This window comes from Methylobacterium goesingense, from assembly GCF_022179225.1.
Lineage (GTDB): Bacteria > Pseudomonadota > Alphaproteobacteria > Rhizobiales > Beijerinckiaceae > Methylobacterium > Methylobacterium goesingense.
Map to the genome: position 1 here is coordinate 1 of NZ_BPQL01000101.1, position 57172 is coordinate 57172.

A 57172-nucleotide genomic window follows, 5' to 3' on the forward strand; every position below is an offset into this window, starting at 1 on the left:
GCGCCGGACCCGGCGCGAATACGCCTTTGCCTACAAGGATCTGGTCACGGCCTTGCGGGCGGTACTGCCGGAGCGGGCCGAACTCCGCTTCGGGCGCGTCACCGATATCGCCAGCGGAGCGGACCTCCAGCGCGTCACCCTGAGCGACGGCTCCGTGGTGGAGGGCCGCCTCCTCATCGTCGCGACGGGGCCGGGCGCTGCCATCCATCGGCGCGTCGGGATCGACATCGTGGATGCCCAGCGCGACCACTCGATCTGCATCGGATTCTACCTGGAGGCGCCCCCGGCGGCGTTCCCGTTCGAGTCGATCGTCTATTACGGCGAGCGCTGGAACGACCGCGTGTCCTATATCTCGCTGTTCCCGATCGGGTCGCGCATGCGCGCGAACCTGTTCGTGTATCGCGAGCACGACGAGCCCTGGATCCAGGCGTTCCGTGCCGATCCCGCCGAGACCCTGCGGCGGACGCTCCCGAACCTCGAGCGGGTGTGCGGACCCATCGAGATCGCGGGCAACCTCGATATTCGTCCGATCGACCTTCGCCAGACGCAGGGGCACGAGCGCGCCGGTGTGGTCCTGATCGGTGACGCCTACTGCACCTCATGCCCCGTCTCCGGAACCGGTATGCACAAGGCCCTGATCGACGTGGAGCGCCTCTGCCGGGAGTACGTGCCGGCCTGGCTCGCGACGCCAGGTATGGACGCCGACAAGATTTCCACCTTCTACGCCGACACCGTGAAGACCGAGTTCGACCGGAACAGCCTCGCGATCAGCAATCGCCTGCGCGGTCTTGCCGTGGGGCGTGGCGCCCGGTGGCGCGTTTCCCGCGCGGCGGCGAAGGCCCGCTCGGCCTGCGCCTTCACCGTACACCGCTGCGCGCACTTCGCCGCCGTCATGGCCGCACCAGTCACGGAGTTTCTGGAGCGGATCTGAGGTCGCGCCCGCAGCATGGTCGCGCCGGAGACCGTTGCCCTGGGGCCATCCCGGCCCATCCGACGTCGTCGGGCGGGCCGGAGCATCGCGGTCCTACCGTCCGTAGATATCCTCGACGCGGATGATGTCGTCCTCGCCGGTGTAGGAGCCGACCTGGACCTCGATGAGCTCCAGCGGGATCTTGCCGGGGTTGGTCAGACGATGCATCGAGCCGATCGGCAGGTAGACCGCCTCGTTCTCGTGCACCAGCACGACCGCGTCGTTGAGCGTGACTTCCGCCGTGCCCTTCACCACCACCCAATGCTCGGCACGATGGAAGTGCTTCTGGAGTGAGAGCCGGCCGCCCGGCGTCACCATGATGCGCTTGACCTGGAAGCGCTCGCCGATGTCGATGCGCTGGTACCAGCCCCAGGGCCGGTACATCCGGCGATGGGCGTCGGCCTCCGGGTACGCCTTCGCGCGCAGGTTCGCGACGAGGTCCTTGACCTGGGAGGCCCGCGCCTTCGACGTCACCAGGACCGCGTCGGCGGTCGCCACCACCACCACGTCGTCGAGGCCCACTACCGTCGTCAGGTGATCGCCCTCGCTGTGGATCAGGCTGCCACGGGTATCCACGGTCTCGACCCGGCCGCGCAGAGCATTGCCGTCCGCATCGCGCGGGAGCACCTCCCAGACCGCGTCCCAGGTCCCGACATCGGACCAGGGAAAGGAGACCGGGCGCACGCCGGCCCGCTCGGTGCGCTCCATCACGGCGTAGTCGATGGAGGTCTTGGGCGCCCGGCCGAAGGCGGCCGCATCGAGGCGCACGAAGTCGAGGTCGCGGACTGCACCCGCGAGAGCGGCCTGGGTGGCCTCCAGGATCTCCGGTGCGTAGGCTTCGAGTTCAGCCAGCATCACGTCGGCGCGGAATAGGAAGTAGCCCGAGTTCCAGAGCGCGCCTTCGGCGATGAGACGCTCGGCCCCGGCCCGGTCCGGCTTCTCCACGAAGCGCGCGACCCGGTGATTCCCGGAGACGTCATCGAGGGGCTCGCCGACGCGAATGTAGCCATAACCGGTGGCCGGTGCCGTCGGGGTGACGCCGAGCGTCATGATCTGTCCGGCCCGCGCTCCGGCGGCGGCGGCCCGGGCGGCCTCGACGAAGGCCGGCGTGTCGCCGATGACGTGGTCGGCGGCCATGATCAGCACCACGGCTTCCGGGTCCTGGGCGGCCGCGTGGAGGGTGGCGACCGCCACCGCGGCGGCCGAGTCGCGCCGATCGGGCTCCAGGATGATGTCGGCCGCGATGCCGGCCTGGGCGAGTTGCTCGGCGACGATGAAGCGCGCATCGCTGCTGGTGAGCACCGTGGCGCGGGCGAAAACGCCGTCATCCGTCAGTCGGCGGGCCGTGTCCTGGAAGGTGGAGCTGTCCGGATTGATCAGCGGGGTGAACTGCTTGGGCATGCTCTCGCGCGAGGCCGGCCAAAGCCGCGTGCCCGATCCGCCGCACAGGATCACCGGATAGATCAGATGGCCGGACCGCTCTGACATGACACTCTCCTCCCAGATGATCATGCACGCCGATGTGCGCACACCTCAAAATCTGCTGAGGGTCCTACCGTGTCACGGGTAGAACCGCCATCGTTCGCGGCGCCCTGCTACGACAGAAACTCGGCTTTCAAAGACGTTTTCTGACCCGCGGACTGCTTACTCCGCCGCTTGGCGGGCAGCGTAGCCCAGGCGTCCGTTCAGCTCCTCGATCAGCTTCACGGCGGCTTCCGCGATCACGGTGCCGGGCGGGAAGATCGCCGAGGCACCGGCGGCGTAGAGGGCATCGTAGTCGCCTGGCGGGATCACACCGCCGATGACGATCATCACGTCGCCACGGCCCTGCTCCGTCAGCGCCGCCTTCAACTCGGGCACCAGGGTCAGGTGACCGGCGGCCAGCGACGATACGCCGACGATGTGGACGTCGTTCTCCACCGCCTGCCGCGCGGCTTCGGCGGGGGTCGCGAAGAGCGGTCCGATATCCACGTCGAAGCCGAGATCGGCGAAGGCGGAGGCGATGACCTTCTGGCCCCGGTCGTGCCCGTCCTGACCCATCTTGGCGACGAGGATGCGCGGGCGGCGCCCGTCGTTCTCCTCGAAGGTCTCCACGAGCTTGCGAACGGTCTCGACCACCGGCGACATGCCACCCACCTCCCGCTTGTAGACGCCCGAGATCGAGCGGATCTCCGCCCGGTGACGGCCCCAGGCCTTCTCCAGGGCGTCCGAGATCTCGCCCACCGTGGCCTTGGCCCGCGCCGCGCTCACGGCGAGTTCGAGGAGATTGCCCGTCCCTTGCGCTGCCGCCGTCAGCGCGGCGAGCGCGGCGTCGACGTCGGCCTGGCTGCGCTCGGCCCGCAGGCGCTTCAGCTTGTCGATCTGCAGGGTGCGGACATTGCCGTTGTCGACGCGCATCAGCTCGATGGCGCGGTCGTCGTCCGGCTTGTACTTGTTGACGCCCACGATGGTCTGGCGGCCGGAATCGATCCGGGCCTGGGCGCGGGCGGCGGCTTCCTCGATGCGCAGCTTCGGGATGCCGGCCTCGATCGCCTTGGCCATGCCCCCCAGTTCGTCGACCTCGCGCAGGTGCTCCCAGGCGCGGGCGACGATGTCCTGGGTGAGCTTCTCGACGTAGTAGGAGCCGCCCCACGGATCGACGACGCGCGTCGTGCCACTCTCCTGCTGCAGGAAGAGCTGGGTGTTGCGGGCGATGCGGGCCGAAAAGTCGGTGGGCAGGGCCAGCGCCTCGTCCAGCGCGTTGGTGTGCAGGGACTGGGTGCCCCCTTGCGTGGCCGCCATCGCCTCGATGCAGGTGCGGGTGACGTTGTTGAATACGTCCTGGGCGGTCAGCGACCAGCCGCTCGTCTGCGAGTGGGTGCGCAGCGGCAGGGACTTGTCGGATTTCGGCTCGAACTCCTTGACGAGCTTGGCCCAGATCAGGCGCGCGGCCCGCATCTTGGCGATCTCCATGAAGAAATTCGTCGAGATGGCCCAGAAGAACGACAGGCGCGGGGCGAACTGGTCGATGGTCAGGCCGGCGGCGAGGCCAGCCTTGATGTACTCGACGCCGTCGGCCAGCGTGTAGGCGAGTTCGAGGTCGTTCGTCGCCCCGGCTTCCTGCATGTGGTAGCCGGAAATCGAGATGGAGTTGAACTTGGGCATGTTCTTGGAGGTGTAGGCGAAGATATCGCCGATGATCCGCATCGAACCCGCCGGGGGGTAGATGTAGGTGTTGCGGACCATGAACTCCTTGAGGATGTCGTTCTGAATCGTGCCGGCGAGCTTCTCCGGAGGCACGCCCTGCTCCTCGGCCGCCACGATGTAGAGGGCGAGGATCGGCAGCACCGCGCCGTTCATCGTCATCGAGACGGTCATCTCGTCCAGCGGAATGCCGGAGAACAGGGTCCGCATGTCGTAGATCGAGTCGATGGCGACGCCCGCCATGCCGACATCGCCCGAGACGCGCGGGTGGTCGGAATCGTAGCCCCGGTGGGTGGCGAGGTCGAAGGCCACCGACAGGCCCTTCTGACCGGCGGCGAGGTTGCGCCGGTAGAACGCGTTCGAATCCTCCGCCGTGGAGAAGCCGGCGTATTGCCGGATGGTCCAGGGCTGGGTCACGTACATCGTCGGGTAGGGGCCGCGCAGGTAGGGCGCCACACCCGGATAGGTATCGAGGAACTCGATGCCTTCGCGGTCCTGCGGACCGTAGACGCCCTTCACCGGGATGCCCTCGGGCGTCATCCAGGGTTCGCCGATGGGCGGCACCGGGGCCGGAACGGCGTCGGCCGCGTACGGAACGGTCGCGAAGTCGGGGATGCGAGACGTCATGGGCTCTGGCTCGTGCGGCGGCAGCGTGCCTGCATTATAGGTACGCGCTCGGTCTGGGCTACTCCTAACCGGACTCGCACCGGATGGGGTCGGCAAAAGCGTCACTTTCCCGCGCGGACCGGCGAAATCTTTTCGGGGTCGCCGCAAAACTTTCTTGGATCAAAACCTTATTCGGCAGCCATCCGGGCCGGTGAGAGACCCTGCACCTCGGCGGCCACGGCCGCCACGACGCTGCGCAGATGCCACACCAATTCCGAAAACCCCGGGGTGATCGCGAGGGTCGCCTCGTTCATGTAGAGGCCCCGGTTGATCTCGATCTGAAGGGCGTGGCGCTCGACGTTCGGCTCGCCGTAATGCTCGGTGATGAACCCACCGGCGTAGGGCTTGTTGCGCAGGACACGGTAGCCCCGCGCCCGCAGGTGGTGCTCGAAGGCGTCGATCAGGATCGGCGCGCAGGCGGTGCCGAAGCGGTCGCCCAGGACGACGTCGGCCCGCGCCGCCTCGTCGCGCCCGAGGCTCGACGAAGGCATCGAGTGGCAATCGATCAGGATCGCGTGCCCGAACCGGCGGGCCGTGCGCTGGATCAGGCTGCGCAGGGTGCGGTGATAGGGCTTGTAGAGGGACTCGATCCGCTCCACCGCGACCTCCACGGGTAGGCGCCCGCGATAGATCTCCTGCCCGTCGGCCACGAGGCGCGGAATGGTGCCGAGTCCGCCCGCCACCCGCATGGAGCGTGTGTTGGCGAAGGCCGGCAGGCGCCCGTCGAACATGCGCGGATCGAGTTCGTAGGGCTCCCGATTCACGTCGAGGAAGGCGCGCGGGAAATGCGCCCGCATCAGGGGCGCGCCGAGATCGACCACCGGTGCGAACAGCCGATCCACATGCGCATCCTCCGAGCGCCGCAGCGCGAGGCCCCCGAGCCGCGAGGCGGCGAGAAAGGCCGGCGGATAGACCGCACCCGAATGCGGCGCGTTGAACACGAAGGGGAGGATGTGCTCGGTCGGCTCATCCACCGTGAAGGGCGGATCGAAGGCCGCCGCTCCGGACGCCTCGGGGGCTTGGGACGACTCTGTCATCGCGGCGTGGGCGCCTCGGTGCGGACGGAACAACGCATGCGCTCACTTTGCGGTTTGCCGGCTGGCCTGTCCAGCAGAACGGGCGCGCCGCGAAGCCGCTGCGGGTGCCGTTGGACACCCCGGCCGGAGCGCTTGGCAACGTTCTGTTTACCAAGCCGGTGCTTTGTGGAAAGAACACCACGAATCAAAAGGTACGGGACGCCGCGCGATGAAAATCCTCCTGGCGGAAGACGACAACGACATGCGCCGCTTCCTGGCCAAGGCGTTGCAGAACGCCGGCTATGACGTGCTGTCGTTCGACAACGGCCTCTCGGCCTATAACCGCCTGCGCGAAGAGCCCTTCGAACTGCTCCTCACCGATATCGTGATGCCCGAAATGGACGGCATCGAGCTGGCGCGCCGCGCCACCGAGCTCGACCCGGACATCAAGGTGATGTTCATCACGGGCTTCGCCGCGGTGGCGCTCAACCCGGATTCCAAGGCCCCGAAGGACGCCAAGGTCCTGTCCAAGCCGTTCCACCTGCGCGATCTCGTCAACGAGGTCGAGAAGCTGTTGGCGGCCTGAGCAATCCTCGCCCCGTCTCTGACTGACCGGTAGTAGGAAGTGCGGTCGCGCTCGCCTATATGCTGGTTGGATTGGGGTGGGGCGTTACGACGATGAAGCCGGTCACAATCTACACAACCGCCTGGTGCCCGTATTGCTCGGCGGCCAAGAGCCTCCTGCGCGACAAGGGCATCGCCTTTACCGAGATCGACGTCGAGAAGACCTCCGGCTCGCGCGCCACGATGGTGCAGCGGGCGGGCGGGCGCACAAGCGTCCCGCAGATCTTCGTGGGCGACACCCATGTGGGCGGCTGCGACGACCTCTACGCTCTGAACGGCGCCGGCAAGCTCGACCCGATGGTGGCCGCGTGAGCGCCGAGCCCCGGTTCACCGCCGCCTGCGTGCAGATGCGCTCCGGGCGCGATCCGCTCGCCAACCGCGATGCCGCCGTGTCCCTGGTGCGCGAGGCCGCCGATGCGGGCGCGCATTACGTGCAGACGCCCGAGATGACCTCCCTGGTGGAGCGCAGCCGGACCAGCCTGTTCGAGAAGGTCACGGAGCAGGACGACGACCTGACCCTGGCGGCCCTTCGCGAGGTCGCGCGTGCGCGCGGCATCGTGATCCAGATCGGTTCGCTCGCCGTGCGCAACGGCGACAAGATCGCCAACCGCGCCTTCCTGATCGATACCGAGGGCGCGATCACCGCATCCTACGACAAGCTGCACCTCTACGACGTCGATCTGCCCAACGGCGAGCGCTGGCGGGAATCCGCCACCTATACGGGTGGTGCCTGCGCGGTGGTCGCCGACACGCCCTGGGCGCCGATCGGGCTCGCCATCTGCTACGACATCCGCTTTCCCGCCCTCTACCGGGCGCTGGCTGAGGCCGGGGCGGCGATCCTCACGGCACCCGCCTGCTTCACGCAGCAGACCGGCGAGGCCCACTGGCACGTGCTCCACCGCGCCCGCGCCATCGAGACGGGCTCCTTCATGATCTCGGCTGCGCAGGGTGGGCATCACGAAGACGGGCGCGATACCTACGGACACTCGCTCATCGTCGATCCCTGGGGCAAGGTGCTGGCCGATGCCGGCGGCTCCGAGCCCGGCGTGATCCTGGCGGAGGTCGACCTGTCCCGCGTCACCGACGCCCGCGCCCGTATCCCGACCCTCCAGCACGCGCGCCCCTTCACCGTCGAGCGCGTCGGACGTCCCGCCTGACCCTCGTTCCCCGAAATCCGGTCCCATGATCCGCTACACCCTCGCCTGCGAGGCCGGGCACGGCTTCGAGAGCTGGTTTCCATCCAGTGATTCCTACGACGCGCAGGCCGCGCGCGGGCTGGTCACCTGCCCGGTCTGCGGATCGGCACGCGTCGGCAAGAGCATGATGGCGCCCTCCGTCGCCCGTACCGACCGGGGCCCGCGCGCGGCCGCCGCCGAAGCGTCCTCAGAGCCCGCCCTGCCAGTGCCGACGGTGGCGTCGACGCCGGAACTCGCGCCCAGCGAGCCCGAGCAGCGCCTGCGAGCCCTGATGCAGGCTCTGCGTGCCCAGGTGGTCCGGAACGCCGACGATGTCGGCACGCGCTTTCCCGAGGAGGCCCGCCGCATCCATTACGGCGAGGTGGAGACCCGCGCGATCTACGGGGAAGCCAGCGTCGACGAGGCACGAGCCCTCATCGACGAGGGCATCGACGTCGCGCCACTGCCGCCGGCCCTCGACGACCGGCATTGATATCCGGGCCTTCGCCGAAGGTTTTTCCGCCGTATCGCCGGCCCCTTCGCCGAACGATGCCTAGCGCCTGAGTGCCGCCGTGCCGGCCACCGAGGCGAGCGTGAAGGCGATGAGCCCGTTCCAGCCTGCCAGGGAAATTCCGAGGAAGCGCCAGGCGGCGGTTGAGCAATCCGCCACCCGCGTGGTCTGCAGGGTATTCAGGAAGTCGCCGATTTCCTTCGGGTTCGCGCCCGCGCCGCCGCCGCAATCCGTGGGTCCGGCCCAGAGCGCCCACTCGGCCCCCGCGTGATAGACGCTGAGCCCGGCACCGTAGAGCAGGCCGATGGCCGCGAGCCCGAGGACGAGACGGGTGGCCCAGGCGGGAACGACCAGCCCGAGGAGCGCCAGCGGGATCGCCGCGTAATAGGGAATTCGCTCCTGCAGACAGAGCTTGCACGGCACGTAGCCGAGCCCCCACTGGAAATAGAATGCGCCTGCGATCGTCAGCACGGAGCCGACGAGGAGGAGGAGGGCCGCCCGGCGCAGGCGGAGGAGCGAAGCGTAGTCCATCTCTACAGAAGCACCTTGAACAGAACGAAGCCCAGGATGATCACCGCGACGGAGATCGCCGCGACGACGTTGAGGTGCCGGTCGAGCACCCCACGGATCTGAACGCCGTAGCGGCCGAGAAGTCCCGCGAGCAGGAAGAAGCGTGCACCGCGCGTGAGCAGCGACAGCACCACGAACCAGAACAGGTCGTAATGCGCGAAGCCGGACGTGATGGTCACGAGCTTGAACGGGATCGGCGTCAGCCCTTTGAGCAGGATCACCCAGTGCCCGTACTGCGCGTAGGAGGCCTGGAAGGTCGCCGCTTTGTCGGTGAGCCCGTAGACCCGGAACACCCATTGCCCGATCGAATCGAACAGCAGCGCGCCGATGGCGTAGCCGAGCACGCCGCCCGCCACCGAGGCCAGGGTGGTGACGAGGGCGTAGAACCAGACCCGGTCCGGCCGGCTCACCGCCATCGGCACCAGCATCACGTCTGGCGGCACGGGGAAGAACGAGCTTTCCGCGAAGGCGACGGCACCGAGGGCGTAGGGCGCGGACGGCTTACCCGCCAGCGCGAGGATCCACTCGTAGAGGCGACGGATCATGAACGGGTCCGGGATGGCTGGAGAACGGCGAAACGGCGCCTTTGACCACACCGCGCCTGGGCTGGCGAGCGGCCCGGGGCCGCATCTGCCGACAAAACCGCGCGGCCGGGCCCGAAAGCGGACAGGGCGCGCATCCGGTCCGGCAATCGGTTGACAGCCGCAGGCCCGCGCGGCAGGACATGCGGCGCGTGCCCGCGTGGTGGAATGGTAGACGCGTCCGACTCAAAATCGGAAGCCGAAAGGCGTGGGGGTTCGAGTCCCTCCGCGGGCACCAGCGACGATACGGCTCTGCCACCGTCCCGCTCCTCATTCCGCTTCGAGAAACCGCGCGATCCATCGCTTGACGCGGGCGCCGTCACCCGGCCGCTCCAGGGACGCGAGGGCGTCGCTGCGCTGTTTCGGGTCGAGGTCCCCCGGCCGGTGGCCGGCGATCAGCGCACGGGCGTAATCCGCCGCGAATTCCGGATGGAACTGGAACGAGATCGCGCGCCGGTCGGCATAGGCCAGGATGCCGTGCGGGGTGAAGGCGCTGCCGGCGAGCGTGCGGGCGCCGGGCGGCAACGCCACCACCTGATCCTGATGGATCGCCGGAACCGACACCGTGACCGTGTCGTCCATCCACGGCGCCCGCTCGTCGATGTCGTAGGCGTGCAGCCCGAGTCCCCACCCCTTCGCGGATTTCTCCACCCGCCCGCCATAGGCCTGCGCCATGGCCTGATGGCCGAAGCAGATGCCGACAAGGGGCTTGGCCCGGTCGAGGCGGCGCAGGAAATCGAAGAGGTCCGCGATCCAGGGGAGGGGATCGTAGGCTCCGGCGGGTGACCCCGTAACGATGACGGCGTCGTAACGCTCCGGGCCGGTCGGCCAGTCGCCGCGAGTGATGTCGTGGATAGTGCCGACATGCCCGGTCTCGAGTAGGTCTGCCGTCATCCGTCCGTAGCCGGGATAACGGTCCCGCAGCCGCTCCGGCGGTGCGCCCGCTTCGAGGATCGCGATTCTCATGCGCACCCCATAGCCGAGCCCAGCTTTAGCTCCAGCCGAAATACGCGCCCGAAATCACGAGACCGACCGCGATGCCCCAGAGGTTTAAGGCGTCGAGGCCCCAGTGGAGTCCGTCTTCGTCTGCATCGCGCCATCCCCTTCGCCGGTTGTCACCGGCCCTCGGGTGAAGGCAAGGCCCAGCCGTCAGGCAGCACTGGCGCGCGAGCGCCGCCAGGACCGGGGCGGGGCCGGATCGAAACCGCCGGCCTTGGGGCGAATGTCCATCGCATTGCCGCGCCAGAGAATCGCGCCCCGCATCCAGGCGCAGGTCCAGAGGGCCGGGATCAGGGTGTCGCGGATGAGGAAGGCGAGGAGGAGCCGCGGCCGGCGATACCATCCGGCCCGGTGGGCGAGGCCGATCTCGGCCCCGTACCAGAGGGTGGTGAGGCAGAGAAGGATCGCCGCGAGGCTGAGGGAAGGCGTGGCCGCGAGCGCGATGCCGAAGGGCAGGAGTGGACCGCAGCCGATCTCGGGGGCGAAGAAGAGTGGAAACGTGACCCGGCGCAGGCGGGCCCAGCGCAATTGGCGCGACCAGACCTCCGACAGGGTACGGCGGCCGAGAGGCTGGTCGAAGGGCGCGGCGACGAGGTGGACCCGGGCGCCCGCCGCGCGCACCAACTTGGTGGCCGCCGCATCCTCGGCGATCTCCGCGGCCAGGGCCCGGATGCCGCCCCGCGCTTCCAGGAACGGCTTGTGCCAAAGCATGCTCTTGCCCTGTGCGAAGCCGAGGCCGAGGGCCTCGCCGGTATATTGCCAGCGCGCCTGGAGGGTGTTGAGGAAGGCGCATTCCACCGCGGCGAACAGGCCGTCCGGCCGGGCGCCGATCGGCGTCGAGCAGACGAGGCCGGTATTCGGGCGCCAGGCCGCCTGGAGTTGCTGCAGGTAGTCCGGCGGCATCGCGACGTTGGAATCGGCGAGCACCACCCAATCGTGCCGGGCCGCCTCCCAGCCCCGCACGCAGTTGTTGAGCTTCGGGTTGTCGCTGATGCGCTCGTCGCCGACGATCAGGCGGGCGGGGATCCCCGGATGCGCGGCCATCAGGCGGCGCAGCAGGGGAACGATCGGGTCGTCCGCATCCGCCACGCAGAACAAGATCTCGTAATCCGCATAGGCGAGCTGGAAGCCCCGCGTCAGCAATTCCTCGCTGAACGCCTCGATGCCGCAGACGGGACGGACGAGGGAGACCGGCGCGCCCGCCGGAACCAGACCTATGCTCTGCCCACGCCCGATCCGGCGGGCGGCCATTGCAATGCCCGCGAGGTTGATCAGCGTGAGGGCGCCGCAGAGGGCGAGCGCCACGAGCGTGCCGGTCGTGCCCAGGTCACGCATCGCCGCGTTCCACATCGGCCCCTCCCACATCCGCGACCTCTCCCCTGGCGGGCCTTGCGGCACCCGTCGCGCACCGGCCCACCGGACACGGGGTCGCGGTGCTTCGCGCATCAGCGCCCCTAACAGCCCGGATGCTTCAAGCGTATGACAGGGCAGCGGTGTCGTGAGGGAGACGGGGTTTGGCCAGGCCGGCGCAGGTGGCGATCGTGGGGGCCGGAATGGCGGCGGCGAGCGCGGCGCGCCGCCTCGCCGAGGCCGGGTTCGCCGTGAGCGTGTTCGACAAGGGACGCCAGGTCGGGGGCCGCATGGCGAGCCGCCGAGACCGCGAGACCGGGCTCCGCTTCGACCACGGCGCGCAGGTCCTGCGCGCCCATGGGCCGGCCTTCCGGCATTGCCTCGACGATTGGCGCGCGCGCGGGATCGTGGCGCCCTGGGATGCGCCCGGCACGGACGCGGCGGTGCCCGACATGACAGCCCCGGTGCGCGATCTCCTCGCCGGCCTCGAAGTCCATGTCGGGCGCACGGTGACCAGCTTGACGCGGGATGCCGCCGGATGGCGCCTCGCCCTCGCCGAGGCGCCCGAGGCCCGCGTGTTCGACGCGCTGGTGCTCACGCCCCCGGCTCCCCAGACCGAGCGGCTTCTTGGCTCGATGGCACCTAACGTCGGCGCGGCGGGCTTCGCGGGGCTCCGCGAGGCCGCCTATGCGCCGTGCTGGTCGTTGATGCTGGCTACGCCGCAGGAGCTTCCCTTCGCGGGCGATGTGCTCCGACCGGACGAGGGTCCGATCGCGGCCGTGTTCCGGGAGAGCGCGAAGCCCGGCCGGTCGGAGACTGCGCCCCACGTCACCCTCCACGCCTCGCCTGAGTGGTCGGCGGCACATCTGGAGGAAACCCCCGAGGCGGTCGAGGCCGCTTTGCTCGCGGCCCTCGGCGCGCTCCTCGGCATGGCCATCGCCCCGACCCATCGGCGCGCTCATCGCTGGCGCTACGCCCTGGTGACCGCGACCTGCGGTGCGCCCTACTTGTACGATGCGGCCGCGCGGCTCGGCTATGCGGGCGATGCCTGCCTCGGGCCGCGCGTCGAAGCCGCCTACGACAGCGGCGCTGCCTTGGCCGACCGGCTGGCGGCGGATCTCGCATGAGCCTGCCCATCGTCTTTCACCCGGCCTACGAGGCGACCCTGCCGGAGGGGCACCGCTTCCCCATGCGCAAGTACGGCCGGCTTGCCGAGATCCTGGCGGCGCGGGGCCTGGTGCCGAACGGCTTCGCCCGCCCTGAGCCCGCCGGCGCCGAACTCCTCGCGGTCGCCCACGACCGCGCCTACGTGGAGGCCGTGCTGGCCCACGATGTCTCGCGCGAGATCGAGCGCACCATCGGTCTGCCGGTGGGCGAATCGGTGGTGGCTCGCTCCTGCGCGTCCGTGGGCGGAACCCTGCTGGCAGCGCGGCTGGCCCTGGCGCACGGCATCGCGGGCAGCACGGCCGGGGGCAGCCACCACGCCCGGCGCGAGACCGGGGCGGGCTTCTGCATCTTCAACGACGTCGCGGTGGCGGCGCGCCAGCTTCACGCCGACGGCACCATCGCCCGCGCCCTCGTGATCGATTGCGACGTCCACCAGGGTGATGGTACCGCCGATTGCCTCGGCGGGACGCCCGACCTCTTCACGCTCTCGATCCACGCCGAGAAGAACTACCCGACCCGCAAGATCGCCAGCGACCGCGATGTCGGCCTGCCGGATGGCCTGGACGATGCCGGTTACCTGGCGGTGCTAGAGGCCCATGTCGGGCCGCTTCTCGACGCGATCCGACCCGACATCGTGTTCTACAATGCCGGCGTCGATCCCCACCACGACGACCGCCTCGGCCGCCTCGCCCTCACCGACGAAGGTCTTCTGGCGCGCGACCGGTTCGTCGTCGGCGAGGCCCGGCGGCGCGGGGTGCCCCTCGTCGGCGTCATCGGCGGCGGCTATTCCACCGACATCGACGCCCTGGCCGGCCGCCATGCCCTGCTCTTTACCGCAATGGTCGAGGCGGCGGGGACACCGCTCCGTTAACGCCCGAAGGCTAGCGTACCGCCGTCCCTCGTCGTTTCGAGCCCGTCATGCCACGTCCGTCCCGCTTACTCGTCGCGGCCAAGTGGGGCACCCTGTGCCTCGCGGTCCTGGTCACCGGGCTGGCGTTCGTCGGTCGACCATTGACGGCTCCGCTCTCGAGCGAGGTCGAGATCGCGCGGATGACATGGGTGGAGGTGCGCGGCGCCGTCGCGCGGGGCGCCACCACCGTGCTCGTGCCGAGCGGTGGCATCGAGCAGAACGGCATCCACATGGTGACGGGCAAGCACGACCGCATCGTCGGTTGGGCCGCGCACCGGATCGCCGAGGGGCTGGGCCAAACCCTCGTCGCTCCCGTGATCTCATATGTTCCGCAGGGCGCCTACGATCCGCCCGAAGGCCACCTGCGCTTTCCCGGCACGATCGGCGTCCCGGACGCCGTCTTCGCCGGTACCCTGGAGGGCATTGCCCGCAGCCTGAAGGGCGCCGGCTTCCGGACGATCGGCTTCCTGGCAGACCACGGGGCGAGCACAGGGCCGCAGCGGGAGGTCGCCGAGCGCCTGTCTCGGGAATGGGCTTCGCAAGGAGTCCGCGTCGTCGACGTGAGTGCGTATTACGACGATGCCGCCCAGCTCGACTGGCTCCGGGCCGCAGGTGAGACGATGGAGACCATCGGGCGCCACGCCGGGATCCAGGACACCTCCGAACTCATGGCGATCTGGCCCGAGGGGGTCGATCTCGGCCGCCTTTCCGGTATCGGGTTTCACGCCGAGGCGACCGGCGCAGGCGGCGATCCGAGCCGCGCCTCGGCCGAGCGCGGGCGGACCCTGATCGACATGCGCGTGCGCGCGGCGGTTGCGCAGATCGAGGCCGCGCGTGCCGCCGGACGCTGAGTCCGCGTGACCTGGACTGCGTACGGATCACGAGGGTTTTCCCCGGGGCGCATAACCGCCCCTTAAGGCGGATCTGACAGTTCTACGGGAGCAGTGTCGAACGCAAGGGCTGACGCATGACCGACTTGGCCTTGGCCGTCGTGACCCAATTCAGTGATGCGATCCTCGCGGGCCTGCCGACGACGCTGGCCCTGGCGGTCGTCCTGACGATCCTGTGCGCCTTGTTTCCCGGAGCTTCGGGCAAGCCGTGGTGGCGCACCTCCGATATGATCACCGACATCTGTTGGTGGTTCGCCACCCCGCTGTTCACCCGTTACCTCAGCCTCCTGCTCCTCATCACCGGTACGGTCTGGTTCTCGATGATCCGGGGCGAAGACGCCACGGATACGTCTCCGTCGCTCGGGGTGTCCCTGCTTGCCGGCATGCCGTTCTGGTTGAGCGTGATCGTGTACATCGTCCTCATCGACATCATGATGTACGTGACCCACCGGGCGTTCCACACCATGACCCTGTGGCACTACCATGCGGTGCATCACTCGACCGAGGAGTTGCACTGGATGTCGGCGCGCCGCTTCCACCCGATGGACGACCTCATCCACATCGTGCTTCCGGACGTGGTGCTGATCCTGCTCGGCATGCCGATCGAGATCATCGCCTTCGTAGCGCCGTTCCAGGTCTGGCATTCCGCCCTCATTCACAGCGACCTGAACTGGGATTTCGGGTTCCTGAAGACCGTCATCGTCAGCCCGATCTATCATCGCTGGCATCACACGGGCATCGACCAGGGCGGCTCGAAGAACTTCTCGGCGACCTTTCCGATTCTCGACCTCGTGTTCGGGACCTACTACATGCCGAAGGGCGAGCGGCCCGAGCGGTTCGGGATCGACGACCCGACCTTCCCGAAGGATTTCGCGGGCCAACTCCTGCATCCCTTCCGCAACCGCGCCTGAGACGCGCTCAGGGCGTCGGGCTCCCGGACTTCGGCAGACCCTTTGCGGCGCATTCCATTGCGTCGAAGAGCTTCTCCAGTTCCGGTCCTTCCAGGCAGTGGAAGCCCAGCGTCCGGGTCAGCAGGAGGCCGAGGGTGGCGAAGGTCAGCATCGCGCCGGCGCCGGGGCAGCAGGCCACGTCCTCCATCTGGGCGAGGCGCTGCTTCAGAAAGGCGTTGAAGCCCGCGAAAGCCTCGGGGCTCTCGGCGGAGGCCAGCAGCAGGGCGCGGGGAAACCCGTCCTCGTCGGCATAGACCTGGCGCGCATGGGCGATCAGCGCCAGGGGGAGGGCGGCCGCGTTCGCTCCCTGCTCGGCTTCGTGAGCCGCCACGCTCTCGCGGATCTCTCGCAGCTTGCGCTCGGCCAGCGCCGAGATCAGCGCGTCCTTCGAGGCGTAATGGTGCAGCACCCCGCCCTTGCTGAGCGAAGCCTCGGCCGCAACCGCGTCGATGGTGAGGGTGCGCGTGCCCATACGCCGGATGAGACGCTCGGCGGCGTCCAGAATCACCAGGGGGCGGTCTTCGCGGCGGGTACGCGCCTTCATCATCGACAATCTGGCCGGTCCGTCAGCGATTTTGCGGGGGGAGAGATCAACGCTGCAACCGGCAAGAAAGTCGATCACCCCAATGGGATACCCAGGAACGGCCGAGCCGGGAAGACGCTCCGCCGAGACAACGATCCCCGAAAATAAGAAACCGTCTGGACGGTCGGTAGGATAGCAGATATGTGACGCCGGAGGGTAGGGCCTTTCGAATTTCGAGGACGCGATGGTGAGTTGGCTGACCGTTTGGCCGCGCCGGTGCGGGGGCATGGCCTTGGTGCTCGCGGCCTGTGTCGTCGCGATGTCGTCCGCGTCGCGTGCCGCGGGCGATGCCAAGGCGGCGGGCAAGCCCGCGGTCGCGGTGGTCCGCACGGTGGTCGCGCACGGCACCACGATCGCTTCCGACCTGATCTTCACCGGCGACATCCAGGCCCAGTCACAGGTGAGCGTTGCCTTCCGGACCAATGGCAAGATCGCCAAGCGCCTTGTGGAAGTGGGCGATCACGTCACCGCCGATCAGGTGCTGGCCAAGCTCGACCCGAAGGAGCAGCGGGCCAACCTCACCAACGCGCAGGCCGCGCTCACCTCGGCCGAGGCGCTGCTGACCCAGGCGAAGCTGAACTTCAAGCGCCAGGAGCAGCTCATGGCCAGCGGCTACACCACCCGCCCGAGCTACGACGATGCCGAGCAGCAGCTGCGTACCACGCAGGCCTCGGTGGATTCGGCCAAGGCAGCCCTGGGCACCGCCGAGGAGCAGTTTTCCTACACGGACCTGAAGGCGGGTGTGGACGGTATCGTGCTGAGCCGCACCTTCGAGGTCGGACAGGTCGTCCAGACCGGCCAGTCCGTGCTGGTGATGGCGCAGGACGGGCCGCGCGACGCCGTCTTCAACATCTTCGAGGCGGTGCTTGCCGCGCCCCAAGAGAGCAAGACCGTCGCGGTCACGCTCCAGGCCGATCCGCGGGTCAAGGCGGTCGGCCGGGTGCGGGAGATTTCCCCCAGCGTGGATGCCGCCTCCGGCACCGTGCGGGTCAAGGTCGGGCTCGAGGAGACGCCCAAGGCCATGAGCCTTGGCGCTGTCGTCATCGGCACAGGTAAGTTCCGGCCGCGTCAGGCGATCGTGCTGCCCTGGTCGGCGCTCTACCGCTGGGAGAACGCCCCGGCGGTCTGGGTGCGCGATCCCGCCAGCGGCACCGTCTCGCCCCGAACCGTCACGATCGAGCGCTACGGGCCAAACACCATCGCGCTGAAGGGTGGCATCGAGCCCGGCGAGGAGATCGTCATCGCGGGAATTCAGCTCCTGCGGCCGGGGCAGACGGTTGCCGTCGCCGAGACCCTGGAGGCCACGCGATGATCCGCCCGGCTCTGCTCGCCGTCGCCCTGGTGATTCCGCTCGGTGCTTGTCAGGCCGCCGAAGGGACGGCGCCGCCGCCACCCGTGCGGCCGGTTCTCTACCGGGTCGTGAAGCCGGTCTCGGCCCAGGTCTTCGGCCCGTTCGCGGGCGTGGTGGCGCCGCGCTACCAGTCCGAGATCGGTTTCCAGATCGCCGGGCGCATGATCGCCCGCGACGTGACCATGGGCGACATCGTCCACAAGGGGCAGCGCATCGCCGCCCTCGATCCGGTGGTGACGCGCTTCGCCCTGACCAGGGCCGAGGCCGAACTCGCCGATGCCAGGGCGCAGGCCGAGAACGCGAGCGCCACGGAATCGCGCCGCCGCCGCCTGCTCGCCGGCGGCAACGTCAGCCAGGCGCAACTCGACACCGCCGTGGCGAGCCGCGACACGGCCCAGGCTCGGGTCTCGCAGGCCGAGGCGAGCTTGCAGCGGGCGCAGGACCAGATGGGCTACACCGAATTGCGCGCGGATTTCGACGGCGTCGTCACAGTGCGCAGCGCCGAGGTCGGCCAGGTACTCAGCGCCGGTCAGGCGGTCGCGACCCTGGCCCGGCCCGAGGAGCGCGAGGCCGTGGTCGACATTCCCGAGGACCTCGTCGGCACCATGCCGGCGGATGCCGAGTTCACGGTCTCCCTCCAGAGTGCCCCGGACGTGACAGCGACGGCGCGGGTGCGCGAAATCGCACCCTTCGCCGACCAGACCACGCGCACCCGGCGCATCCGCATGACCCTGATCAAGCCCTCGGAGGCCTTCCGTCTCGGCTCGACCCTTACGGTCACCCTGGCGCGCGCCGAGCCGCCCCATGTCGACTTGCCTGCCACCGTGGTGCTGACCGAGGACGGTCGCGACGCCGTCTGGGTCGTCGCGCCGGACGGGAAGAGCGTGCTCAAGCGGCCCGTCACCGTCACGCGCCGGGACGCGAGCCAGGTCAGCATCGGCGCGGGCTTGAACGCCGGCGACCGCGTGGTCCTGGCCGGCGTCCATTCGCTCAAGGACGGGCAGGCCGTGCGCCTGCCCGACCAGGCGCCCTGAACGCGTCGGGTCCCGCTGCCACCCATCATCAGCCGCCACCCCGGTGAGGCGAGAGCAAACCCTTGAAGAACTTCAACCTCTCCGAATGGGCGCTGGAACACCGTTCCTTCGTCTGGTTCCTGATGCTGATCTCGGTGGTGGCCGGTTTCCTGGCCTACGAGCGCCTGGGTCGCGAGGAGGACCCGCCCTTCGCGATCAAGACGATGATCGTGCAGGCGCGCTGGCCCGGCGCCACCATCAGCGACACCCTCGATCAGGTCACCGAACGGATCGAGAAGGAGGTGCAGCAGATCGATGCCGTCGATTTCAGCCGCAGCTACACCACGCCGGGCCAAGCCACGGTGTTCGTGCAGCTGCGCGAGACGACGCCGCCCAAGACCATTCCGGCGATCTTCTACCAGGTGCGCAAGCGCATCGGCGACATCCAGAACACCTTTCCGCAAGGGATTCAGGGGCCGTTCTTCAACGACGAGTTCGGCGACGTCTTCGGTAACGTCTACGCCTTCACGGCCGACGGCGTGACCCCGCGCCAGCTGCGCGACTACGTCGAGCGCGTCCGCGCCGAGGTGAAGAAGGTGCCGTCTGCGGGCAAGATGCAGCTGCTCGGCGCGCAGGACGAGGTGATCTACCTCGACTTCTCCACCCGCAAGCTCGCCGGTCTCGGCCTCGACACCAATTCGGTGATCAAGACCCTGCAGTCGCAGAACGCCATCGCGCCCTCCGGCGTGATCCAGGCCGGGCCCGAGCGGGTCTCCGTCCGCGTCGGCGGCCAGTTCGTCAACGAGGAGAGCCTGCGCGCCGTGAACCTGCGAGTGAACGACCGCTTCTTCCGCCTCTCCGACGTCGCCGAGATCTCCCGCGGCTTCACCGATCCGCCCACCGATCTGTTCCGCTTCAACGGCCAGCCGGCGATCGGCCTCGCCATCGCGATGCAGCCCTCGGGCAACCTGCTCACCTTCGGTCACGACCTGAAGGCCCGGATGGCCAAGCTCGAGGGTGAGCTGCCGGTGGGCGTCGGCATCCACCTCGTCTCGGACCAGCCCAAGATCGTCGAGGAGGCGGTGGGCGGCTTCACCAAGGCGCTCGTCGAGGCCGTGGTGATCGTGCTGGCGGTGAGCTTCATCTCGCTGGGCTGGCGCGCCGGCCTGGTGGTGTCGCTGTCGATCCCGCTCGTGCTCGCCATCGTGTTCGTGGTCATGCAGATCATGGGCGTGACGCTGCAGCGCATCTCGCTGGGCGCGCTGATCATCGCCCTCGGCCTCCTCGTCGACGACGCGATGATCACCGTCGAGATGATGGTGGCGCGCCTGGAGGTCGGCGACAGCCTGAAGAAGGCCGCGACCTTCGCCTATACCTCCACCGCCTTCCCGATGCTCACCGGCACGCTGGTGACCGTGGCGGGCTTCCTGCCCATCGGTTTCAACGGCTCGTCGGCGGGCGAGTACACCTACTCGCTCTTCGTCGTCATCGCGGCGTCCCTCATCGTCTCCTGGGTGGTGGCCGTTCTGTTCGCGCCCCTCATCGGCGTGAAGCTTCTGCCGAAGCAGATGAAGCACACGGACCACGGCACCCCGAGCCGGTCGATGCGGATCTTCACCGGTATGCTGACCGGTGCGATGCGCTGGCGCTGGACCACCGTGATCGTCTGCGTGGGCATGCTCGGCGCGGCGATCGTCGGCATGGGCTTCGTCCAACAGCAGTTCTTCCCGGCCTCCGACCGCCCCGAACTCCTCGTCGACATGACGCTGCCGCAGAACGCCAGCATCAGCGAGACCAAGAGTCAGATGGACCGCTTCGAGGCGACCCTGGTGGGCGACCCCGAGATCGTGCGCTGGTCCTCCTACGTGGGCCAGGGCGCGGTGCGCTTCTACCTGCCCCTCGACCAGCAGCTCGGCAACGCGTTCTTCGGCCAGATCGTCATCGAGACGAAGTCGATCGAGGCACGCGAGCGGATGAAGGTGAAGCTCGAGAAGCTGGCGCGCGAAAAATTCGTCGGCACCGACTTCCTGATCCACTCCCTCGACCTCGGACCGCCGGTCGGACGCCCGGTGCAGTACCGCCTCAGCGGCCCCGACCTGCAGACCCTGCGGGCGTACGCGCTCACCCTCGGCAACATCGTCGGCGGCAACCCGCATCTCGACGTGCCGACCTTCGACTGGAACGAGCCCGGCAAGGTGCTCAAGGTCGACATCATCCAGGACAAGGCGCGCCAGCTCGGCGTGACCTCGGAGGACATCGCGGGTCTGCTCAACGGCATCGTGGGCGGCCGGGCGATCACCCAGGTCCGGGATTCGATCTACCTCGTCAACGTGGTCGCCCGCGCGCAGGCCGTGGAGCGCAATTCCCTCGACACGCTCCAGAGCCTGCAGGTGCCGCTGGCCAACGGCAGCGTCGTTCCCCTGCTGGCGTTCGCCACCATCGGCTACGAACTGGAGCAGCCCATCGTCTGGCGCCGCGACCGCCTGCCGACCATCACGGTGCGGGCCTCCATCTCGGACGACACCCAACCCGCCACGGTGGTGAGCCAGCTCGACGAGAAGATCACCGCGTTCAGCAAGAGCCTGCCGGACGGCTACGTCCTGGCGGTGGGCGGAGCCGTGGAGGAGAGCGCCAAGGGCCAGGGGCCGATCGCCGCGGTGGCGCCGGTGATGCTGCTGACCATGGCGATGTTCCTGATGATCCAGCTCCAGAGCTTCCAGAAGCTCTTCCTGGTGGCGAGCGTGGCGCCCCTCGGAATCATCGGCGTCGCCATCGCGCTCCTCGCCTTCAACAAGCCGATGGGCTTCGTGGCGATCCTGGGCGTGCTGGCGCTGATCGGCATCATCGTGCGCAACTCGGTGATCCTGGTGACGCAGATCGACGAGTACGAGCGTGACGGGCTGCCGCCCTGGGACGCGGTGGTGGATGCCACCTGCCACCGCATGCGCCCGATCCTGCTCACGGCGGCCGCCGCGAGCCTCGGTCTCATCCCCATCGCCCGCGAGGTGTTCTGGGGGCCGATGGCCTACGCCATGATCGGCGGCATCCTGGCGGCCACCTTCCTGACCCTGTTCTTCCTGCCGGCCCTCTATGTCGGCTGGTACCGGATCAAGGCGCCGCCGAAGGGCACGCCCCGCAGGGTCCACGGCGCGGACGGGCAGGTCCACGGCGCAGAGGAGCCGGCGCACGCCGGCTGATCGCCAAGGTCGCGCCGGGGGGGGGGCGCGTCAGCGCGCTGCCGTTCCGGCGCGGTCCACCGTGGCGCCGGGACGCGAATCCGTCGTCGCGAAGTAAGGCTTGATGTCCAGGAGCGGGGTTCCGTCGCGACAATCGAGGCCGCGCACCCGCAGGGTCGATCCGTCCCGTTCCAGAAGCTCGACCACCGACAGGGCGATGGGGTTGGGGCGCACCGGCGAGCGCAGGGAGAACGTGCCCCGGCTGCCCTCCGCATGGCGGGGGCGCTGCAGAGCGAGGTCGCGGGCAGCCTCGTCCATCCAGTAGAGCACGATGAGGTGGCTCGCGCCCTCGACGTTCTGGAGCGCTTCGGAAAACGGTGCGTCGACGGTGAGTGAGCAGACCGCGTCGGTCTTGAGACCGTTCTTCGGGCATTCGCCGCGTGTCGCCCAGGGCGTGCGGATGCGGCCGATGAAGTAGAGCCCGGCATCGTAGGTCTCGGGCAAGGCGATCGCCGCCTCGCCCGGACGGTGTCCCGTCGCGTCGCTCATCCCGAACTCCTCTCCCTGACGCGCCGGACCCGCGTGCGCGGCTCCGTTTCGAACAAGCCGGTGCCGGGGGCAAGGTGGGCTCTATCCGACCCCCGCATAGACCGGCGCGGGTGAGCGATGGGTATGGCAGGCGAAGGCGGCGATCGGGCCGGGCCGGCCGATGAAGTAGCCTTGCGCGGCGTGACAGTTCTCGGCGGTCAGGAACGCGAGTTCCGCGGCGGTCTCCACGCCCTCGGCGATGACCGGAAGGCCGAGGCCGGCGCCGAGACCGATCACCGAACGCACGATGGCCGCCGCCTGGGGGTTGGAATCCACCGCCGCGACGAAGGAGCTGTCGATCTTGATCTGGTCGAAGGGAAACAGGCGCAGGTTGGACAGGGAGGAGTAGCCGGTTCCGAAATCGTCCATGGCGATGCGCAAGCCCAACGCCTTGAGCTCGCGCAGGTTGGTGGAGGCGCGGTCGGGATCGCGGATCAGGGCCGTCTCGGTGATCTCGAGTTCGAGGCGCGCCGGGTCGAGGCCGGTCTCCGACAGGATCGCCCGCACGCTCGGCGCGAAGGCGGGATCGTGGATCTGGATGCCGGAGACATTGACCGCCACGCTGAGGGAAACGTCCCAGCCCGCCGCCTCGCGGCAGGCCTCGGTCAGGGCCCAGGCGCCGATCTCCTGAATGAGCCCGCTCTCCTCCGCGATGGGGATGAACAGAGCCGGCGAGACGAAGCCGCGCTCGGGATGCTGCCAGCGCATCAGCACTTCGAAGCCGGTGACCGCCCCGGTCCTGATCGCGATCTGCGGCTGGTAGACGAGGCGCAGTTCGCCCTGGACGAGGGCCCGGCGCAGCGCCTTCTCCAGCACGCGCCGCTCGCGGACTTCCTTGCCCATCGCCGCCTCGAAGAACCGGTAGCTGCCGCGCCCAACGGTCTTCGCAAGTTGCAGCGCGGTGTCGGCCGCGTTCAGGAGATCGTTCCGATCCGTCGCATCGTCCGGAAACAGCGCGATGCCGATGGAGGTCTCGGGCAAGGGTTCGCCCCCCGCGAGACCGTCGGCGGCGTAGAGGGCGGCGCGAATCTCCTCGGCAAGGCGACCGGCCGCGACGCCGTGGGCGCACGGCGTGAGGACAGCGAACTCGTCGCCACCGATCCGCGCCGCGATCTGGTCCGTCCCGAGTTGATCGCCGATCAAAGTGGCCACCCGCGCGAGGGTCGCGTCCCCGTTGGCGTGGCCGTACAGGTCGTTGACCTGCTTGAACCCATCGAGGTTGATGGCCAGGAGGGCTAATCGCGTGCCCGATGCGGTCGCCCGCCGGATTTCACGATCCAGGCAGGCGTGGAAGTTCTGCCGATTGCAGAGGCCCGTCAGGGTGTCGTGGCCCGCCAGATAGCGGATCTGGCGCTCCGCGCGCCGACGGGCCGTCAGGTCGCGCACAGCGATCGCGAGGTGTGGGGCGCGGCCGTAGGCCACCGGGCGCGCGATCAGCTCGACAGACAGTTCGCTTCCGTCCGAACACCGCAGGATTCCCTCGATTCCGTCCTCGGGAGCGCCGGCCAGGACGTCGTCCGTGGCGAAATCGGGCAGGAAGTGCGACACCTCCATCCCGGTCAGGCCTCGCGCGTCGGTTCCGGTCAGGCGCGCGAAGCTCTCGTTGGCACTGACGATCCGCCCGCCGTGGCAGATCACAAGACCCTCCACGGCAGCGTTGGCGAGGCTTCGGAGGCGCTCCTGATAGACCGTCCGCTGGCGCTCGCGGATGTCGACGACCATGGCGGTGCAGGCCATCAGCAGAATCGTCAGGCTCGCCAGGACCACCGGCACGGCGAGCCAGATGGGCGGCACGGCCTCGGCTGGAACGACCACGCGGGGATCGGGCAGCAGGGTCAGGGCCGAGAGACCGAGGACGTGGTGCCCGCAGATGGCCACGAGCAGGAGGATGGGCCCGAGAATCCGGTTTCGGGCGCGCTTGCCGGCAAGACCCACCCGGAGGGCGGCGCCCGCCATGACCGTGCCGAACACGACGGAGAGCACCACGAGGTCGGCGCGCCAGGCCATGTGGCCCTGGAACTGGTAGGCCGCCATCCCGGTGTAGTGCATCGCCGCGATACCCAGGCCGAGAATGCCGCCGCCGAGGAGGGGGGCGATGCGTCCCGGTCGCGCGATCGCCGTCGCGAGACCGAGGCCGCTGAGCACGACCGCGAAGACCAGCGAGAGCGCCGTCGGCGCGGTGGCGTAGCCGACGGGATATTTCTGATCGCAGGCCAGCATCGCCAGAAAATGCGTGGCCCAGATACCGGTCCCGCCCGCAAAGGCCGCGATGACGAGCCAGCCCCGGCGCCAGGCACCGGACGTCTTCTGCGCATGGGTGAGGAGGGCGATCGTCGCGCCCGCCGCCAGGGCGCAGATCAGCGCTGCCGGTAGGACGAGCCATTGGTCGTTGTCGGCCGTGAAGCAGCCGACGAGTGTCAACATCAACGCAGCGTTCCCCCGCCATGGCTGCCCTCGTTACGCCCGTCCGCTTGGTCACGGGGACCGGACGGGCGGGAAGGCCATTTCCAGGTTGCATAGTACAAGTTAATGGGGCGAATTCGCCTAAAAAGCGGGAGAAATTACAACCTTCTTGGACACCGTCACAAACCTGCATCGGCGGCGGAGGGGGCATTCGCGGTTGTTCGCGTCCGGCCGTGCGGCGGTGTAAGAGGCGGTGACCGAGGCTTGGCCAGGAGGCACCGTGATCCGCGACGAGTTGCGACCGATGGAATCCGTCTCCGACCCCGAGACGGCCGTGGACCGCCTCGCCGCGCTGCATGCGGGCGCGATCGAGGCCCTGCAATCGGCCCTGGCCCGCTACCTCGACGGCGGGGCGCCCCCCGATTCCACGGAGCGGCTGCAATTCCGCTATCCGGAGTTGCGGGTCACCTACCAGCCGACAGGGCCGATCCCACGGGTCGCTCGGGCGACGGCCAAGTTCCAGGCTCCGGGCAGCTACGCCACCACCGTGACCCAGCCAGCGCAGTTCCGCGGCTACCTGCTCGAACAGCTGCGCCCCCTGGTGCGGGACTATGGCGCCACCCTCGAGGTCGGCCTCAGCGCCCAGGAGATTCCCTATCCCTACGTGATCGAGCCCGGCGCGGATCTCGGCCGCAGCGGGGTCACGCCCCGCGACCTCGCCACGTATTTCCCCGTACCGCTGCTCTCGGTGGTGGGCGACGAGATTGCCGACGGGCTCTGGCAGGACTTGCCCGATGTGCCGCGCCCGCTGGCGCTCTTCGATGCGATCCGGACCGACTACTCGCTGCGACGCCTCGTGCATTACACGGGCAGTGACTGGCGCGACGTGCAGCCCTGGATCCTGCTGACGAACTACCATCGCTACGTCGACGGGTTCATCCGCCACGGCCTTGAGCGCCTGGCGCGCGGCGACGAAGGCTTCGAGCGGATGATCCTGCCCGGCGGCGTTTCGGTTTCCCGAGCGGAGGCCGCTTCCGTCGATCCTGCGGCGCTCATCGCGGCTTCGCCCTGGCACAAGTATCAGATGCCGGCCTACCACCTCGTGGCGCGCGGTCCCGACGGCAGCCAGCAGGGCACCACCCTGGTCAATATCGGCGTCGGCCCGTCCAACGCGAAGACGATCACCGACCACCTCGCGGTCCTGCGCCCGCATTGCTGGCTGATGGTCGGCCATTGCGGCGGCCTGCGCCAGTCGCAGACCATCGGCGACTACGTCCTGGCGCACGGTTATCTGCGTCGCGACCGCATCCTCGACGAGCTCGTGCCGCCCGATGTGCCGGTGCCGGCGCTCGCCGAGGTGCAGCTCGCTCTCCAGGCGGCGGCCGCCCACGTCACCGGCGAGAAGAGCGAGGCCCTCAAGCGTCGGCTCCGAACTGGAACGGTCGTCACCTACGATGATCGCAACTGGGAGCTTCGCTTCAGCCAGGAGCGGCGGCGCATCAACCTCTCACGCGCCATCGGCGTCGACATGGAGAGTGGCACCATCGCGGCCCAGGGTTACCGCCTGCGGGTCCCCTACGGCACCCTGCTCTGCGTCTCCGACAAGCCGCTGCACGGCGAGATCAAGCTGCCGGGTGCCGCCAACGCCTTCTACGAGCGCGCGGTCGCCGAACACCTGCTCATCGGGCTGGCGGCCCTCGACATCCTGCGGGCCGAACGTCACGGCCTGCATTCGCGCAAGCTGCGCAGCTTCGACGAGCCGCCGTTCCGCTGACGCGCCGCCTCAGGACGATGGAGTGACGACGTCCGGGTTCGCCCCTGGCGCGAACTCGGGAAAGATTGCCCGCACGGTGGTGCCATCGTCGAGCACGCTCTCGATGAGCAGCCGGCCCCGGTGCCGGTTGACGATGTGCTTGACGATGGCGAGCCCGAGGCCGGTCCCGCCCTGGTCACGGCTCGAGGCGACGTCGACCCGGTAGAAGCGCTCGGTCAGGCGCGGGATGTGCTCGGCCGCGATTCCCGGCCCATGATCGCGTACGACGATCTCGACGTTGGTGCGCCCGCTGGCCTCATCGGTGTGACGTCGGAGCGCGACCTCGACGCGGCCGCCGCTGCCACCGTACCTCACGGCATTCTCGACCAGGTTCTCGACCACACGCAGCAACTCGTCGCGCTCGCCGAGAATCGGGAAGGCGCCTTCCGCCGCGAGGCTCAGCACTACGCCGCGGTCGCGGGCCAGTGGCCCCTGCGTATCCACCATCTGGCGGGCGATCCGGGTCAGGTCGACGGGCTGCGTCGGCGCGACGTGCTCGCGCAATTCGATCCGCGACAGCGACAGGAGGTCGTCCACGAGGCGCGCCATCCGCTGCGCCTGGGCCTTCATGATGCCGAGGAAGCGCTCCCGTGCCGGCGGGTCGTTGCGCGCTGGGCCCTGCAACGTCTCGATGAAGCCGAGGAGCGAGGCCAGCGGCGTGCGCAACTCGTGGCTGGCATTGGCGACGAAATCGACCCGCATCGCCTCCAGGCGCCGCGCCGAGGTGAGGTCGCGCAGGAACAGCACGACGTTGGGCTGCCCGCCCACTACCCCGTCCGGCATCGGCAGCGCCCCGATCTGCACCTCGAAGGCGCGTTCGGTGGGGACACGCGTGGCGTAGAGCGTTTTAAGCGAGGCGCCGGTGCGCAGGACCTCCTCGATCCCGTCGAGGACGTCGGGCGCGCGCAGGGCAAAGGACAGCGGGTGGCGCAGCTTCAGTGCCGGCAACAGGGCGCGGGCGGCGGGATTGACCTCGATCACCACCGCGCGGCGGTCGACCAGGATCACGGGGTCGGGGATATTGGCGAGAAGGGCTTCCGCAACAGAGTGGCGGTTGGCCCCGGGGCTCTCCGGCGCCCGCACGATCCGTGAGCGTCCGAGGCTGCCGATGGTCCCGCCGAGACAGAGAACGACGAGGGACGCCGCGACCGCCGGAACGTCGAGGGTGCCGCGTCCGGCGGCGAACACCCCGAGTCCGATCGTCACGACGGTTGCGGCGGTCCAAGACGATCGACGCGCCCCCCGTGCCATGCGGCCCCCCGGCGTTAAGGCGCGCCGCGGGTCCCGGCGCCCCGGCTACGCTTGACGATCTCGTACACGGTCAACATGGCCAGGGCGATGACAAAGGGTACGAGGTAGTAGCAGACCCGGAACAGCAGCAGCGATCCGAGCACCTGATCGCGGGGCAGACTCGACAGGGCGAGCAGGATCGTCGCCTCGAACACCCCGATGCCGCCCGGTGCGTTCGACGCGATGCCCAGCATGGCCGCCAGGACGTAGATCGCCACGAAGGTCGTGAAACCGATCGAGGTGCCCGCCGGCAAGAGCACGTAGAGCGTGGCGGCGGCTGCGCAGACGTCGCCGATGCCCACCACCATCTGGCTCAAGGAAACCGAAGCGCCCGGCAGTTCAAGGCGCCAGCTCTTCACGCGCACGTGGCGACGCTTCAGCGACACCCAGAGCAGATAGGCCACGACGGCGAGGAGCGCGCCGAAGCCCACGCCCTGGTTCAGCGCGATGCTGGTGAAGGTGAGGGCGGCGAGCTGCCCCGCCTCGACGATCAGGCTGAGGCCGAGGACGACGCCCATGCCGAGCCAGAAGGTGAAGCCGGCAATCACCGTGAGGGCAGCGATCTTGGCCGCGCCGAGACCCTTGCTGGAGTAGATCCAGTAGCGGATCGTCCCCGCCGTCAGGAGCGGGAAACCCAGGGTGAAGCTGACGGCGTAGCTGGTGAACGAGGCGAGCGCCGTCGTTCGGTACGGCACCTTCAGCTTCAGCTGACGCAGCGCCAGGGCGTCGTAGCAGGTGAGGAAGAGGTAGCTCACACCGACGAACAGAAAGGCGAAGCCAAGCTGCTTGGCGGAGGCCCCCGTGAAGGCCGCGTGCATCTCCGCCCAGGTGACCGTCTCGACGAGCTTCCACAGGACGAACAGCGAGCCCGCCACGATGGCGAGACTGGCGATGGTGCCGAGCCACGCATAGCGGCCGCGCATGCCGGATTTCGCGGGCGCCGCCTCGGCCTCCGACGCGTTGATCGGGGACGCCTCGGGCGCGAGCGCCTCGGCCGTCTCGATCTGCTTCTGCTGTCCCGCAAAGTTCATCGTGTCGGCGTCCGCCTCCGCTGGGCTCCCCGCGCACGGCCGCGACGGCGGCATGGGTCAACCCGAGCTTGTGCCGGACCACGGCCCGTCGCCCGCATTTAGGGGCATCGGGCGGCAATTGCCAGCGAGGGAGGCTCGATGCCCACCGGCGATGCAGGTCTGGGCCTGCGTGAGGCCCGCCCGGATGCGCTCCGCGACGCTGTGCGCGGTGCAGACATAGGTCGGGCTCGGATGCGGGACGGCGATCACCGGGAGGTCCGGCCGCAGCGCTGCGAGTTCCTCCCGCGCGAGGCCCGCGACCCGGCCGGAGAGCACGATTACGCGGAGCCGTGGCAGGCATGCGAGGAGCGGCGCGAGGCAGGGCAGGGCCTGTCTTACCTCCAAACGGCGCGGGGCCCGGTTCAGGGCGCCGGGCGCGTGGATCACCCACGGGATCGTGTTCCAGATCAGGGTGTCGCGGCGGGCGATACCGGCCTCGGCGAGGAAGCGGAACAGGTTGGCGGCGGTGCCGGTCGGGTTGTCGCGCGAGACTAAGCCGGTGCCGCGGATGCTCGGCCCGGGCGTCTCCAACAGGAGCAGCAGCCGAGCCTCGACGCCGCCGTCGAGGGGGTCGGGATCGGGCACCTCGGCCCCGTTCGCCGCGGCGATCTTCTGTGCGAGGGCGCGGATCGGGGCTATGCGGGGGCTGTCGAGCAGGGCCTTTCGCGCGGCCAGGGCGTTCGGGTCGCGCAAGCTCTTCGGTTCGGCGGGCGGCGCCTCAGCCGGCATCGGCGACGAGACGCGCCAGGCTTGCGGGAAGAGCGCCTTGCCGACGGAAGCGCTCGCGACCGTTCTCCTGCTCCAGGCGCCGGGCGAGGCCGTCGCGGCCGCCGAACTGAAAGCCAAGTTGCGTCGCGTAAGCGGCGCAGGCCTCGGCCTTGGCGCCCCGGCTCTCGGGTCCGCAGAGGATCTCCGCCTCCGGCAGGCCGGCGAAGCGCGCCCGCAGGGGTTCCTTCGGGGTCTGGTCGCGCACCGTGTAGGGAAAGTCGCGCCACCACAGGATCGGCGCGGCGGGCGCGGCCGCATCGAGGGCCCGGACCACCTGGACATGGTCGACATGGCCTCCGATGGCCTGGGGGGCCAGGATCAGATCGGGTGCCGTCTCGGCGAGAACCGCCCGGACAGCGTCGGTCAGGGCGGGCACGATCCCGTCATCGGCCCGAACGTCGCGAAACAGCTCGGGCGCCGAGGCATAACCACGGTGGGGCGCCTCGCGGAAGGACCAGTGGCGCGGGCGCGCCAGTCCGAGGGCCCGGATCGCCGCTCTATCTTCGGCACGGCGCAGGTCCATGTAGTCGACCTCCGGCCCGAGCCCCTTGTCGGTCTGGCAGGCGAGGGCAAAGCCAGTCGGGCTCGCCACCGAGGCGGTGAAAACCGTCACGGTCTCGACGTCCCAACCCGCCCGGCCGAGGGCGTGGAGCAGGCCGCCGCAGGAGAAGGCGGCGTCGTCGAGATGCGGCGACAGGGCGAGGGCGGTGGGCATCGGTTCAGAGCAGGTGCGGTTCGGCGCGAAAGCGGCAGGACGGATCGTGCGGCAGGGTCGCGGCGAAATCGGTCGCCGGGCGCTCGTTCACCACGTGCGCGTACACGTCCATGATCTGGCGTCCCACCGCGCCCCAGGAATAGACCCGGCGGCATTCGGCCAGACCGTCCTCGGCGAGGCGACGCCGGAGGGGCGCATCGGCGATCACCCGGGCGAGGGCGTCGGCCAGGGCCGGCACGTCGCCCGGCTGGACCAGGAGGCCGTTCTCGCCGTCGCGAAGACAGTCGGAGACCCCGACCGCGTGGGTCGAGACCACCGCGAGCTTGGCCGCCATCGCCTCCAGGATCGTGTTGGAGAACCCCTCCGCGTAGGTCGGCGATACGAAGACGTCCGCCGCCCGGTAGAGGTCCGGCACGGTGTCGTAGTCGGCGTAGCCGGTGAAGCGGATCTCGGCCTCGGCCATGTTGAGTTCCGCCGCGCGGGCCTTCGACGAATCCACGTCTGGCCCGATCCCCGAGATGATCGCTTCGAACGGAATCGCGCGAGCCCGCAGCAGCGCGAGGGCGTCGATGAAGTCGAGCACGCCTTTCCGGCGATCGACGCGGCCATGATAAAACAGCCGCACCGGGCCGGGATGGCCCCCGGGACCGGGGGTGAAGCGCGTGGTGTCGACGGCGCCGGGGACGATGGTGAAGCGGGCGGGGTCCGAGCCGAGCCGGTCGCAGACCTCCTCGACGAAGGAGGCGCCGCCGATCAGCAGGGCGTTGGCGTGGGCCAGCACCTCGCACATGGCGACCCGGTGCGTCTCGCAGCAGGAGCCGACCCAGTGGCCGTCGCCGCCCTGGATCGAGACGACGTTCGGCACGCCGATGGCCCGCGAGGCCAGGAGGGTCGCCCAGCCGGTGGGATAGCCGTACTGCGCGTGCAGGATATCGAACGGCTTCTTCGCGTGCTCGGCCTGGATCGTCGCCACCATCGTGTCGATGTCGCGCTCGAAATCGCCGCTCTCCTGCTCGCCGACCTGTTCCAGGCCGATGACGGTGACGCCAGGCACGGCGGGCGGCGGGCCACCGCCATAGACCCGGGTGCCGAAAGCGTCGCCCCGGTACTGCGAGATCATCGTGACGTCGTGGCCGGCCTGGACCAGTTCACGCAGCAGGTTCTGCGCGTAGACGCTCATGCCGGAGATTGCCGGGAAGTAGCGGCGCGAGACGAAGCAGATCCTCACGCGGAGGCTCCCGGGTTCGGGTTGCGGCAGTCGCGCAGGTATCTCAGCGAGGCCGGGACCATCAGGTCGGCGCGGTGGCTCTCGCGCGAGAGTTCGACGCAGATGAGTTTCTCGAAGCCGATCGCGTCGAGGGCATCGAGCACTGCGGGCACGTCCATGTCGCCTTCGCCGAAGGGCAGGTGGATGTGGACGCCTCGCGCCATGTCCTCCAGGGCCACGGTGCCGATGCGGTCCGCGAACTCGCCGACCGCAACGGCTGGATCGCGCTCGCCGGTGACGAGGCAATGGCCGGTGTCGAGGGCGAGCCGCAGGCCGGGAATATCGAGGGCGGCGTAGTCGTCCAGCGTCTCGATCAGCATGCCGGGCTCGGGCTCCAGGCAGGCGACGACGTTCCGCTCGGCGGCGTAGGCGACGACCTCCGTCAGGCCCTCGCGGAGCCAGGCTCGGGCTTCGTCGTGATCGATGCCGGGCTTCGGCACGCCGGCCCAGAACGAGACCGCTTCGGAATGCAGGATCGCGCCGATGTCGATGGCGCGTTTGAGAAACCCGATGCGGCGGGCCCGCCCCGTCGCGTCGCCGCTCACCAGGGTCGGCTCGTGCTTGGCCTTCGGGTCGAGAAGGAAGCGCGCGCCGGTCTCGATCACCGAGCCGAGGCCGAGGCGCTGCAGGCGGCTCGACACGCGCTGCGCCTCAGGCAGCCAAGCCTCGGCGAAGGGGTCGAGGTGGTGGATGTCGAGGGTCAGCGCCACACCCTGGTAGCCGGCCTCCGCGATGAGGTCGATCGCGTCGTCCAGGCGGTGATGGGCGGTGCCGTTCGTGTTGTAGGCGAAGCGCAGGCTCATGCGGCGCGTCCCTGCTGCTCCAGGCGGAACGGGGCGTGGTGCGATTCCGGCTCTCGGTAGAGCGGGTAGTGCGAGCCGACGATCTGGTCGGCGAGCGCGGTGTCGAACAGGGGCTGGCCGCCGAAGCGTTCGATTGCCTCGGGTGTCAGGCGCACGGGCTTCAGGGTGTCGGTGGCCTCACCGAAGCGGATCAACGGATGGTCGCGTTCGATGAGCTTCTGTGTGTTGCGCTCGCCGATGCGGTGATAGCTCATGGTCTCGACCTCGAGCCCCGGCACGATTGCCTTGACCACGCCGACGCGCCCGCCCGGCGGCGAGCAATCGACGTAGAGCACGTCGAACCCGGCGTCCTCGAGCCGCTCGCGGGCGATGCGGCCTCGCGCGTGCCCGTCCGGCGCTTCCGTCGTCGGCAAGTCCGAAAAGCGCTTGGTCGAGCGCTCGGAATAGACCGTGTCGCGAAGCGTGTCGGCGATGCCCTCCGGCGGCTTGACGATCCATTCGAGCATCGCCTTCAGAGCGCGGCTTTCCTCCAGATCGAGGCTCGGCAGGGCCTTGTCGATGAACGCTTTGACGTAGCCGGGCGGCGTAACCTGCTCCGCAAAGGCGAGGGGCCCGTGGCCGAAGGCCTTGCGCACGCGGGCGGCCTGGAACTCGAGGAGCGCCTTGCGGAGCGCCCGCTCCCGGTCCGGATCGCAGGCCTCGCCGCAGGCCGAGAGAGCGATCGGCACTGGCGTGTCGGCAAGATTGCGGTCGTAGCCGACGACGTAGAGGTTGGTCAGGCCGAATTGGTCCGTGGCGAATTTTGGCACGGCCCTGATCCCGAGGGCGTCCAGCTGGTCGAGCATACCGCGCGTCTCGGGGCCGAGGCCCTCCGAGAGGTCGAGCATCACGCCCTGGTCGAGGGCGCGGAACAGCAGGCCGTTGCCGTCGCGCTGCAGCAGTTCGAGGAGGCCGTGGCCCAGGGCGAACGCCACGTCCGGCCCGGCGCCGAGGCCGTTGGTGATGAGGTTGGTGAAGGGCTTGTAGCCTTCCGACAACTCGAAATAGTCGGTGGCGGCGATGTCCAGCGGCATCAGCACCGTCTCACCGGTGCGGGCTCGGACCGTGGGCGTCCATTCGAGGGTGGTGGCGCGCCCCACCGGGCTGCCGGCCGGCAGGCACAGGGTGAGGGGGTCGGCCACCGCGCCGGCGCCGTAGACCCGCACGAGGTCGTCGTAGCTGGCGCGCTCCTTCTTGCGCGGCATCACGGCCAGCGACGGCATCAGGTTCTCGGCGATCTCCGCCACCGCGCCGATGATCGCCTCGTCGTCGGTGGCGCCGTAGCCGATCCCGCTCGGCATGGCGCCGACGAAGAACGGATCGTCGAGGAACAGCGACACGAACCAGACCGGGATGCCGGTCCGGTCGAGGGGCGCCAGGGGGAAGCCGACGATGCGCCCCTCCGGCAGGATGTCGAGATAGGCGCGCACCGGCTCGGGCAGAGCGGCCGGCAAGCCCTCGATCCGGCGGGGGGCGCCGTAGCTGTAGGCGCGCGGCGCCTTGATCCGGCTGTGGCGGGCGCGGTCGTCCTGGTCCTGCTCGTTCACGGTGTTCCGTTCCTCAGGGCAACGCGGCGTAGGCGCGGGCCAGCAAGCGCATGGTGTGGAGGTCGCGGATGGCGCTGTAGGCCTCGCGCTCCTCCGGCCGGCGCAGGGCCGAGCCGAAGGCCTTCACCTGTTCGAGGAAGGGTGAGGCTTCCCCGTCGAAGGGTAGAGTGTCCGATGCGCCGGTTGACCCATCGGTGAACGACAGGGTGCCACCCGCCACCTGTCCCATCGTGTCGATGGCGGTGAGGAGCCCCTTCGTGCCGGTCACTTCGAGGCGGCGGCGGGGCAGGGCGTCCGGGCAATTGTAGGCGACATGCAGGTTGGCGAGAACGCCGGATGGCGTGCGTCCGATCAGGAGGGCGCCGTCGTCAACGGAGTAGTCCTGGGCGCGGGCCTGGGTCAGGGCGGCGAGGTCATGGATCGATTCGTCGAGGAGGAAGTCGACGAGGTCGAGGCCGTGGGGCGCGAGATCCATCAGGGCGCCACCGCCGGCCTTGACCGGGTCGATGCGCCAGTTGTCCTGGCCGGCGAACGAGGTCCAGGCCTTCGGCAGCCAGCAGGCGTAGACGATGCGGATCGCCGTCACGGTGCCGAGCCGGCCCTCCCGGATGGCGGCCCGCATGGCCCGGTGAGCCGGGTGGTGGCGCTGGTCGAAGGCGGTGCCGTAGAAGGTGTCGCCACCGCGCAGAGCCGCCACCATCGCCTCGGCGTCGGCGAGGGAGGCCGCCATGGGCTTCTCGCACAGGATGGCCTTGCCGGAGCCGGCCAAGGCCTCGATCGCCTCCCGGTGGAGGTGGTTCGGCGTGGCGACGTAGACCGCTTCCACCTCCGGATCGTTCACGAGGTCCTGAAGCCGTGCATGGGCGCGGGCACCCTCGGCTTCGGCCGCGGCGCGCGAGGCTTCGCCCGGATCGGCGACGGCAACCAGCCGGTGCCCGGCCGCGCGGATGCCCGGCGCCATGTAGTCGCGCGCGACCCAGCCGTAGCCGACGATGCCCCAGGCGACAGGGCTGTTGTCCGGGGTTGCCATCACCAGCGCTCCGGCAGGTCCACATAGGTCCGATCGCGCACTCGGTCGGCCTCGGGGGCTTCGAGTTCGCCCTGCCAGTCGAAGCTGTCCGGCCCGGTGAAGGTGACCGGATAGGTGGCTTGGGCCGCGTATTCGGCCTCGTAGCGCTCGGACGGCCAGCGGATGGTGTAGCGATCCGCCCCTTCGGCGACGTAGAGCGGATTGAGGCGGAGCGTCCGGCCCGGGCGCGGCACGGTGATGCCGTCGATCACCGGGCGGGGGGCCGGGCGCATGCCGGGACCCGCCACCACCGAGAAGGCCTCGCAGTCCGCCAGATCCTGCGGCTTGCGGGGGGCAGGTGCCCGCCGTTCCACCAGCGAGCGGGTCAGGTCCGCGTCGTCGTAGACAAGACCGTCGGGGAAGAGTTCATCGATCTCGGCCGCCGAGACGGCACGCCCCGCCGAGAAGCCCGGCCGATCGCTGTTGTGGATATGGCTGACGGCAAGCCAGCCGTCGTCGCCGGCATTCTGGCGCAGGCATTCCAGCACCTCGGCCTTGCGGTCGAGGAAGTAGAAGGCGTCGTTGCAGACGACGAGGTCGATTGGCGCGCCGGGAATCGGCCAGTGGGGCGAATTAGCATCGAAGCAGACGAGCTGCGCCGGCTTGCCGACCACCCAGTGCCGGGCGACCCAGAGCTTGGCGAAGACCACGTCGGCGCCCGCGACCTTGATGCCGCGCGTCTGGAACTCGCGCAGGTAATGGCCGATGCCGCAGGCGAACTCGAACACGCAGACCGGGTCGTTCCAATGTGCTTCGAGCAGGGTGAGCCCGGCGAGGAAGGTCGGGTCGGTCCAGCGATGCAGGAAGTAGTCGCCGACCCGTCCCCAGCCGAGGAGGCGAACCGCGTCACGCAACGAGCGCCGGTCCCGCTCGCGCACGAGTTCGTGCAGGTCCAGCGGATCTGCCGGCGGGCCCGTCCACCAGTCGTCCTGGTCGGCCAGGAGGCCTTCGAGAGCGAGGTCGGCCTCGCCGGCATCGAGCAGCTTCAAGGTCTGTTCGACGAGGTCGGCGCGGTTGGTCCGTAGATAGGGAATGCCGTCGATCACCGGCCAGCGCGCGCCGCTCGGCGCCTCGCGTAGCGAGTGCGGGGTGTCGGCCTTGAGGGGCTCGCCGGTCTCCGGCGAGCGAAGATCGAAGGGGATCATGACGGGGCGCCCGTGCGGTCGCAAGGAGGCATCACGGGATCTGCATGTCCTTCAGCACACGGTCGTGGAAGCCCTTCACCGGCCCGGCATGGACGAGTTCCATCTCGTCGAGAACGGTACCCATGGTCAGGCTCGCGGCCCGCAGGTGCTGGGCGATCTGCAGCACCCGGTCGATGCAATCTGCGGCGTGGAAGGCGCGGCCCTCCGCCGTGGCGTCGTCCGGCAGAACGCCGCGTGCCCGCTGGACCGTCTCGCGCAGGGCCGGGTCGAGTTCGTCGAGGGCCCACTGCGTCGTGCGGGCCATGATCGGCAGAAGATGGTCGCCGAGCAGCATCTCGCCGGTGAAGCCGGCATCCGGCATCGCGGCGTTGTGGAAGTGGTGCGCCATCGCTGCGAGGAAGACCAGGGTCGGGTCGGCCCGGTAGAACGGGCTCAGCACGACGCCGTAGACCGCCACCATCAGGCAGTGCTCGGCGTGGTTCTCCGGCGGCTCCAGCAGGATTCGAGGCTTGCCGGGGCAGGTCACGCCGGCCCGCGGCTGGTGCGCCAGGGCAGCGACGAAGCCCGGCAGGGAACCCTGCGCGAAGCTCGCCGGCGCGCGCAGGGCCGCCCGCAGGCGGTCCCGCAGGCCGGGCTCGACGCTGTCGGTCACGGCGTCGAACCCGGAGACCAAGATGTCGGCCGTCGCCCGTTCGTCGAGCCCGGCGGCGGCAAGGAACGCCGCATCGAGATCGCAGAGGCGGGCGGCGGCCAGCGCCTTGGCGGTGATGTCGAGGGCGACGGCCTCCGGCGCGGCGCCCCCCGTGAGGGCGCCCCAGCCTTGCGCGAACAGGCGCTCGGCGATGGAGCCGGTCCGCCCTGCGGAATGGACGCGCTTGAGGTCGTTGACCTCGACGAGGAGGGCGCGAAGCGCCAGCGGGGCCGCGGGACCGGCGCCCTCCGTCTGCGTCGACATCAGTGCGCGCCGAGCCACTCGAGCAGCATGGTTTGCTGCTTGCCGAAATCGTGCTCGGGGCCGTGGCCATTCTTCACCATCGGGGCCTTGAAGAAGCTCGAGAGCTGCTCCTGGACACCGCCGTCGCCGCGCTGCTTGGCGAGTTCGAGGACGCGGGCGATCTCGATGACGAGGGGCGCGGCCAGGATCGAGTCCTTGCAGAGGAAGTTGACCTTGATCTGCATGCGCTGGCCCATGAACCCGCTGACGTCGATGTTGTCCCAGGCTTCCTTGTCGTCACCGCGCGGGCGGTAATAGTGGATGTGCACGAGGTGGTCCTCGACCGGGTAGCCGAGGATCGAGTCGAGCACCGTGCCCTTGGTGTTCAGCTTCGACTGGAGCGAGTCCTTGTCGTTGAGCGCCAGACCGTCGCGGTTTCCAAGGATGTTGGTCGAGAACCAACCATCCACGTGCAGGGCGCGGGCCTTGAGCGCCGGGGCCAGGACCGTCTTCATCATGGTCTGGCCGGTCTTGCCGTCCTTGCCGGCCACGGGGACGTTCATCTCCTTGGCGAGTTCGAGCAGGGCCGGCACGTCGGCGGCGACGCTGGGGGTGAAGTTGGCATAGGGCACGCCGCTCTTGATCGCCGCGTAGGCGTAAAGCATCGCCGGGCTGATCGACTCGTCGCTGCTGTCGAGACCCTTCTCGAAGGCGGCCGTCGAGTTCAAGGTCGGGTCGGCAAGGTTCGGCCAACGCTCGGTGGAAGCGAGGTTGATCACCACGACCTCGTCGAGATTGCTCTCGGCCTTGAAGCGGCGAAGATCGTTGGCAATCACAGAGACCGCCTCGCGGTGGTCCTTGGCGACGATGCGGTTGGCACCCTCGATGTTCTTGCAGAACTTGGCGCTGCCAACGGCCGGCCAGGGCTTGATGCCCTTCAGGACCTGGGCGCCATTTTCGATGTCTTGCGCGGTGAGAACGCCGTGGCCGGTGGCGGCCGAAGCGAGGTCATCGTCGTTGAGATCCCATCCGCCGAACACGAGGTCCTTGTAATCGGCCATCCCGGCGACGGGAACGCCCGCCAGGGGCAGGCCATCGAGGCGGTTCGATCCGGATTTGATCATCTCGATGCCTGCGATGGCGGTGGTGGCGACAGCGCCACCCATGCCAACGAACGCAACGCCGACGCGGCGACCGGTCTGCATGCTCATTGGAAAACGGCTTCCTTCTTCGGATTGAACGGAAGCCCTTCCCAACTCGGGGGCTGTTCCGCTCAGCCCTCACTAACTGGGCTACCGGGGCTGCGTTCCAACCCTGGCCAGGACGCCTTTTTGACGCGGTGTGGCTGAACGGCGTCCGAACGAAGGATTAAAATTCCGTAAATACAGTGCCTTAACCGGACGTTAAGCGTGCCATCGTTGAATCACGGAGCTGTCCCATTCTGGTCACAGCAACCGGCGAGACGTCCCCTCGCTGAACGACAACGAAGCCGCGCCCGATGAAGGCAGCGGTACGAACAAGGACCAGTGATGGGGGTTTTCCCGGAGCCGGCGCTCTGCGCCGACGACGTGAGCCGTCTCGTGCCCAACGAGGCCTTCGACACAGACCATACCGTGGCGTGGCTGCCGCGGACCGAGCGCAAGGTGCGCCGGAATCTCGCCGCCCTGGGTCGCCGGACCCTCGCAACGCTCCTCGCGGGCGCGGTCCTCGGCACGGCCCTCCCGCAGAACGCCCTCGCTCCCGCAGCGGCGGCGCACGACCGGATCGACGAGCGTGCGACGACCGCGCAAAGTCTGGCGCGCGGGCAAGCTGAAACATCGAACCCCTTCAACGCGGGCGATTGGCGCGGGGTTCCCATCGTCGAGCAGGAACCCGCGACCCTCGATCTGATCGAGAGCGATCTGGCCAATCTCGCCCCCAGCCGGGACGCGTCCGGCACCGAGCGCCTGCGCTTCGGTGACATGGCCGTGCCCCGCGAGATCGTCGACACGATCCTGCGCGCCGCCGCCGAGACCGGAGTCGATCCGGTCTACATGATGGCGCTCGCCGACAAGGAGTCGAGTTTCTCCACCACCGTGAAGGCCGCGACTTCCTCCGCCGAGGGGCTGTTCCAGTTCCTCTCGGGCACATGGCTCGAACTTATTCGGAGCTACGGCGCCCGCCATGGCCTCGCCGACGAGGCGGCGGCCGTGAAGGGACGCGGCAGCGCCATCACGATCGCCGACGAGGCCACTCGCACGCGTGTGCTACGCCTGCGCCAGGACCCCTACGTCGCCGCCTTGATGGCGGGCGAACTCATCAACCGCGACAAGGGTCGGATCGAGCAGCGCATCGGCCGCGACCTCTCCACCGCCGAGCTCTACTTCGCGCACTTTCTCGGCACCGCGAGCGCCGGCCGCTTCCTCGCGCTCACCGCCGAGAAGCCGGATCAGGTCGCCAAGCAGGTCTTCAAGGCCGCGGCGAAAGCCAATCGCAGCCTTTTCACCGAAAAGGCCGGCAAGGGCCGCCGGAGCCTGACCGTCGCCGAGGTGCGGGAGAAGATCGGTGGCATGATCGACCGCCGGCTCGACCGTTACGAGGGCGTGGCCGCCCTGGTGCCGCCCGAGCCGAAGACCGAGGTGACTCTCTCCGAGATCGAGACTGCGTCGGAGCCGGTCTCGGTGGAGGTCGTGTCCAAGCGCGTTCATGTGACCGAGGCCCTCGCTCCGGCCGAGTGATTTTCCCAGTCCCACTCGCGGATCTTCCGATTCGTGCCGCAACCCGTCCCATTCCCCGGACGGGGATGCGGTTGGCTCGGCGTCTGATGCGCCAAATCGCGGAGGGCCGGACGATGCCGGTTCAATGCCCGGCGGGCGCGCCGCCGCCGAGCTTGACCTTGCTGAGGATCATCGCGAGGGGCACCGCCGCCCCTGAGACGAGGCAGAGCGACCAGAACACGTCGATGTAGCCCCAGTAGGCCACCTGGGTCTGGAGCTGCTGGCCGATCCACGCGATGGCCTGGTTCTGCGCCTCGATGCCGGAGGCTCCATGGGCCTGGAAATACTGCGTCGCCGCCCGCAGGGTCTCCTGGTAGTTCGGGTTCGCGCTGGAGATGCTCTCTCCGAGCCGGCTCTGGTGGAATTGCTGGCGGTGGGCGAGCACGTTCTGGGCGAGGCTCACGCCCATCGAGCCGCCGACATTGCGGGCCACGTTGATCAGCGCCGAGGCTTGGTCGGTCTGCGCCTTTTCGATGCCCTCGTAAGAGACAGCGGTGATCGAGATGAAGATCATCGGCAGGCCGATGCCGATGTAGATACGCGACCAGGCGAAGAACCAGAAGCTGGTGTCGCCATAGAGGCGCGTGAGATCGTACATCGCCGCCGAGACGATCGCGGCGCCCAGCGCGATGAGGTATTTCGGCTGCACTTTCCCCGAGAGGCGGCCGCTCACCAGCATCATGAACACCGTGACGAGCCCGCCCGGCGCGAGGACGAGCCCTGCGAGCGTGGCAGTGTAGCCGTAATACTCCTGCACCAGCTGCGGCACGAACTGCGTCGTGGCGATCAGGATCGCGCCGGTGGCCATCATCACGAGGAAGCACGAGCCGAACTGGCGGCTGCCCAGAAGTCGGAGATCCACCACCGGGTTCTTGCGGGTCAGCTCCCAGGGGATCATCGCCACGAAGGCGACGGCGCAGATCACCGCGAACACGACAATAAAATTCGAGCCGAACCAGTCCTTGCGCTGGCCCTCGTCGAGGACGACCTCGAGCGCGCCGAGGAAGGTGGCGACGAGCAGGAATCCCACCAAATCGAAGCGCACGCCCTCGCGGCGCAGGCGCCGGCGCTCCTCCACCGCCCCTGGCGGGTCTTGAAGCAGCACGTGCATCAGCCCCAGGGCGATCAGGCCGATCGGACCGTTGATGAGGAAGCACCAGTGCCAGGAGACGTTGTCGGATAGCCATCCGCCGAGCGTCGGCCCGACCACCGGCGCCACAACCACGGCGAGACCGTAGAGGGCGAAGGCCTGGCCTCGCTTTACCGGGGGAAACGAGTCGGCCAGGATCGACTGGGCCAGTGGCGCCATGCCGCCCCCGCCGAGCCCCTGGAGCACGCGGAAGACCAGCAGCGACTCGAGGTTCCAGGCGAAACCGCACAGTACCGAGGCCACGGTGAAAAGCGCGATGCTCCACATGAAGAACGCCTTGCGGCCGAACCGCTTGGCGAGGAAGCTCGAGGCGGTGAGCACGATGGCGTTGGCGACGAGGTAGCTGGTCACCACCCAGGCCGCCTCGTCCGGCCCCACCGCGAGGCCGCCCGAGATGTAGCGCAGGGCCACGTTGGCGATGGTGGTGTCGAGCACCTCCATGAATGTGGCCAGTGAGACCACGAGGGCGATGGCCCAGGGGTTGTGCCCGCCCGGCGCCTTGGCGGAGGCACCCGACTTTTCCCCGACCTTGCCGCTTCCCTTGCCGCCCGCCTGCGCCGCCGCGGCGCTCACAGCGCGGTCCCCGTCACCGGACATGGACCCGGGGCACGATCGACATGCCCGGGCCGATGGCGACATCGGTCGGCCACTGGTCGACGACGATCTTCACCGGGATGCGCTGCACCACCTTCACGTAATTGCCGGTAGCGTTCTGGGCCGGGAGCAGGCTGAAGGCCGTGCCGGAGCCAGGCTACACGGAATCCACGTGCCCAGTGATCTTGCGCTCGGGATAGGCGTCGATCGCGATGTCGGCATGCTGGCCCGGCCGCATGTCGGTGATCTGCGTCTCCTTGTAGTTCGCGATCACCCAGATGTCGTCGGGTACGAAGGTCGACAGGGTCTGCCCGGCCTGGGCAAACTGTCCCTTGGCACCCGACAGTTGCACCACGCGGCCCGGCTGAGCCGCCGTGACGGTGGTGTAGCCGAGGTTGAGTTCCGCCTGCGCCACCTGGGCCTTGCCGGTGGCGAGGCTGGCCTCGGCCCCCGCTTTCTGCGCGTCGAGCGCGCCGACCTGGGTGCGCGCCGCGACGAGGTTCGCCCGCGCGCGGTCGTACGCGGCCTGTTGCTGGTCGAGGGTCGAGGACGAGGATTGCGAGCGCTGGATCGTGCCGGCGCCCTTCTCGGCGAGGTCCCGGTAGCGCGCCGCGTCCTCGCGGGCGAATTTCAGGGAGGCCTCGGCCTGCATCACCTCCGCCTGAGAGGCGGCGACCTGTGCCTTCTGGCCCTCGATCTGCGCGTCGAAGTTCCGGATCGAAGCTTCGGCCGAGGCGACCTGCGCGCGGGCCTGTGCCAGGGCCACCTCGTAGTCGCGCCGGTCGATCTGGAACAGCACCGCACCGGCCTCGACATGCTGGTTGTCGGTGACCGGCACGTCGACGATGTAGCCGGCGACCTTGGGGGCGATGGAAAATTGCCGGGCGTCCACGAAGGCGTCGTCGGTGGATTCGTAGGGATGCAGCCGGGTCAGCCAGTAGACATACGCCCCGGCCGCTAAGGCGACGACCGCCACGGCGATGCCCAGCGCCCAGAACGGATGACGGCGCAGGATGTTCGGTTTGCTGGCCGAATCGTCGCTCGAATTCTCCGCGTCCGAGGGAGGCGCATCGCCAGAGGACGTCTCGTCATCCGCGGATCGTCCGGGGGCGTCGTCGCCGTCGTCCCGCTTCCGGCCCTCCGCGGGCGGCGCGTCGGTCTCGGGGTTTCGCCCGGGCGTCTCTCCGCCAACGGACGCTCGACCGTCGGGATCGGAAGGCCGCGTCGCATCTCCTCGTGAGGGCTGGCGCCCCACGGTCTGCTGATCCTGAAGCATCGACAGATCGTCCGCACGCATCCAGGGGCCACGCGATCGAAACCGCGCCGCCCGAAACTCCCGCCTCGGCGACAACAAGAAGGTGCGCTGGCGAAGGTTCCCGGCCCCGCTCACATTTGCGGACAGCGCCGAAGGGTGGACGGAACGTCGGAAATCCAGCGCGCGTTTTCGAGCTTGGTGGACGGGATTCCTGACGCACGGGTTCCGGTTTGTCCGCGACCTGAAGGAGCTGCGCATGTCGGCCGGTTTTCCCTCGACCCCGCCTGGTGCCGCTGGTCCGGGCGGTATCGATCGGCTCGATGCGATGAGCACGGTGCTCGCCCGCAACTGGTGGCTGATGGCCCTGCGCGGCGTGGTGGCGGTCCTGTTCGGACTGATCGCCTTCGTGGCGCCGGGGGCTTTCGTCCTGTCGCTGGTGCTGTTCTTCGCCGCCTACATGCTGGTCGACGGGATCGTCGGCGTCGTCGCCTCGGTGCGAGCAGCGCAGCGTCACGAGCGCTGGGGCTTTCTCCTGCTGGAAGGCCTGCTCGACATCGTGGTCGGCGTCGCAGCCGTGCTGGTGCCCGCCGCCGCCGTCTGGGCCTTCGTCTACCTCGTAGCCTTCTGGGCCCTCGTCACCGGAGGCCTGATGGTCGCCGCGGCTTTTCGCCTGCACGCCCATTATGGACGCTGGTGGCTGGTGCTCGGAGGCACGGTTTCGATCCTGTTCGGAATTGCACTGCTCATCAATCCCGGCATGTCGGCGCTCCTCCTGACCTGGTGGATCGGCAGCTACACGATGGTCTTCGGACTCCTGCTGATCATCCTGGCCTTCCACCTGCGCGGGCGCCACACGGAGGCCGGCCGGCCGGGCCCCCTGGGACGACCTGGAACGGCGTAGCTTTGGCCACGCGAGATGGTCTAGAACCGACCAGATATTATGCGGCGGCTCGCTGTCGAGCTCCGTTTCCCGTGACCATGGCCCCCGATGACCTCTCTCGACCCGGAACGCCCGAGCCACGAGAGGGCTAACCCGCCCAAAGAGGTTCCTGCGGGCCGGACATCCGCCGGTCCCGGCTCCGACGACACGCGCGCCGCCGCCCGCGAAGCGGCAGCTGCGGCCCGGACCCTCGGCCGGCACCTCGGCGTTCTGGCCGCGGGGGCGGCTCGCGGAGCCGGGCGCCGCGCCGCCGGCGCAGCCCGGGCGGCCGGGTCGGCCTGGCAGGGACTGGCCGCCCGCTTTCGGAATCGAGCCACGGCCGGGACGTCACCTCTAGCCTCCGACCCGACCGCCAGCGGGCCCGAGCGTCCTCCGACCTCCGTTCCGGCGCGCCTGCGCCGCCATCCCTGGATCGCCGCCGCCCTGGCGCTGGTCCTCGTGCCTGCCTTATTCCTCGCCGGGCTCGTTCTCTACAGCTTCGTCACCCTGCCGCCCCTCGGCGGCGTGGTGCCGGAGGCCGGCCAGCGCGCGCTCACCGTCGAGGCCGATGACGGCCGGGTCTTCGCGACCCGTGGCGCCTTCCAGGGCCAGAAGCTCACGGCGGCGGAGATGCCGCCCCATCTCGGGCAGGCGATCATCGCCATCGAGGACCGGCGTTTCCGCGAACACTGGGGCATCGACCCCCGCGGCCTCCTGCGCGCGGTGTATCGCAACGCCATCGGCGGGGGCGTGCGCGAGGGCGGCTCGACGATCACCCAGCAATACGCCCGGCTCACCTCCCTGAACCAGGAGAAGACCCTGAGGCGCAAAATCCAGGAGGCGTTCCTGGCCCTGCGCCTCGAGGCGACGATGTCGAAGGACGAGATCCTCCTCGGCTACCTCAACACCGCCTATTTCGGGGCTGGCGCCTACGGCATCGACGCCGCCGCCCGGCGCTACTTCGGCAAGGGCGCCAAGGCGTTGACCCTGCCGGAGGCCGCGATGCTGGCCGGCCTCGTCCGCGCGCCCTCGCAACTGGCGCCGACGCGCAACTTCGGTGGCGCCAAGGAGCGCGCCGACGTGGTGCTGCAGACCATGGTGGAGACCGGCGCCATCACGGCCGCCGAGGCCGACAAGGCCCGCGCCCAGACGATCACCCTCCGCACGCCACCCGAGACGCCGCCGGGGACGAACTACTTCCTCGATATGGTCTCGGCGGACGCCAAGAAGCTCGCCGACGCGCCCGGCGACGTCACCGTGCGCACCACCCTCAACCTCGACCTGCAGAGCCTGGCCGAGGGCGTGGTCGCCCGCCGCCTCGATGCCGAGGGCGCGAAGAAGAAGGCCAGCCAGGGCGCCATGGTGGTGCTCAACAAGGAGGGCGCGATCCTCGCCATGGTGGGCGGGCGCGACTACGAGGACAGCCAGTTCAACCGCGCCACCCAGGCCAAACGGCAGCCCGGCTCGTTGTTCAAGCTCTTCGTCTACCTCACGGCCTACGAGAACGGCTTCAATCCCGAGACGGTGCTGGTCGACCGCCCGATCCAGATCGGCGACTGGGAGCCGCAGAACTCCACCGGGCGCTTCAAGGGGGCGATGCCCCTGCGCAGCGCTTTCGCGCAATCGGTGAACACCGTGGCGGCCCAGCTCGCCGACGAGGTCGGCATCCCGGCCGTGATCGCCACCGCGCACCGTATGGGCGTGACCTCGGAATTGCCCAACGTGCCGAGCCTGGCGCTCGGCTCGGCCGAAGTGACCCTGCTGGAGATGACCCGCGCCTACGCGGGGGTTCTCGCCGGAACCGCGCCGGTGGACACGCACAGCGTCCATGCCATCCGGGGTGCCCAGCCGCAGCCGCTCTACCTGCGCACCGAGGCCAAGGCCGGCACCGCGATACCCACCGAGAGCCGGGCCATGATGCTCGATTCCCTCCAGGCCGTGGTCGATGGCGGAACCGGCAAGGGCGCCCGTGTCTCAGGCCTGCCGGTGGGCGGCAAGACCGGGACGACGCAGGATTACCGCGACGCTTGGTTCATCGGCATGACGCCGGATCTGGTCGTCGGGATCTGGGTCGGCAACGACGACAATTCGTCCATGAACCGCGTCGGCGGCGGCGACCTACCGGCGAGCATCTTCCACGACTTCGTCCAGCGCGCGACGGCGCAATTGGCCAAGGGCCGCAAGCGTCCCTCCGCCGCCCGTGCCGAACCCGCGCCGGCCCGGGATGTCCCCATCAACCCCGCCCCCGCCGCGAGCCTGCGCGGCGTGCCCGAGGTGATCGACACAGGAACCCTGGCCTTCCGGGGCCGAACAATCCGCCTCTTCGGCGTCGACGGAGAGGGTGGGGCCCTCGCTCGCCAGCTCGCCCGCTATCTGCGGCGCCGCGAAGTCACTTGCGCGCCCCCCGCCGGCACGGAGGCGAAGGCCGAGCAGCTGCGCTGCCAGATCGACGGCGACGACCTCGCCTCCCTGATCCTCACGGCGGGCGGCGGGCGCGCCGCCGAGGACGCGCCGGCCGATCTCCTGGCCGCCGAGGAGCAGGCGCGCTCGGAGCGCGCCGGCATCTGGGGCCGCCGATAGCGCGCCTCAGGGTGCGGGTCGACTCTCCGGGGCAGTCGACGTCGCCTCAGTCTTGGTCGCCTCAGTCTTGGACGAGACGAGCGAGAAGGCCTGCGGCACCTCGACGGTGCGGCCGTTGATCTTGTCCTTCAGGACGTAGACCAGGGTGTAGCTGCCCGGGCGAAGGTGGCTGAGCGTCACATCGGAGTTCAGGTAGAAGGCGTCGATGCTCTGGTCCGCGTTGAGGGTGATGTCGTTGTCCGACATGCCCTTCTTGCCGCCCAGCACCTCGCCGCTCTGGGTCCGGACTTCCATGTCGACGGTGACGCCGGCCTGCCTCTGACCGCCGGCGAGAGGTTTCTCGGACTGCCCGACGGGCTCGACATAGCTGAACAGGACCTCGCCTTCCTGGAACACGTTCGACGGGCGAACGTCCACATCGCCGAAGTACCGCGCCGCCCGGGTCACGAACACCGCCCTGCGTACGCCGTAGGGTTGGAGAGGCCTGGTTTCCGCAGCGGCTGCGGCGGCGGGGGGCGATGCGGGGGCAGGCTTGGCCTGTGGGGCAGCGGCGGCCTGCTGCGCCTTGTCCATGGCGGCGGCGAAGTCCTCGGGCGACTTGTCGATGAAGAGGTTCATCGGTTCCGCCATCCGGCTCTCGCTGCCCGGGGGCGGACAGGCGGGCATGTCCTTCATCACCTCCTTCAACTGGTCCTGATAAGGCGCCATCTCCGCGCGCAGGGGCACCATTTTCCGCTCGATGGCCTCGCGTTGCCGGCTGGTCGTGGCGATGTCGCAATCCTGGATCGTCTTCTGGAGGATGGTGCCGAAAAGGTAGGCCGCGAGCCGCGTCTCGTTTGGCCCTTCGGGGGCTTCGGGGGCTTCGGGGGCTGCGGGGGCTGCGGCTTTCGGCGCGGCCGGCGTGCCGGCGTCGGCCATGGCCTTGTCGCCGGTCGCGGGTTTGGCCGCGCTGTTGCCGGCCCAGAAGCTTCCGGTCTCGGCGGCGACGCGCACGCTCGCCATGATGGCGGCCAGACCCGTCTCGTTCTCCTCGCGCTCCTCCGTCGAGCCCCATAGGGTGACGATCGCGAAGCGGTCGCGGCTGGCGCTGAGGATGATGAAGTCGACGATTGTCTTACTGCCGCTCTTCGTCTTGGTGTCGTAGCGGACGACGCGGCCCGGCGTACCGGCGTACCGGCGAAGTCGAGCGTGCTTTCCTTCGGCGTGTTGACGACGATCTTCTGCTTTTTCATCCACTCCCGGTACGACTTGAGGGTCGTCTCCAGGTCCGAGCGTGCACCGTAATTGATGTAGACGGCGACGGTTTCGTCCGGAGGCAGCACCTGGATGCCGTCATCGATCTCCTTCGTGGTCCAACCGTCGGGGACGTTCAGCGTCACGGCCGGATTCTTCACCGGAACCGCGACCTCGGCCGCCCAGGGGCTCGCCGCGAGCCACCCGAGCAGCGTGGCCGCCAACACAGGGGCTCGCGCAAGCCGCGCGGCATCGCTCAGCAGGATCGACAGACCGCTTTGCTTGATGGATTGCATCGGATCAAAACTCTTGCGTCCCAGTGACGAGGCGGAATGAATTCTTCGACGCGCCGGCATCACCGCCTTGGATCGCACCAGCGGAAGCAAGTCCGAAGAAATTCGCCGCTGACGTTACCATCCTTCACGCGCCTCAGAGGATGGCCCGGGTTTCGGATGTCGCGAATGCTTGTCTCAGCGTCCCTAAGTTTTGGGCGACCAGCCGCCTCATGTGGCAAGTCGGCGACTGAGGCGTGCCGACGTACCATCACGCGTGCCGTTGCCGCCCCGCGACATCCTCCTCCAGCATCGCGAGGGCGCTCATCCCGAGACCGGCACGACGGGGCAGGGCACTCTCCAAACCGCCACGAATGCACGGGTGGATGTCGGGACTGGGATCATGCGACGGCGGTGATGGTATCGGCGATCCGCCGAGCTTGCGTTTCCCATGCGGGCGTTCGCAACGCCGTAGGATTCGTAGCCGAGAAGGACCGTATTCCCGAGGGTCCGTCTCACGCCCCGCGGCGCCCGTCATTCGTCGCATGCTTCCATCGGAGGAGGACCTCATGGCATCGATCCGAGATCGCCCGGCCTGCCTCTCGCTCCGGAGTTTCGGCATCCGGTTCGCGGCCGCCGGGTTGCTGGCGATCCTGTTCCTCGCGCTGATGGCGGCGGCGGGTCACGCGTTCGCGCTGTTCGGCCTCGTCGCGATCCTGCCGGGCATGCTCCTCGCCCTCCTGCTCCTACCCATCGCGGATCTCACGCAGGTCCCGCGCTGGTTCATGTCGGATGCGATGTTCGAAGGGCCCGGCCTCTATCTCCTCCTGAGCCTGATCTCCTCCATCGTGTTCTGGTGGGGCGTCGCGTTCGTCCTTCTGAGCCGTCATGTGAAGCAGAACGATCGGCGTTGAGCCCGCGACGGTCCCGCCACCCCGGGAGGCGCCGCCCCGAGATCCCACGTATCGCTCAAGAGTGGCCCTCGCTTGGAAGAGGGTTCTGCCGGCCCTTGACCTTCCCATGATGGGAAGCCCCACATGGGGCATATGGACAAGCGCTCAACCCTCGATTCCGAAACGCCCGGCACCGGCCGCCGGCTCAGCCTTCCGGTGCAGGGTCTCTCCTGCGCGTCGTGTGTCGGGCGTGTGGAGCGTGCCCTCCAGGGCCTGCCCGGCGCTTCGGATGTCTCCGTCAACCTCGCGACCGGTCGAGCCGACCTGCGCCTGAACGGATCGGGTGCCGCGGCCGTCGAGGCCATCGCGCGCGCGGGCTACACCGTGCCGGAGGCCGTGGAGGTGATTGCGGTGGCGGGCCTGTCGTGTGCCTCCTGCGTCGTCCGCGTCGAGCGGGCCCTCTCGGAGGTGCCCGGTGTCACGAGTGCGTCGGTCAACCTCGCCACGGGTCGCGCCGAGATCCGTTACCCGGAGGGATCGGTGTCGCGAGCGGACCTCGAGGCCGCCGTGAGTCGGGCCGGCTACGAGCCGCTGGTCGCCGCAGAGGTCCCGGGCGACGCGGGTGCCGACCGGCAGGCGGAGGAGGCCGCGCGCCTGCGCCGTGATCTGATGCGTGCCGCCGCTCTCTCCGCGCCGGTCGTCGTTCTCGACATGGGCGGCCATCTCGTGTCGGCCTTCGCCCACGCGGTGCATGGCGCCCTGGGGGGCATGGGCGTCGGGCTTCTTCAGGCCGCCCTCGCCACCCTGGTGCTCGCCGGGCCCGGCGCCCGCTTCTTCCGCCGGGGCCTGCCGAACCTGCTGCGCGGACATCCGGACATGAATGCCCTGGTGGCGCTCGGTGCCGGTGCTGCCTATCTGTATTCCCTGGTCTCGGTGCTGGTGCCGGCGGTGCTGCCTGCCGGCACGGCGCACCTCTACTTCGAGGCCGCTGTCCTCATCGTCACCCTGATCCTGCTTGGACGCACTCTGGAAGCCGGAGCCAAGGGCCGCACGGGCGAGGCCATCGCCCGCCTCGCCGGCCTCGCCCCCGCCACCGCCCGCGTGATCCGTGACGGCGTCGAAATCGAGGTGCCGCAAGGGCGCCTCGCGGTGGGCGACGTGGTCCGGGTCCGGCCCGGCGAGCGGATCGCCGCCGACGGGATCCTGGTGGCGGGCGCGAGCTACGTGGACGAGAGCATGGTCACGGGCGAGCCGATGCCGGTGGCCAAGGCGGTGGACGATGCCGTGGTGGGCGGGACCCTAAACACCCACGGCAGCTTCGACCTGCGGGTGACCACCATCGGGTCCGAGACCGTGCTGGCGCGCATCGTCCGTATGGTCGAGGCCGCGCAGGGCGCAAAGCTTCCGATTCAGGCTCTGGTCGACCGGGTGACGGGCTGGTTCGTGCCCGCCGTGATCGGGGCCGCCTTCCTCACCTTCCTGAGTTGGCTCGCCCTCGGCCCGAGCCCGAGCCTCGGCCTTGCCCTGGTCAACGCCATCGCGGTGCTCATCATCGCCTGTCCCTGCGCCATGGGGCTGGCGACGCCGACCTCCATCATGGTCGGCACCGGCCGGGCGGCGCAGTTGGGCGTACTCTTTCGCGGCGGCACCGCCCTGCAGCGCTTGCGCGACGTCCGGGTCGTCGCCCTCGACAAGACGGGCACGCTCACGGAAGGGCGGCCGACCCTCACCGACCTGATCCCGGCGCCCGGCCACGACGCCGACGACACCCTTCGCCTCGCCGCCAGCCTCGAGACGCGTTCCGAGCACCCGATCGCCCGCTGCATCGTTTCGGCGGCCGAGGCGCGGGGACTGACGCTCGGGACCGTCGCGGCTTTCGCAGCGGAGCCGGGCTTCGGCATCACCGGCACGGTCGACGGACGGCTCGTCGTGGTCGGGACCCGGCGCTTTCTCGACCGGTTGGGTATCCCGGCGGACGCCTTGAGCGACGCGGCCGGACGGCTGGAAGGCGAGGGCCGCAGCCCCCTCTACACCGCGATCGACGGGCGCCTTGCAGCCCTGGTAGCGGTGGCCGACCCGATCAAGACCGGGGCGGCCGAGGCCGTAGCGGCCCTGCGGGCACGCGGCCTCGTCGTGGCGATGATCACCGGGGACGGGCGCGGGACCGCCGAGGGTGTCGCACGCCGCCTCGGCATCGCGGAGATCGCGGCCGAAATCCTGCCCGGCGGCAAGGTCGAGGCGGTCCATGCCCTGCGGGCGCGGCACGGTCCCGTCGCTTTCGTAGGTGACGGCATCAACGACGCACCCGCCCTCGCGGAGGCCGATGTCGGCCTCGCCATCGGCACCGGCACCGACATCGCGGTGGAGAGCGCCGACGTGGTGCTGATGTCCGGAGCGCTGGCGGGCATCGTCACCGCCATCGAACTCTCGCACGCGGTGATGCGCAACATCCGCCAGAACCTGTTCTGGGCCTTTGCCTACAACGTCGCGCTGATTCCCGTCGCCGCCGGCCTGCTCCACGCTTTCGGGGGACCACTGCTTTCGCCCGTCCTGGCGGCCGGCGCCATGGCCCTGTCGAGCGTCTTCGTGCTCGCCAATGCCCTGCGCTTGCGCCGAGTGGCAGGGGCGGCATCGTGAGCGCGGGCGCTGTCACCATCGGCGAGGCCGCCCGCGCCACAGGCGTCTCGGCCAAGATGATCCGCTATTATGAGGAGACCGGCCTCATTGCCCCGGCCGCCCGCACGGCGAGCGGCTACCGGCTCTACGCGGAAGCCGATCTGCACGCCCTGCGCTTCGTGCGTCGTGCCCGCGACCTCGGATTTTCCGTGGAGGACATCCGGGCGCTCCTCGCGCTCTGGCACGACCGCGCGCGGGCGAGTGCGCAGGTGCGCACCCTTGCACTGTCCCACGTGTCCGACCTGCGCCGGCGCATCGAGGCTCTCGAGGGCATGGCCCGCACGCTGGAAAACCTCGCCGCCCACTGCGTCGGCGACGCACGGCCCGATTGTCCGATCCTCGATGATCTCGCCGCCGGTCCGCACGCCGATTCCTGACTCGAAACGCTGCGTCTCCGAGCGGCCCGAGACACCGGAGGACGGGCTTCGAGCCTGCGAAGCAGCGCTTCGTCGGCATCGGGCGCGTTGACCGCGCCTCTGGCCTCTTGTTTGCTGCGCGTGCGCCGTCGCAACCCCGGCGCGTCCCACCCTGAGAGCCGTCGCCTCTCGAAAGTCGCTTCCCATGCCCGTCTTCGACCGGATCGCCGCCTTCGCGGACGAGATCGCCGCTTGGCGCCACGATCTCCACGCGCATCCCGAACTGCAATACGACGTCCACCGCACGGCCGGGTTCGTGGCCGACAAGCTGCGGGACTTCGGCTGCGACGAGGTCGCCACCGGCATCGGCCGCACCGGGGTGGTCGGGGTGATCCGAGGCCGCTGCCACGGCTCCAACCGCGCCATCGGCCTGCGCGCCGACATGGATGCCCTGCCGATCGAGGAGGTGCGCGATCTTCCCTACCGTTCCACCGTGCCGGGCAAGATGCACGCCTGCGGGCATGACGGGCACACCGCGATGCTGCTCGGCGCCGCCAAGTACCTCGCCGAGACCCGCGACTTCGACGGCACGGCGGTGCTGATCTTCCAGCCCGCGGAGGAGGGCGGTGGCGGTGGCGAAGCCATGGTCCGGGACGGGATGATGGAGCGCTTCGGCGTCGAGACCGTCTACGGCATGCACAACATCCCGGGTCAGGCCTTGGGAACCTTCGCGATCCGGTCGGGCCCGATCATGGCGTCCACCGACCGCTTCACCATCACCATCGCGGGCAAGGGCGGGCACGCAGCCCAGCCGCACCACGCCATCGACAGCGTCCTGGTGGCGAGCCACGTCATCACCGCGCTGCAATCGGTGGTGTCGCGCAACGTCGATCCCCTCGAGAGCGCGGTGGTCTCGGTCTGCGCCCTGGAGGCCGGGGAAGCCTTCAACGTGCTGCCGCAATGCGTGACCTTGCGGGGCACGATGCGAGCGCTCTCGAAGCCGATGCGGACCTTGATCCAGGACCGCCTCGTCGAGGTCGTCACCCATGTGCCGCGTGCTTTCGGAGCGACGGGCACCATCGACTTCAACAGCGGTTACCCCGTCACCGAGAACCACCCGGCCGAGACGGGTTTCATCGCCGACGTCGCCGCGAGCCTCGTCGGCGAGGCGGCCGTCGACCGGGCGGTGGCCCCCATGATGGCGGCCGAGGATTTCTCCTACATGCTCGCCCACCGCCCCGGCGCCTACATCTTCCTCGGGAACGGTGACAGCGCCGGACTGCACCACCCGGAATACGACTTCAACGACGCCGCCGCCCCATACGGCGCCTCGCTCTGGGCGCGAGTAATCGAGGCCGGGTTGCCGATCCGCGAATAAGCGACCTTTGCCAGCGCCGGCCCGTCATAACGGGCCGGCGTTCTCGTGCGTTATCCAGCCCGATCAGGCCGAGCGGTTCGACGTGCCGCCGAGATGGAACACCCGGTGGGGCACGAGTTCGCCCCGCTCCACGTCGCCGACCGCCACGAGAATGCCGCCGCAGGTGGCGAAGGCCTTGCCCTCCACGGGAGCGTCGCGCCCGCGCAGGATCACCGGCTGTCCGCGCATCAGGCGCAGGGCCATGTCGCGGGAGACCGGCACCGACGGGACGGCATCGAGGGCGGTTTCCACCGGATGCAGGGCGCCGCCGTTGCCGTCCGGCCCTGCTTCCTCCAGGGCGGCCACCTGACAGGCATCCGCCTCCGTGAAGGGCCCGACGCGTGTTCGCCGCAGGGCCGAGACGTGACCGAAGCAGCCGAGCTGGCGGCCGAGGTCGCGGGCGAGCGCCCGCACATAGGTGCCCTTGCCGCAGGCGGCCTCGATCACGGTGCGCTCGGGGGTGTGCTCCACCACGGCGAGATGGTCGATCTGCACGGGGCGCGCCACCAGCACGACCTCCTCGCCGTCACGGGCGAGATCGTAGGCGCGCTCGCCCGCGATCTTGATCGCGGAGTAGCGCGGCGGCACCTGCTCGATGGCGCCGACGAAGGTTGGAAGCGCGGCCTCGACGGCCGCCCGGTCCGGACGCGCCTCGCTCGTCGCCACGGGGCGCCCCTCGGCGTCGTCGGTGTCCGTCTCGATGCCCCAGGTCACGGTGAAGACGTAGGCCTTGCGGCCGTCCATGACGAAGGGGACGGTCTTGGTCGCCTCGCCGAGCGCGATGGGCAGAATCCCGGAGGCCAGCGGATCCAGGGTGCCGGCATGCCCGGCCTTCTTGGCGTTGAAAGCGCGCTTCACCACCGCGACCGCGTGGGTCGAAGTCATGCCCACGCCCTTGTCGAGGATCACCCAGCCGTTGACGTCGCGGCGTTTGGGCCGGTCGGGGCGCGGCCCCCCACGCGGCGGGCGGCGGCCCTCGGCAGCCGCGGGCCGGTCCGTCGCGGTCGGCGGAATGGCGCCTTCGGTGCGCTCGACGATCGGTTCGTTGATCATGGAATCCTCGGTCAATGATCGCGGGGGCCGGGCGGCACGCGCTGCGCCGTCATCCGTCCCATCCGGACGTTTCGAATCGGGTTCGTCCGCCGCCTCGGGCCGGAGAACCAGGGTTTGGGTGTCGTGGTTTCGCGTCAGGCCGCGTTGGGGTCCGGGGCATCGGCCGCCCGGTCCGTATCCTGCTCGTCGCCGGGCGTCCGCGATTCGAGGTCGCGCCGCACCTTATCAGTCCGCAGTAGGGCGTCGATCCGGTCCGCTTCGTCGAAGGTCTCGTCGCGCAGGAAGCGCAGGTCCGGGGCGAACTTGAGATTCACCCGGCGGGCGACTTCCTGGCGAAGCGCCTTCTTGTTGCGCTCCAGGGCGGCGATGACCGGCGCCTCGTTGAGGCCACCGAGCGGCATGATGTAGGCCGTCGCGAGCTTCAGGTCCGGCGACATCCGTACTTCCGGCACCGTGATGACATGAGCGCTCAGTACCGCGTCCTGGATGTCCCCGCGCTGGAGCACCTCGGCGATCGCGTGGCGGATCAGCTCGGCGACGCGCTGCTGGCGCTGCGAGGGTCCGGTCGGGGTCTGTTTCTGGGCCATTAAATTCTGATCGTCTTGTCGTCGAAGCGGTTTCGACACCGGCCCGCCTGGTGACGCTCGAAAGAGCGCTTCTGAAACGGAACGTCGACGCGCCGCCACTCGGGCGAAGCCCGAGCGGGTCGAAACGAAGCGGACGCCGAAGGCGACCCTCTTAGCGCAAATACTCGTTCGGGATATAGGCCTGTTGCGCACGTTTCGCGGTTGCCGGCGTCCGCGCCGGGTGATCGTGGATATGCGCCGTGAACATGCGGTCGATCCACTGGGCGTTCTTGAACACCCGCTTCGAGCGCAGGAGGTTGAAGGGCGCGATCTTGCGCATGGGCTGGCGCGCATTGAACTCGGCGGCCGCCAGCAACTCGCCATTCCACGGGTTGGCCCCGTCCATGCCCACATCGTCGAGATAGACCGGCAGGAGGGGCAGGTACTGCTCCGGGCGCCCGTCCAGCACCTTCAGGGTGTTCACCGCCGAGGAGTAGTAATCCACGTCCACCGAGATGAAGCCCACCGGTGCCTCGGCGGTGACGCTCGCGAGGTAGGCGGGGATCGTCTCGGCGACGTCGCCGATGAGGAGCCGGCAGCGGCCGGGCAGGGAGCGGCGCAGGGCCTCGAAATCCATCGGGTAATCACCCTCTTGGAAGTACTCCGGCATATCGCGGTAATCGATCGCCGGGGGCATGCCGCTGCCCGTGTCGAATCCCACAACCTCAATAGCGATTCCGGTCTCGGCCTCTGTGCGCGCAGCGCAGTCACACAGGTTCAAAAGCCCGGCGCCAGTCGCGACACCGAATTCCAGGACCTGGATTCGCTTGAGACCGAGCTTCTTCGCCTCGTCGGCGGCGAACAGCACGGGGAACGCGTATTGCTGACGCACCATCAGGTCGAAGGCCACCTTGGCCCGGTAGCTGCCGAACAGCGCGACGCCCGCCGAGATGAGGTTTAGGTGCAGCGGCTCGGTCAGCCGCTCCACGAAGATCTTCTTGTACTTCTTGTCCGACAGCGCCCGTCGCAGGGCGTAGGAATTCAGCATCGTTCCGCCTCGACCAAGCCGCCATGTCGGCCGTCGCCCAGCCCATATAACGGGCGCGGGGCCGGCGGAACGAGACACCGAGCCGGCTTCCCCCAGCCAAACTCGGCGACGCGGTTAAGGGGGGGCCGAAACGCGGAACGGGGCCGCGACTTGCGTCGCGACCCCGTTCCACCAACCTTCAATGCCGAACGCTCAGAGCGTGCGGCGGATCTCTTCGACCCGGTAGCACTCGATGGTGTCGCCAGCCCGCATGTCCTGGAAGTTCTCGAAGGACATACCGCACTCGTAACCGGCGGTGACTTCCTTCGCGTCGTCCTTCAGGCGCTTCAGCTGGGCGAGCTTGCCCTCGTGGATGACCACGCTGTCGCGGATGAGGCGGACATGTGCACCGCGCTGAACCACACCGTCGAGAATGCGGCAACCGGCGATCTTGCCGACCTTCGACACGTCGAAGATCTGCAGGATCTGAGCCTCGCCGAGACGCTCCTCGCGCAGCGTCGGCGGCAGCATGCCCGACAGGGTCGACTTAATGTCATCCACGAGGTCGTAGATGATGTTGTAGTAGCGGATCTCGACACCGTTGCGCTCGGCCGATTCGCGCGCTTCCTTGTGGGCTCGCACGTTGAAGCCGATGACGACGGCCTTGGAGGCCTCCGCCAGGGTGATGTCCGACTCGGTGATGCCACCGACGCCCGCGAGCAGGATGCGCGCCGAGACCTCGTCGTTTCCGAGCTTCTCGAGAGCACCGTTGATGGCCTCGACCGAACCCTGCACGTCGCCCTTGACGACGAGCGCGAGTTCCTTGCGGCCGGCGCCTTCCTTGAGGTCGCGCATCATGTCGACCAGCGAGCGGTTCGCACCACCCGTGCGGGCGGCAAGCCGCTCGCGCTTCTGGCGGGCACGATACTCGGTGACCTCGCGGGCACGGGCCTCGTTCGGAACCACCGCGACGCGGTCGCCCGCATCCGGCGTGCCGTTGAATCCGAGCACCTCGACGGGGACCGAAGGACCTGCATAGGGGACGCTCTCGCCCTTGTCGTCGATGAGGGCGCGTACGCGACCCCACTCGGCGCCCGCCACCACGATATCGCCGGTGAACAGGGTGCCGCGCTGCACCAGCACAGTTGCGACAGGACCGCGGCCGCGATCGAGCTTGGCCTCGATGACCGTACCCTCACCATCGCGCGCCTCGTTGGCGCGCAGGTTCAGGATCTCGGCTTGGAGCTGAAGGCCCTCGAGGAGGTCCGGCAGACCGTCACCGGTCTTGG

At 69.2% G+C, this 57172-nt stretch carries 48 protein-coding genes and 1 tRNA gene (1 of these 49 cut by a window edge); 21 read left to right on the top strand and 28 right to left on the bottom strand.

Going from position 1 to position 57172, the window contains the following annotated elements; genetic code table 11:
- Positions 1-931, top strand: a 931-nt coding sequence (locus MFF30_RS17550) for an NAD(P)/FAD-dependent oxidoreductase (protein WP_238280767.1), incomplete at its 5' end; no start/stop codon positions are given.
- A 93-nt stretch (positions 932-1024) separates the two neighbouring features.
- Here MFF30_RS17550 and MFF30_RS17555 read toward each other — a convergent pair.
- From MFF30_RS17555 to MFF30_RS17565, 3 genes are all read right to left on the bottom strand, one after another.
- Positions 1025-2458, bottom strand: a complete 1434-nt coding sequence (locus MFF30_RS17555; protein WP_238280768.1) for a mannose-1-phosphate guanylyltransferase/mannose-6-phosphate isomerase — start codon at positions 2456-2458, stop codon at positions 1025-1027.
- A gap of 156 nt (positions 2459-2614) precedes the next feature.
- The gene (scpA, locus tag MFF30_RS17560) at positions 2615-4780 is read right to left on the bottom strand and encodes a methylmalonyl-CoA mutase (RefSeq protein ID WP_238280769.1); all 2166 of its coding nucleotides are present in this window, start codon (positions 4778-4780) and stop codon (positions 2615-2617) included.
- A 167-nt stretch (positions 4781-4947) separates the two neighbouring features.
- Complete coding sequence (locus MFF30_RS17565) at positions 4948-5856, bottom strand: N-formylglutamate amidohydrolase (RefSeq protein ID WP_238280770.1); 909 nt, start codon at positions 5854-5856, stop codon at positions 4948-4950.
- Between the two features lie 208 nt (positions 5857-6064).
- Between MFF30_RS17565 and cpdR the strand changes: the two genes are divergently transcribed.
- The 4 genes from cpdR to MFF30_RS17585 all read left to right on the top strand — a co-directional run bounded on the left by cpdR (position 6065) and on the right by MFF30_RS17585 (position 8127).
- Entirely contained in the window at positions 6065-6421 is a 357-nt protein-coding gene (cpdR, locus tag MFF30_RS17570) for a cell cycle two-component system response regulator CpdR (protein ID WP_003603128.1), read from the top strand.
- Positions 6422-6513: 92 nt separating this feature from the next.
- Complete coding sequence (gene grxC / locus MFF30_RS17575; RefSeq protein WP_238280771.1) at positions 6514-6771, top strand: glutaredoxin 3; 258 nt, start codon at positions 6514-6516, stop codon at positions 6769-6771.
- A complete protein-coding gene (locus MFF30_RS17580; protein ID WP_283205916.1) occupies positions 6768-7616 on the top strand; it encodes a carbon-nitrogen hydrolase family protein in 849 nt (282 codons plus the stop codon). Before grxC ends, MFF30_RS17580 begins: the two co-directional genes overlap by 4 nt.
- 25 nt (positions 7617-7641) lie before the next feature.
- On the top strand, positions 7642-8127 hold the full coding sequence (locus tag MFF30_RS17585; protein ID WP_238280772.1) for a DUF1178 family protein: 486 nt from the start codon (positions 7642-7644) through the stop codon (positions 8125-8127).
- A gap of 60 nt (positions 8128-8187) precedes the next feature.
- On the opposite strand, the gene MFF30_RS17590 is transcribed toward MFF30_RS17585, so the two are convergent.
- Both MFF30_RS17590 and MFF30_RS17595 read right to left on the bottom strand, forming a co-directional pair.
- Positions 8188-8676: a disulfide bond formation protein B gene (locus tag MFF30_RS17590; RefSeq protein WP_238280773.1), complete on the bottom strand. Its 489-nt coding sequence runs from the start codon at positions 8674-8676 to the stop codon at positions 8188-8190.
- 2 nt (positions 8677-8678) lie between these two features.
- Entirely contained in the window at positions 8679-9260 is a 582-nt protein-coding gene (locus MFF30_RS17595) for a YqaA family protein (RefSeq protein ID WP_238280774.1), read from the bottom strand.
- A gap of 190 nt (positions 9261-9450) precedes the next feature.
- Here MFF30_RS17595 and MFF30_RS17600 point away from each other — a divergent pair.
- Positions 9451-9534 (top strand) — tRNA-Leu (locus MFF30_RS17600).
- Positions 9535-9566: 32 nt separating this feature from the next.
- Here the strand turns inward: MFF30_RS17600 and MFF30_RS17605 are convergent.
- A complete protein-coding gene (locus tag MFF30_RS17605; protein ID WP_238280775.1) occupies positions 9567-10262 on the bottom strand; it encodes a glutamine amidotransferase-related protein in 696 nt (231 codons plus the stop codon).
- A gap of 183 nt (positions 10263-10445) precedes the next feature.
- Positions 10446-11630, bottom strand: a complete 1185-nt coding sequence (locus MFF30_RS17610; protein ID WP_238280776.1) for a ceramide glucosyltransferase — start codon at positions 11628-11630, stop codon at positions 10446-10448.
- A 179-nt stretch (positions 11631-11809) separates the two neighbouring features.
- Between MFF30_RS17610 and MFF30_RS17615 the strand changes: the two genes are divergently transcribed.
- The 4 genes from MFF30_RS17615 (at position 11810) to MFF30_RS17630 (ending at position 15523) form a co-directional block, all read left to right on the top strand.
- On the top strand, positions 11810-12772 hold the full coding sequence (locus MFF30_RS17615; protein WP_238280777.1) for an NAD(P)/FAD-dependent oxidoreductase: 963 nt from the start codon (positions 11810-11812) through the stop codon (positions 12770-12772).
- Positions 12769-13683 (top strand): histone deacetylase family protein, encoded by a 915-nt coding sequence (locus MFF30_RS17620; protein WP_238280778.1) that lies wholly within the window; start codon positions 12769-12771, stop codon positions 13681-13683. Before MFF30_RS17615 ends, MFF30_RS17620 begins: the two co-directional genes overlap by 4 nt.
- 47 nt (positions 13684-13730) lie before the next feature.
- A complete protein-coding gene (locus tag MFF30_RS17625; protein ID WP_238280779.1) occupies positions 13731-14573 on the top strand; it encodes a creatininase family protein in 843 nt (280 codons plus the stop codon).
- 116 nt (positions 14574-14689) lie between these two features.
- A complete protein-coding gene (locus tag MFF30_RS17630) occupies positions 14690-15523 on the top strand; it encodes a sterol desaturase family protein (RefSeq protein WP_238280780.1) in 834 nt (277 codons plus the stop codon).
- Between the two features lie 7 nt (positions 15524-15530).
- Here MFF30_RS17630 and MFF30_RS17635 read toward each other — a convergent pair whose 3' ends face one another.
- A complete protein-coding gene (locus tag MFF30_RS17635; protein WP_238280781.1) occupies positions 15531-16109 on the bottom strand; it encodes a TetR/AcrR family transcriptional regulator in 579 nt (192 codons plus the stop codon).
- Between the two features lie 262 nt (positions 16110-16371).
- Here MFF30_RS17635 and MFF30_RS17640 point away from each other — a divergent pair, with 262 nt between their 5' ends.
- The 3 genes from MFF30_RS17640 to MFF30_RS17650 all read left to right on the top strand — a co-directional run bounded on the left by MFF30_RS17640 (position 16372) and on the right by MFF30_RS17650 (position 21706).
- Complete coding sequence (locus MFF30_RS17640; protein ID WP_373320931.1) at positions 16372-17457, top strand: efflux RND transporter periplasmic adaptor subunit; 1086 nt, start codon at positions 16372-16374, stop codon at positions 17455-17457.
- Positions 17454-18530: an efflux RND transporter periplasmic adaptor subunit gene (locus MFF30_RS17645; RefSeq protein WP_238280782.1), complete on the top strand. Its 1077-nt coding sequence runs from the start codon at positions 17454-17456 to the stop codon at positions 18528-18530. The genes MFF30_RS17640 and MFF30_RS17645 overlap by 4 nt, the downstream gene beginning before the upstream one ends.
- A 62-nt stretch (positions 18531-18592) precedes the next feature.
- Positions 18593-21706: an efflux RND transporter permease subunit gene (locus MFF30_RS17650; RefSeq protein WP_238280783.1), complete on the top strand. Its 3114-nt coding sequence runs from the start codon at positions 18593-18595 to the stop codon at positions 21704-21706.
- A gap of 30 nt (positions 21707-21736) precedes the next feature.
- Here MFF30_RS17650 and tsaA read toward each other — a convergent pair whose 3' ends face one another.
- The gene (gene tsaA, locus MFF30_RS17655) at positions 21737-22234 is read right to left on the bottom strand and encodes a tRNA (N6-threonylcarbamoyladenosine(37)-N6)-methyltransferase TrmO (RefSeq protein WP_238280784.1); all 498 of its coding nucleotides are present in this window, start codon (positions 22232-22234) and stop codon (positions 21737-21739) included.
- A gap of 81 nt (positions 22235-22315) precedes the next feature.
- Positions 22316-24697, bottom strand: a complete 2382-nt coding sequence (locus tag MFF30_RS17660; protein ID WP_238280785.1) for a bifunctional diguanylate cyclase/phosphodiesterase — start codon at positions 24695-24697, stop codon at positions 22316-22318.
- Between the two features lie 259 nt (positions 24698-24956).
- Between MFF30_RS17660 and MFF30_RS17665 the strand changes: the two genes are divergently transcribed.
- Positions 24957-26450 carry an AMP nucleosidase gene (locus tag MFF30_RS17665; protein WP_354465667.1) on the top strand — a complete coding sequence of 498 codons (1494 nt, stop codon included), beginning with the start codon at positions 24957-24959 and terminating at the stop codon, positions 26448-26450.
- Between the two features lie 9 nt (positions 26451-26459).
- Here MFF30_RS17665 and MFF30_RS17670 read toward each other — a convergent pair whose 3' ends face one another.
- From MFF30_RS17670 to MFF30_RS17720, 11 genes are read right to left on the bottom strand one after another with little or no spacing between them, the layout of a single operon-like run.
- A complete protein-coding gene (locus MFF30_RS17670) occupies positions 26460-27740 on the bottom strand; it encodes an ATP-binding protein (protein ID WP_238280787.1) in 1281 nt (426 codons plus the stop codon).
- A 14-nt stretch (positions 27741-27754) separates the two neighbouring features.
- Positions 27755-28810: a lysylphosphatidylglycerol synthase domain-containing protein gene (locus tag MFF30_RS17675; RefSeq protein ID WP_238280788.1), complete on the bottom strand. Its 1056-nt coding sequence runs from the start codon at positions 28808-28810 to the stop codon at positions 27755-27757.
- Between the two features lie 57 nt (positions 28811-28867).
- Positions 28868-29578, bottom strand: a complete 711-nt coding sequence (locus MFF30_RS17680) for a uracil-DNA glycosylase (RefSeq protein ID WP_238280789.1) — start codon at positions 29576-29578, stop codon at positions 28868-28870.
- Positions 29568-30332: a PIG-L deacetylase family protein gene (locus tag MFF30_RS17685; RefSeq protein WP_238280790.1), complete on the bottom strand. Its 765-nt coding sequence runs from the start codon at positions 30330-30332 to the stop codon at positions 29568-29570. The genes MFF30_RS17680 and MFF30_RS17685 overlap by 11 nt, the downstream gene beginning before the upstream one ends.
- Before the next feature lie 4 nt (positions 30333-30336).
- Complete coding sequence (locus MFF30_RS17690) at positions 30337-31560, bottom strand: glycosyltransferase family 4 protein (protein WP_238280791.1); 1224 nt, start codon at positions 31558-31560, stop codon at positions 30337-30339.
- On the bottom strand, positions 31557-32402 hold the full coding sequence (locus MFF30_RS17695) for a sugar phosphate isomerase/epimerase family protein (RefSeq protein ID WP_238280792.1): 846 nt from the start codon (positions 32400-32402) through the stop codon (positions 31557-31559). The genes MFF30_RS17690 and MFF30_RS17695 overlap by 4 nt, the downstream gene beginning before the upstream one ends.
- Positions 32399-33988 carry a YcaO-like family protein gene (locus MFF30_RS17700; protein WP_238280793.1) on the bottom strand — a complete coding sequence of 530 codons (1590 nt, stop codon included), beginning with the start codon at positions 33986-33988 and terminating at the stop codon, positions 32399-32401. The genes MFF30_RS17695 and MFF30_RS17700 overlap by 4 nt, the downstream gene beginning before the upstream one ends.
- 13 nt (positions 33989-34001) lie before the next feature.
- A complete protein-coding gene (locus tag MFF30_RS17705; RefSeq protein ID WP_238280794.1) occupies positions 34002-35018 on the bottom strand; it encodes a Gfo/Idh/MocA family protein in 1017 nt (338 codons plus the stop codon).
- Positions 35018-36202, bottom strand: coding sequence for a class I SAM-dependent methyltransferase (locus MFF30_RS17710; protein WP_238280795.1), 1185 nt, complete (start codon positions 36200-36202; stop codon positions 35018-35020). Before MFF30_RS17710 ends, MFF30_RS17705 begins: the two co-directional genes overlap by 1 nt.
- A gap of 31 nt (positions 36203-36233) precedes the next feature.
- Positions 36234-37157: an HD domain-containing protein gene (locus MFF30_RS17715; protein ID WP_238280796.1), complete on the bottom strand. Its 924-nt coding sequence runs from the start codon at positions 37155-37157 to the stop codon at positions 36234-36236.
- Positions 37157-38347: an inositol-3-phosphate synthase gene (locus MFF30_RS17720; protein WP_238280797.1), complete on the bottom strand. Its 1191-nt coding sequence runs from the start codon at positions 38345-38347 to the stop codon at positions 37157-37159. The genes MFF30_RS17715 and MFF30_RS17720 overlap by 1 nt, the downstream gene beginning before the upstream one ends.
- Positions 38348-38665: 318 nt before the next feature.
- Between MFF30_RS17720 and MFF30_RS17725 the strand changes: the two genes are divergently transcribed.
- On the top strand, positions 38666-39853 hold the full coding sequence (locus MFF30_RS17725; RefSeq protein ID WP_238280798.1) for a lysozyme family protein: 1188 nt from the start codon (positions 38666-38668) through the stop codon (positions 39851-39853).
- A 121-nt stretch (positions 39854-39974) separates the two neighbouring features.
- On the opposite strand, the gene MFF30_RS17730 is transcribed toward MFF30_RS17725, so the two are convergent.
- Together MFF30_RS17730 and MFF30_RS17735 are read right to left on the bottom strand one after the other, a co-directional pair.
- The gene (locus MFF30_RS17730) at positions 39975-41639 is read right to left on the bottom strand and encodes a DHA2 family efflux MFS transporter permease subunit (RefSeq protein WP_238280799.1); all 1665 of its coding nucleotides are present in this window, start codon (positions 41637-41639) and stop codon (positions 39975-39977) included.
- Positions 41640-41793: 154 nt separating this feature from the next.
- Positions 41794-42912 carry an HlyD family secretion protein gene (locus MFF30_RS17735; protein WP_373320932.1) on the bottom strand — a complete coding sequence of 373 codons (1119 nt, stop codon included), beginning with the start codon at positions 42910-42912 and terminating at the stop codon, positions 41794-41796.
- 235 nt (positions 42913-43147) lie between these two features.
- Here MFF30_RS17735 and MFF30_RS17740 point away from each other — a divergent pair, with 235 nt between their 5' ends.
- Positions 43148-43792 carry an HdeD family acid-resistance protein gene (locus MFF30_RS17740; RefSeq protein WP_238280800.1) on the top strand — a complete coding sequence of 215 codons (645 nt, stop codon included), beginning with the start codon at positions 43148-43150 and terminating at the stop codon, positions 43790-43792.
- Between the two features lie 87 nt (positions 43793-43879).
- On the top strand, positions 43880-46390 hold the full coding sequence (locus MFF30_RS17745) for a PBP1A family penicillin-binding protein (protein ID WP_238280801.1): 2511 nt from the start codon (positions 43880-43882) through the stop codon (positions 46388-46390).
- 6 nt (positions 46391-46396) lie between these two features.
- Here MFF30_RS17745 and MFF30_RS17750 read toward each other — a convergent pair whose 3' ends face one another.
- Entirely contained in the window at positions 46397-47626 is a 1230-nt protein-coding gene (locus tag MFF30_RS17750) for a hypothetical protein (protein ID WP_238280802.1), read from the bottom strand.
- An 838-nt stretch (positions 47627-48464) separates the two neighbouring features.
- Between MFF30_RS17750 and MFF30_RS17755 the strand changes: the two genes are divergently transcribed.
- From MFF30_RS17755 to MFF30_RS17770, 4 genes are all read left to right on the top strand, one after another.
- Positions 48465-48809, top strand: coding sequence for a hypothetical protein (locus MFF30_RS17755; protein WP_238280803.1), 345 nt, complete (start codon positions 48465-48467; stop codon positions 48807-48809).
- Positions 48810-48941: 132 nt separating this feature from the next.
- The gene (locus tag MFF30_RS17760; protein WP_373320934.1) at positions 48942-51425 is read left to right on the top strand and encodes a heavy metal translocating P-type ATPase; all 2484 of its coding nucleotides are present in this window, start codon (positions 48942-48944) and stop codon (positions 51423-51425) included.
- Positions 51422-51841, top strand: coding sequence for a Cu(I)-responsive transcriptional regulator (gene cueR, locus MFF30_RS17765; protein WP_238280805.1), 420 nt, complete (start codon positions 51422-51424; stop codon positions 51839-51841). Before MFF30_RS17760 ends, cueR begins: the two co-directional genes overlap by 4 nt.
- Positions 51842-52025: 184 nt before the next feature.
- Entirely contained in the window at positions 52026-53198 is a 1173-nt protein-coding gene (locus MFF30_RS17770) for a M20 aminoacylase family protein (RefSeq protein WP_238280806.1), read from the top strand.
- Positions 53199-53261: 63 nt separating this feature from the next.
- Here the strand turns inward: MFF30_RS17770 and truB are convergent, their stop codons facing one another.
- The 4 genes from truB to infB form a co-directional block, all read right to left on the bottom strand.
- The gene (gene truB, locus MFF30_RS17775) at positions 53262-54290 is read right to left on the bottom strand and encodes a tRNA pseudouridine(55) synthase TruB (RefSeq protein WP_238280807.1); all 1029 of its coding nucleotides are present in this window, start codon (positions 54288-54290) and stop codon (positions 53262-53264) included.
- Positions 54291-54424: 134 nt separating this feature from the next.
- A complete protein-coding gene (rbfA, locus tag MFF30_RS17780; RefSeq protein ID WP_238280808.1) occupies positions 54425-54877 on the bottom strand; it encodes a 30S ribosome-binding factor RbfA in 453 nt (150 codons plus the stop codon).
- A gap of 151 nt (positions 54878-55028) precedes the next feature.
- The gene (locus MFF30_RS17785; protein ID WP_238280809.1) at positions 55029-55904 is read right to left on the bottom strand and encodes a hypothetical protein; all 876 of its coding nucleotides are present in this window, start codon (positions 55902-55904) and stop codon (positions 55029-55031) included.
- A gap of 192 nt (positions 55905-56096) precedes the next feature.
- On the bottom strand, positions 56097-57172 hold the 3' end of the coding sequence (gene infB / locus MFF30_RS17790) for a translation initiation factor IF-2 (protein WP_238280810.1). 1858 nt of this gene lie beyond the right edge of the window; the window shows 1076 of its 2934 coding nt (coding positions 1859-2934); its start codon lies off the right edge, out of view; its stop codon occupies positions 56097-56099.

Bases quoted from the DNA above. Each gene is read 5' to 3' on its own strand.
- MFF30_RS17585 (WP_238280772.1), top strand. From the start codon at position 7,642: ATGATCCGCTACACCCTCGCCTGCGAGGCCGGGCACGGCTTCGAGAGC.
- MFF30_RS17675 (WP_238280788.1), bottom strand. From the start codon at position 28,810: ATGAACTTTGCGGGACAGCAGAAGCAGATCGAGACGGCCGAGGCGCTC.
- MFF30_RS17735 (WP_373320932.1), bottom strand. From the start codon at position 42,912: ATGCTTCAGGATCAGCAGACCGTGGGGCGCCAGCCCTCACGAGGAGAT.
- MFF30_RS17680 (WP_238280789.1), bottom strand. From the start codon at position 29,578: ATGCCGGCTGAGGCGCCGCCCGCCGAACCGAAGAGCTTGCGCGACCCG.
- MFF30_RS17755 (WP_238280803.1), top strand. From the start codon at position 48,465: ATGGCATCGATCCGAGATCGCCCGGCCTGCCTCTCGCTCCGGAGTTTC.
- MFF30_RS17760 (WP_373320934.1), top strand. From the start codon at position 48,942: ATGGACAAGCGCTCAACCCTCGATTCCGAAACGCCCGGCACCGGCCGC.
- grxC (WP_238280771.1), top strand. From the start codon at position 6,514: ATGAAGCCGGTCACAATCTACACAACCGCCTGGTGCCCGTATTGCTCG.
- MFF30_RS17705 (WP_238280794.1), bottom strand. From the start codon at position 35,018: ATGGCAACCCCGGACAACAGCCCTGTCGCCTGGGGCATCGTCGGCTAC.
- MFF30_RS17640 (WP_373320931.1), top strand. From the start codon at position 16,372: ATGGCCTTGGTGCTCGCGGCCTGTGTCGTCGCGATGTCGTCCGCGTCG.
- MFF30_RS17745 (WP_238280801.1), top strand. From the start codon at position 43,880: ATGACCTCTCTCGACCCGGAACGCCCGAGCCACGAGAGGGCTAACCCG.
- MFF30_RS17595 (WP_238280774.1), bottom strand. From the start codon at position 9,260: ATGATCCGTCGCCTCTACGAGTGGATCCTCGCGCTGGCGGGTAAGCCG.
- rbfA (WP_238280808.1), bottom strand. From the start codon at position 54,877: ATGGCCCAGAAACAGACCCCGACCGGACCCTCGCAGCGCCAGCAGCGC.
- MFF30_RS17715 (WP_238280796.1), bottom strand. From the start codon at position 37,157: ATGTCGACGCAGACGGAGGGCGCCGGTCCCGCGGCCCCGCTGGCGCTT.
- MFF30_RS17565 (WP_238280770.1), bottom strand. From the start codon at position 5,856: ATGACAGAGTCGTCCCAAGCCCCCGAGGCGTCCGGAGCGGCGGCCTTC.
- MFF30_RS17710 (WP_238280795.1), bottom strand. From the start codon at position 36,202: ATGATCCCCTTCGATCTTCGCTCGCCGGAGACCGGCGAGCCCCTCAAG.
- MFF30_RS17620 (WP_238280778.1), top strand. From the start codon at position 12,769: ATGAGCCTGCCCATCGTCTTTCACCCGGCCTACGAGGCGACCCTGCCG.
- MFF30_RS17635 (WP_238280781.1), bottom strand. From the start codon at position 16,109: ATGATGAAGGCGCGTACCCGCCGCGAAGACCGCCCCCTGGTGATTCTG.
- MFF30_RS17720 (WP_238280797.1), bottom strand. From the start codon at position 38,347: ATGAGCATGCAGACCGGTCGCCGCGTCGGCGTTGCGTTCGTTGGCATG.
- MFF30_RS17625 (WP_238280779.1), top strand. From the start codon at position 13,731: ATGCCACGTCCGTCCCGCTTACTCGTCGCGGCCAAGTGGGGCACCCTG.
- MFF30_RS17770 (WP_238280806.1), top strand. From the start codon at position 52,026: ATGCCCGTCTTCGACCGGATCGCCGCCTTCGCGGACGAGATCGCCGCT.
- truB (WP_238280807.1), bottom strand. From the start codon at position 54,290: ATGATCAACGAACCGATCGTCGAGCGCACCGAAGGCGCCATTCCGCCG.
- MFF30_RS17685 (WP_238280790.1), bottom strand. From the start codon at position 30,332: ATGCCCACCGCCCTCGCCCTGTCGCCGCATCTCGACGACGCCGCCTTC.
- cpdR (WP_003603128.1), top strand. From the start codon at position 6,065: ATGAAAATCCTCCTGGCGGAAGACGACAACGACATGCGCCGCTTCCTG.
- MFF30_RS17730 (WP_238280799.1), bottom strand. From the start codon at position 41,639: ATGTCCGGTGACGGGGACCGCGCTGTGAGCGCCGCGGCGGCGCAGGCG.
- MFF30_RS17695 (WP_238280792.1), bottom strand. From the start codon at position 32,402: ATGAGCCTGCGCTTCGCCTACAACACGAACGGCACCGCCCATCACCGC.
- MFF30_RS17630 (WP_238280780.1), top strand. From the start codon at position 14,690: ATGACCGACTTGGCCTTGGCCGTCGTGACCCAATTCAGTGATGCGATC.
- tsaA (WP_238280784.1), bottom strand. From the start codon at position 22,234: ATGAGCGACGCGACGGGACACCGTCCGGGCGAGGCGGCGATCGCCTTG.
- MFF30_RS17605 (WP_238280775.1), bottom strand. From the start codon at position 10,262: ATGAGAATCGCGATCCTCGAAGCGGGCGCACCGCCGGAGCGGCTGCGG.
- MFF30_RS17660 (WP_238280785.1), bottom strand. From the start codon at position 24,697: ATGTTGACACTCGTCGGCTGCTTCACGGCCGACAACGACCAATGGCTC.
- MFF30_RS17670 (WP_238280787.1), bottom strand. From the start codon at position 27,740: ATGGCACGGGGGGCGCGTCGATCGTCTTGGACCGCCGCAACCGTCGTG.
- scpA (WP_238280769.1), bottom strand. From the start codon at position 4,780: ATGACGTCTCGCATCCCCGACTTCGCGACCGTTCCGTACGCGGCCGAC.
- MFF30_RS17645 (WP_238280782.1), top strand. From the start codon at position 17,454: ATGATCCGCCCGGCTCTGCTCGCCGTCGCCCTGGTGATTCCGCTCGGT.
- MFF30_RS17590 (WP_238280773.1), bottom strand. From the start codon at position 8,676: ATGGACTACGCTTCGCTCCTCCGCCTGCGCCGGGCGGCCCTCCTCCTC.
- MFF30_RS17725 (WP_238280798.1), top strand. From the start codon at position 38,666: ATGGGGGTTTTCCCGGAGCCGGCGCTCTGCGCCGACGACGTGAGCCGT.
- MFF30_RS17610 (WP_238280776.1), bottom strand. From the start codon at position 11,630: ATGCGTGACCTGGGCACGACCGGCACGCTCGTGGCGCTCGCCCTCTGC.
- MFF30_RS17785 (WP_238280809.1), bottom strand. From the start codon at position 55,904: ATGCTGAATTCCTACGCCCTGCGACGGGCGCTGTCGGACAAGAAGTAC.
- MFF30_RS17555 (WP_238280768.1), bottom strand. From the start codon at position 2,458: ATGTCAGAGCGGTCCGGCCATCTGATCTATCCGGTGATCCTGTGCGGC.
- MFF30_RS17740 (WP_238280800.1), top strand. From the start codon at position 43,148: ATGTCGGCCGGTTTTCCCTCGACCCCGCCTGGTGCCGCTGGTCCGGGC.